45 protein-coding genes and 1 pseudogene (1 of these 46 running past the window's edge) are annotated in these 51,169 nt (G+C 74.6%); 16 read left to right on the top strand and 30 right to left on the bottom strand.

Annotated features, from left to right (window positions below; genetic code table 11):
• From ACGFZ2_RS26890 to lysS, 3 genes are all read right to left on the bottom strand, one after another.
• Positions 1 to 1,244, bottom strand: a 1,244-nt coding sequence (locus tag ACGFZ2_RS26890; protein ID WP_393457043.1) for a Clp protease N-terminal domain-containing protein, incomplete at its 3' end; no start/stop codon positions are given.
• Positions 1,245 to 1,695: 451 nt separating this feature from the next.
• Complete coding sequence (locus tag ACGFZ2_RS26885; protein ID WP_342672168.1) at positions 1,696 to 2,046, bottom strand: Lsr2 family protein; 351 nt, start codon at positions 2,044 to 2,046, stop codon at positions 1,696 to 1,698.
• 110 nt (positions 2,047 to 2,156) lie between these two features.
• The gene (lysS, locus tag ACGFZ2_RS26880) at positions 2,157 to 3,665 is read right to left on the bottom strand and encodes a lysine--tRNA ligase (protein WP_393458080.1); all 1,509 of its coding nucleotides are present in this window, start codon (positions 3,663 to 3,665) and stop codon (positions 2,157 to 2,159) included.
• A 91-nt stretch (positions 3,666 to 3,756) separates the two neighbouring features.
• Here lysS and ACGFZ2_RS26875 point away from each other — a divergent pair, with 91 nt between their 5' ends.
• Positions 3,757 to 4,497, top strand: a complete 741-nt coding sequence (locus ACGFZ2_RS26875) for a class I SAM-dependent methyltransferase (RefSeq protein ID WP_393458077.1) — start codon at positions 3,757 to 3,759, stop codon at positions 4,495 to 4,497.
• A gap of 53 nt (positions 4,498 to 4,550) precedes the next feature.
• On the opposite strand, the gene ACGFZ2_RS26870 is transcribed toward ACGFZ2_RS26875, so the two are convergent.
• The 7 genes from ACGFZ2_RS26870 to ACGFZ2_RS26840 form a co-directional block, all read right to left on the bottom strand.
• Positions 4,551 to 5,309 carry a type III pantothenate kinase gene (locus ACGFZ2_RS26870; protein ID WP_350709398.1) on the bottom strand — a complete coding sequence of 253 codons (759 nt, stop codon included), beginning with the start codon at positions 5,307 to 5,309 and terminating at the stop codon, positions 4,551 to 4,553.
• A gap of 32 nt (positions 5,310 to 5,341) precedes the next feature.
• A complete protein-coding gene (gene nadC, locus ACGFZ2_RS26865) occupies positions 5,342 to 6,238 on the bottom strand; it encodes a carboxylating nicotinate-nucleotide diphosphorylase (protein WP_393458074.1) in 897 nt (298 codons plus the stop codon).
• The gene (locus ACGFZ2_RS26860) at positions 6,235 to 7,929 is read right to left on the bottom strand and encodes an L-aspartate oxidase (RefSeq protein WP_393458071.1); all 1,695 of its coding nucleotides are present in this window, start codon (positions 7,927 to 7,929) and stop codon (positions 6,235 to 6,237) included. The genes nadC and ACGFZ2_RS26860 overlap by 4 nt, the downstream gene beginning before the upstream one ends.
• A 90-nt stretch (positions 7,930 to 8,019) precedes the next feature.
• The gene (locus ACGFZ2_RS26855) at positions 8,020 to 8,913 is read right to left on the bottom strand and encodes a septum formation family protein (RefSeq protein ID WP_393458068.1); all 894 of its coding nucleotides are present in this window, start codon (positions 8,911 to 8,913) and stop codon (positions 8,020 to 8,022) included.
• A gap of 209 nt (positions 8,914 to 9,122) precedes the next feature.
• Positions 9,123 to 9,545 carry an aspartate 1-decarboxylase gene (gene panD / locus ACGFZ2_RS26850; RefSeq protein WP_393268335.1) on the bottom strand — a complete coding sequence of 141 codons (423 nt, stop codon included), beginning with the start codon at positions 9,543 to 9,545 and terminating at the stop codon, positions 9,123 to 9,125.
• A gap of 37 nt (positions 9,546 to 9,582) precedes the next feature.
• Positions 9,583 to 10,431, bottom strand: coding sequence for a pantoate--beta-alanine ligase (gene panC / locus ACGFZ2_RS26845; protein WP_393268337.1), 849 nt, complete (start codon positions 10,429 to 10,431; stop codon positions 9,583 to 9,585).
• A 29-nt stretch (positions 10,432 to 10,460) separates the two neighbouring features.
• On the bottom strand, positions 10,461 to 11,438 hold the full coding sequence (locus ACGFZ2_RS26840; protein WP_393268340.1) for a Rossmann-like and DUF2520 domain-containing protein: 978 nt from the start codon (positions 11,436 to 11,438) through the stop codon (positions 10,461 to 10,463).
• A 214-nt stretch (positions 11,439 to 11,652) separates the two neighbouring features.
• Here ACGFZ2_RS26840 and ACGFZ2_RS26835 point away from each other — a divergent pair, with 214 nt between their 5' ends.
• Together ACGFZ2_RS26835 and ACGFZ2_RS26830 are read left to right on the top strand one after the other, a co-directional pair.
• Positions 11,653 to 12,900 (top strand): SAM-dependent methyltransferase, encoded by a 1,248-nt coding sequence (locus ACGFZ2_RS26835; RefSeq protein WP_393458065.1) that lies wholly within the window; start codon positions 11,653 to 11,655, stop codon positions 12,898 to 12,900.
• Positions 12,897 to 14,084 carry an NADH-quinone oxidoreductase subunit D gene (locus tag ACGFZ2_RS26830; protein ID WP_393268343.1) on the top strand — a complete coding sequence of 396 codons (1,188 nt, stop codon included), beginning with the start codon at positions 12,897 to 12,899 and terminating at the stop codon, positions 14,082 to 14,084. The genes ACGFZ2_RS26835 and ACGFZ2_RS26830 overlap by 4 nt, the downstream gene beginning before the upstream one ends.
• A gap of 22 nt (positions 14,085 to 14,106) precedes the next feature.
• Here ACGFZ2_RS26830 and ACGFZ2_RS26825 read toward each other — a convergent pair whose 3' ends face one another.
• The 4 genes from ACGFZ2_RS26825 to ACGFZ2_RS26810 all read right to left on the bottom strand — a co-directional run bounded on the left by ACGFZ2_RS26825 (position 14,107) and on the right by ACGFZ2_RS26810 (position 18,647).
• Positions 14,107 to 15,783: a hypothetical protein gene (locus ACGFZ2_RS26825; RefSeq protein ID WP_393458062.1), complete on the bottom strand. Its 1,677-nt coding sequence runs from the start codon at positions 15,781 to 15,783 to the stop codon at positions 14,107 to 14,109.
• A gap of 114 nt (positions 15,784 to 15,897) precedes the next feature.
• Positions 15,898 to 16,902 carry a glycine betaine ABC transporter substrate-binding protein gene (locus tag ACGFZ2_RS26820; protein WP_393458059.1) on the bottom strand — a complete coding sequence of 335 codons (1,005 nt, stop codon included), beginning with the start codon at positions 16,900 to 16,902 and terminating at the stop codon, positions 15,898 to 15,900.
• A 280-nt stretch (positions 16,903 to 17,182) separates the two neighbouring features.
• Complete coding sequence (locus ACGFZ2_RS26815) at positions 17,183 to 17,905, bottom strand: ABC transporter permease subunit (protein WP_357703475.1); 723 nt, start codon at positions 17,903 to 17,905, stop codon at positions 17,183 to 17,185.
• Between the two features lie 55 nt (positions 17,906 to 17,960).
• Positions 17,961 to 18,647 carry an ABC transporter permease gene (locus ACGFZ2_RS26810; protein WP_393458056.1) on the bottom strand — a complete coding sequence of 229 codons (687 nt, stop codon included), beginning with the start codon at positions 18,645 to 18,647 and terminating at the stop codon, positions 17,961 to 17,963.
• Between the two features lie 2 nt (positions 18,648 to 18,649).
• On the opposite strand from ACGFZ2_RS26810, the gene ACGFZ2_RS26805 reads away from it, so the two are divergent.
• Positions 18,650 to 19,651: an ABC transporter ATP-binding protein gene (locus tag ACGFZ2_RS26805; protein WP_393458053.1), complete on the top strand. Its 1,002-nt coding sequence runs from the start codon at positions 18,650 to 18,652 to the stop codon at positions 19,649 to 19,651.
• Positions 19,652 to 19,721: 70 nt separating this feature from the next.
• Here the strand turns inward: ACGFZ2_RS26805 and ACGFZ2_RS26800 are convergent, their stop codons facing one another.
• The 7 genes from ACGFZ2_RS26800 to folP all read right to left on the bottom strand — a co-directional run bounded on the left by ACGFZ2_RS26800 (position 19,722) and on the right by folP (position 24,391).
• A complete protein-coding gene (locus tag ACGFZ2_RS26800) occupies positions 19,722 to 20,219 on the bottom strand; it encodes a hypothetical protein (protein WP_393458050.1) in 498 nt (165 codons plus the stop codon).
• A 60-nt stretch (positions 20,220 to 20,279) separates the two neighbouring features.
• Positions 20,280 to 20,594: a hypothetical protein gene (locus tag ACGFZ2_RS26795; protein ID WP_357456544.1), complete on the bottom strand. Its 315-nt coding sequence runs from the start codon at positions 20,592 to 20,594 to the stop codon at positions 20,280 to 20,282.
• A gap of 97 nt (positions 20,595 to 20,691) precedes the next feature.
• On the bottom strand, positions 20,692 to 21,906 hold the full coding sequence (locus ACGFZ2_RS26790; RefSeq protein WP_393458047.1) for an ABC transporter permease: 1,215 nt from the start codon (positions 21,904 to 21,906) through the stop codon (positions 20,692 to 20,694).
• Positions 21,907 to 22,025: 119 nt separating this feature from the next.
• Positions 22,026 to 22,568, bottom strand: a complete 543-nt coding sequence (locus tag ACGFZ2_RS26785) for a DUF3180 domain-containing protein (protein WP_393268362.1) — start codon at positions 22,566 to 22,568, stop codon at positions 22,026 to 22,028.
• Between the two features lie 19 nt (positions 22,569 to 22,587).
• Positions 22,588 to 23,112 carry a 2-amino-4-hydroxy-6-hydroxymethyldihydropteridine diphosphokinase gene (gene folK / locus ACGFZ2_RS26780; RefSeq protein WP_393458044.1) on the bottom strand — a complete coding sequence of 175 codons (525 nt, stop codon included), beginning with the start codon at positions 23,110 to 23,112 and terminating at the stop codon, positions 22,588 to 22,590.
• Positions 23,109 to 23,474 (bottom strand): dihydroneopterin aldolase, encoded by a 366-nt coding sequence (folB, locus tag ACGFZ2_RS26775; protein ID WP_357703493.1) that lies wholly within the window; start codon positions 23,472 to 23,474, stop codon positions 23,109 to 23,111. Before folB ends, folK begins: the two co-directional genes overlap by 4 nt.
• Complete coding sequence (folP, locus tag ACGFZ2_RS26770; protein WP_393458041.1) at positions 23,471 to 24,391, bottom strand: dihydropteroate synthase; 921 nt, start codon at positions 24,389 to 24,391, stop codon at positions 23,471 to 23,473. The genes folB and folP overlap by 4 nt, the downstream gene beginning before the upstream one ends.
• A 343-nt stretch (positions 24,392 to 24,734) precedes the next feature.
• On the opposite strand from folP, the gene ACGFZ2_RS26765 reads away from it, so the two are divergent.
• The 7 genes and pseudogenes from ACGFZ2_RS26765 (at position 24,735) to ACGFZ2_RS26735 (ending at position 33,145) form a co-directional block, all read left to right on the top strand.
• The gene (locus ACGFZ2_RS26765) at positions 24,735 to 25,049 is read left to right on the top strand and encodes a hypothetical protein (RefSeq protein WP_311413190.1); all 315 of its coding nucleotides are present in this window, start codon (positions 24,735 to 24,737) and stop codon (positions 25,047 to 25,049) included.
• Between the two features lie 13 nt (positions 25,050 to 25,062).
• Positions 25,063 to 25,425 carry a hypothetical protein gene (locus ACGFZ2_RS26760; protein ID WP_088976442.1) on the top strand — a complete coding sequence of 121 codons (363 nt, stop codon included), beginning with the start codon at positions 25,063 to 25,065 and terminating at the stop codon, positions 25,423 to 25,425.
• A 49-nt stretch (positions 25,426 to 25,474) separates the two neighbouring features.
• Positions 25,475 to 28,870 (top strand): annotated as a pseudogene (locus ACGFZ2_RS26755) (ATP-binding protein).
• 1 nt (position 28,871) lies between these two features.
• Positions 28,872 to 30,809: an MFS transporter gene (locus ACGFZ2_RS26750; RefSeq protein WP_393458038.1), complete on the top strand. Its 1,938-nt coding sequence runs from the start codon at positions 28,872 to 28,874 to the stop codon at positions 30,807 to 30,809.
• Positions 30,806 to 31,363 carry a hypothetical protein gene (locus ACGFZ2_RS26745; RefSeq protein WP_393458035.1) on the top strand — a complete coding sequence of 186 codons (558 nt, stop codon included), beginning with the start codon at positions 30,806 to 30,808 and terminating at the stop codon, positions 31,361 to 31,363. Before ACGFZ2_RS26750 ends, ACGFZ2_RS26745 begins: the two co-directional genes overlap by 4 nt.
• Complete coding sequence (locus tag ACGFZ2_RS26740) at positions 31,360 to 32,529, top strand: M23 family metallopeptidase (RefSeq protein ID WP_393458032.1); 1,170 nt, start codon at positions 31,360 to 31,362, stop codon at positions 32,527 to 32,529. Before ACGFZ2_RS26745 ends, ACGFZ2_RS26740 begins: the two co-directional genes overlap by 4 nt.
• 13 nt (positions 32,530 to 32,542) lie before the next feature.
• Positions 32,543 to 33,145 (top strand): hypothetical protein, encoded by a 603-nt coding sequence (locus tag ACGFZ2_RS26735; protein WP_393458029.1) that lies wholly within the window; start codon positions 32,543 to 32,545, stop codon positions 33,143 to 33,145.
• A 4-nt stretch (positions 33,146 to 33,149) separates the two neighbouring features.
• Here ACGFZ2_RS26735 and ACGFZ2_RS26730 read toward each other — a convergent pair whose 3' ends face one another.
• The gene (locus ACGFZ2_RS26730) at positions 33,150 to 33,704 is read right to left on the bottom strand and encodes a hypothetical protein (RefSeq protein WP_393458099.1); all 555 of its coding nucleotides are present in this window, start codon (positions 33,702 to 33,704) and stop codon (positions 33,150 to 33,152) included.
• A 195-nt stretch (positions 33,705 to 33,899) separates the two neighbouring features.
• Between ACGFZ2_RS26730 and ACGFZ2_RS26725 the strand changes: the two genes are divergently transcribed.
• Both ACGFZ2_RS26725 and ACGFZ2_RS26720 read left to right on the top strand, forming a co-directional pair.
• Positions 33,900 to 36,458, top strand: coding sequence for an FtsK/SpoIIIE domain-containing protein (locus tag ACGFZ2_RS26725; RefSeq protein WP_393458026.1), 2,559 nt, complete (start codon positions 33,900 to 33,902; stop codon positions 36,456 to 36,458).
• Complete coding sequence (locus ACGFZ2_RS26720; RefSeq protein WP_393458023.1) at positions 36,455 to 37,219, top strand: hypothetical protein; 765 nt, start codon at positions 36,455 to 36,457, stop codon at positions 37,217 to 37,219. The genes ACGFZ2_RS26725 and ACGFZ2_RS26720 overlap by 4 nt, the downstream gene beginning before the upstream one ends.
• Before the next feature lie 178 nt (positions 37,220 to 37,397).
• On the opposite strand, the gene folE is transcribed toward ACGFZ2_RS26720, so the two are convergent.
• From folE to ACGFZ2_RS26700, 4 genes are all read right to left on the bottom strand, one after another.
• On the bottom strand, positions 37,398 to 38,063 hold the full coding sequence (gene folE / locus ACGFZ2_RS26715; protein WP_393268581.1) for a GTP cyclohydrolase I FolE: 666 nt from the start codon (positions 38,061 to 38,063) through the stop codon (positions 37,398 to 37,400).
• 38 nt (positions 38,064 to 38,101) lie between these two features.
• Complete coding sequence (gene ftsH, locus ACGFZ2_RS26710; protein ID WP_393458021.1) at positions 38,102 to 40,132, bottom strand: ATP-dependent zinc metalloprotease FtsH; 2,031 nt, start codon at positions 40,130 to 40,132, stop codon at positions 38,102 to 38,104.
• Positions 40,133 to 40,566: 434 nt separating this feature from the next.
• On the bottom strand, positions 40,567 to 41,142 hold the full coding sequence (gene hpt, locus ACGFZ2_RS26705; protein WP_357456518.1) for a hypoxanthine phosphoribosyltransferase: 576 nt from the start codon (positions 41,140 to 41,142) through the stop codon (positions 40,567 to 40,569).
• A gap of 100 nt (positions 41,143 to 41,242) precedes the next feature.
• Positions 41,243 to 41,488: a hypothetical protein gene (locus ACGFZ2_RS26700; protein WP_393458102.1), complete on the bottom strand. Its 246-nt coding sequence runs from the start codon at positions 41,486 to 41,488 to the stop codon at positions 41,243 to 41,245.
• Positions 41,489 to 41,530: 42 nt separating this feature from the next.
• Here ACGFZ2_RS26700 and ACGFZ2_RS26695 point away from each other — a divergent pair, with 42 nt between their 5' ends.
• Positions 41,531 to 42,490, top strand: a complete 960-nt coding sequence (locus ACGFZ2_RS26695) for a GlxA family transcriptional regulator (protein WP_393458018.1) — start codon at positions 41,531 to 41,533, stop codon at positions 42,488 to 42,490.
• A gap of 43 nt (positions 42,491 to 42,533) precedes the next feature.
• On the opposite strand, the gene tilS is transcribed toward ACGFZ2_RS26695, so the two are convergent.
• From tilS to dacB, 3 genes are all read right to left on the bottom strand, one after another.
• Positions 42,534 to 43,526 carry a tRNA lysidine(34) synthetase TilS gene (tilS, locus tag ACGFZ2_RS26690; RefSeq protein ID WP_393458015.1) on the bottom strand — a complete coding sequence of 331 codons (993 nt, stop codon included), beginning with the start codon at positions 43,524 to 43,526 and terminating at the stop codon, positions 42,534 to 42,536.
• Between the two features lie 9 nt (positions 43,527 to 43,535).
• Positions 43,536 to 44,606 (bottom strand): zinc-dependent metalloprotease, encoded by a 1,071-nt coding sequence (locus tag ACGFZ2_RS26685; RefSeq protein WP_393458012.1) that lies wholly within the window; start codon positions 44,604 to 44,606, stop codon positions 43,536 to 43,538.
• Between the two features lie 83 nt (positions 44,607 to 44,689).
• Complete coding sequence (gene dacB / locus ACGFZ2_RS26680) at positions 44,690 to 46,117, bottom strand: D-alanyl-D-alanine carboxypeptidase/D-alanyl-D-alanine-endopeptidase (protein ID WP_393458096.1); 1,428 nt, start codon at positions 46,115 to 46,117, stop codon at positions 44,690 to 44,692.
• A 481-nt stretch (positions 46,118 to 46,598) separates the two neighbouring features.
• On the opposite strand from dacB, the gene ACGFZ2_RS26675 reads away from it, so the two are divergent.
• Positions 46,599 to 47,105: an inorganic diphosphatase gene (locus tag ACGFZ2_RS26675; RefSeq protein WP_393268398.1), complete on the top strand. Its 507-nt coding sequence runs from the start codon at positions 46,599 to 46,601 to the stop codon at positions 47,103 to 47,105.
• Positions 47,106 to 47,139: 34 nt separating this feature from the next.
• Here ACGFZ2_RS26675 and eccD read toward each other — a convergent pair whose 3' ends face one another.
• The gene (eccD, locus tag ACGFZ2_RS26670; RefSeq protein WP_393458009.1) at positions 47,140 to 48,540 is read right to left on the bottom strand and encodes a type VII secretion integral membrane protein EccD; all 1,401 of its coding nucleotides are present in this window, start codon (positions 48,538 to 48,540) and stop codon (positions 47,140 to 47,142) included.
• A gap of 101 nt (positions 48,541 to 48,641) precedes the next feature.
• Between eccD and eccCa the strand changes: the two genes are divergently transcribed.
• A protein-coding gene (gene eccCa, locus ACGFZ2_RS26665) for a type VII secretion protein EccCa (protein ID WP_393458006.1) crosses the window boundary here: on the top strand, positions 48,642 to 51,169 show its 5' portion. Its footprint extends 1,417 nt past the window's final position; only the first 2,528 of its 3,945 coding nucleotides appear in the window; the start codon lies at positions 48,642 to 48,644; its stop codon lies off the right edge, out of view.

The following is a 51,169-nucleotide window of genomic DNA, read 5'->3' as shown; positions in this document are numbered from 1 at the left end:
GGCGCGGTCATCCGGCGGATGCGCATCCGGGCGCCGGCCTCGTCGATCAGGTCGATCGCCTTGTCCGGCAGGAAGCGGTCGGAGATGTACCGGTCAGCCAACGTCGCGGCAGCCACCAGAGCCGCATCGGTGATGCTCACCCGGTGGTGCGCCTCGTAACGGTCCCGCAGACCCTTGAGGATCTCGATGGTGTGGGCCAGCGAGGGCTCACCCACCTGGATCGGCTGGAAGCGGCGCTCGAGCGCGGCGTCCTTCTCCAGGTGCTTGCGGTACTCGTCCAGGGTCGTCGCACCGATGGTCTGCAGCTCGCCGCGGGCCAGCATCGGCTTGAGGATGCTCGCGGCGTCGATCGCGCCCTCGGCGGCACCCGCACCCACCAGGGTGTGGATCTCGTCGATGAACAGAATGATGTCACCGCGGGTGCGGATCTCCTTGAGGACCTTCTTGAGACGCTCCTCGAAATCACCCCGGTAACGGGAACCGGCGACCAGGGCACCGAGGTCGAGGGTGTAGAGCTGCTTGTCCTTCAGCGTCTCCGGCACCTCACCCTTGATGATCTTCTGGGACAGCCCCTCCACCACGGCGGTCTTACCGACACCAGGCTCACCGATCAGGACCGGGTTGTTCTTCGTCCGGCGGGACAGCACCTGCATGACCCGCTCGATTTCCTTCTCCCGCCCGATGACCGGGTCGAGCTTGCCCTCGCGGGCGGCCTGGGTCAGGTTCCGGCCGAACTGGTCCAGCACGAGGCTGGTCGACGGCGCGGCCTCACCCGGCGCGGTACCCGCCGCGGCCGGCTCCTTGCCCTGGTAACCGGAGAGCAGCTGGATCACCTGCTGACGGACCCGGTTCAGGTCGGCGCCGAGCTTCACCAGGACCTGGGCGGCGACGCCCTCACCCTCACGGATCAGACCCAGCAGGATGTGCTCCGTGCCGATGTAGTTGTGCCCAAGCTGCAACGCCTCACGCAGCGACAGCTCCAACACCTTCTTGGCCCGCGGCGTGAACGGAATATGCCCGCTCGGCGCCTGCTGACCCTGACCAATGATCTCCTCAACCTGCTGCCGCACGCCCTCCAGAGAGATACCGAGGCTCTCCAGGGCCTTTGCCGCGACACCCTCACCCTCATGGATCAGGCCCAGCAGGATGTGCTCCGTACCGATGTAGTTGTGGTTGAGCATCCGGGCCTCTTCCTGGGCCAGGACGACAACCCGTCGCGCTCGGTCGGTGAACCGCTCGAACATGCCCTCGTGCTCCTCACGTGCCGTGCGCCTTGATGGTCTAGATCTTGGCGGGGCCGGTGCGCGGACGTCCGGGACGGGCGTCCGTGCCTACTTACTCTATCGCCGCAGACCGACTCCGCTGAGGTCGTGTGTCCCCGCCGGGGGCCGCGTACGCGTCGTTTTACTCAACCGTCCGCGCTCAGGGGGTGTTCCGCGACCCCCGCCTGTACGCGCAGAGCGAAATTCAGGCACCGGCCGGACCGCGTCCGCAGGCCGGTGCCGGCACCGGCGCGGCCCCGAACCCGGGCCGCCCGGGAGTCGTCCACAGGCTGTGGACAAGTTCTCCACCGGCTGTGGACAACCTCCGTCAGGGCGAAATTCTTCCCGGTCCCGGCGCACCCGTGGGCGGATACGGCGACGCCGGCCCGGAGTCGTGCTCCGGCCCGGCGTCTGTCGCCCGTCGGCGGTCGGGTCAGTGACCGGCCTTGGAGTGGTACTCGTCGACGATCTCCTGCGGGATCCGGCCCCGGTCGGAGATGTCCTTGCCGGCCTTCTTGGCCCAGGCCCGGATCGCCTTGTTCTGCTCCCGGTCGGCGGTGGCGCCGCCCCGGCCGCGTGCGGCCCGGCCGCCCACGACGACACCGCCCCGGCCCACCTTGGTCCCGTGGGCGATGTAGGGAGCGAATACGTCACGCAATTTCTCGGCGTTCGAGCTCGACAGGTCGATCTCGTACTGAACGCCGTCGAGCGCGAACTTGACGGTCTCGTCAGCGTCCCCGCCGTCCAGGTCATCGACCAGCTTATGAATGATCTGCTTGGCCACGTCCCACATTCCTTTCGAGCAGGGTGCTCCTGCAAACTTGAGAGCACAATAACCCGTGCGACGCTTGTCGCGTCAATAGGATGCGGTAACGACCCGGTGCGAGTACGCGACTACTCCGGCCGCACCAGGGGGAAGAGGATGGTTTCCCGAATTCCCAGGCCCGTCAGCGCCATCAAGAGCCGGTCGATTCCCATTCCCATACCCCCGGCCGGCGGCATTCCGTACTCCATCGCCCGGAGAAAGTCCTCGTCCAGCCGCATCGCCTCGTCGTCGCCGCAGGCCGCGAGCTGCGCCTGGGCCAGCAGCCGCTCGCGCTGCACCACCGGATCCACCAGCTCCGAGTACGCCGTCCCCAGCTCGAAACCGAGCACGTAGAGGTCCCACTTCTCGGCCAGCCCCGGCTCGCTGCGGTGCGCCCGGGTGAGCGGGCTGGTCTCCTCCGGGTAGTCGCGGACGAAGGTGGGTGCCTGGAGGCCGGGGACGACCAGTTCCTCGAACAGCTCCTCGGCCAGCTTGCCCGGCCCCCACTTCGGGTCGACCGCCAATCCGACCTTGTCGGCGTACTCGACGAGGCGGGCGTGCTCGGTGCGTACCGTGACCTCCTCGCCGAGCGCCTCGGAAAGCACCCCGAAGAGGGTCACCGAGCGCCACTCGCCGCCCAGATCGAACTCCCGGCCGTCGGCGTGGGTCACCACGGTCGAGCCGGCGACCGCGATCGCCGCCTGCTGCACGAGATTGCGGGTCAGCTCCGCCATCGTGTCGTAGTCGCCGTACGCCTGGTATGCCTCGAGCATCGCGAACTCCGGGGAGTGCGAGGAGTCGATGCCCTCATTGCGGAAGTTGCGGTTGATCTCGAAGACCCGGTCGACGCCGCCGACGACGGCCCGCTTGAGAAACAGTTCCGGCGCGATTCGCAGATACAGGTCGGTGCTCAGCGCATTGCTGTGGGTCACGAATGGCCGGGCCGCCGCGCCGCCGTGCAGCAACTGCAGCATCGGGGTCTCCACCTCGATGAAGTCCCGGTCGTGCAGCGAGTCGCGCAGGCTGCGGACGGTCGCGGCCCGGGTGCGCACCATCTGGCGCGCCTGCGGCCGGACGACCAGGTCGACGTAGCGCTGCCGGACCCGCGCCTCCTCGCTCAGCGGCTTGTGCGCCACCGGCAGCGGGCGCAGCGCCTTCGCCGTGACCGCCCACTCGTCGGCCAACACGGACAGCTCACCCCGGCGGCTGGTGATCACCTCGCCGGTCACCCCGACGTGGTCGCCGAGGTCGACGAGGCGCTTCCAGTCGTCCAGCCGCTCGGCGCCGACCCGGTCCAGCGAGAGCATCGCCTGCAACTCTGTGCCGTCGCCGTCCCTGAGGGTGGCGAAGCAGAGCTTGCCGGTGTTGCGTACGAAGATCACCCGGCCGGTGACCGAGGCGCGGTCGCCGGTGGCGGTGTCGGTGGGCAGCTCGGCGTACTTCTCGCGGATCTCGGCCAGCGTGCTGGTCCGGGGAAATCCGACCGGGTACGGCTCGACGCCCTCGGCGAGCATCCGGTCCCGCTTCTCCCGGCGGACCTTCATCTGCTCGGGAAGGTCGTCGGCGGGGTCGACTGGCACGGGAGTCTGCTCGGTCACGGCACGCTTCCTCAGAAGGAGATTTCGGGCGGGGTCAGGCCCCGAGCGTACTCAAGGCGCCAGGGAGGCGTTACGGGATAACCTGCCCGCCATGACCGACCCCACTCACGCCCTGTCGTTCGGTGCGGCGGCGGGCGATTACGACCGGTTCCGGCCCCGCTATCCGGAGGAGGCGGTGCGCTGGGCGCTCGACGGGCTGGGCGCGCCCGCCCGCGTCGTCGACCTGGGCGCCGGGACCGGCATCCTCACCCGCGGGGTGCTCGCCCTCGGACACGAGGTGGTGCCCGTCGAGCCGGACCCCGGGATGCGGGCCCGCCTGGACGCCGTCACCCCGGGCACCACGGCCGTGGCGGGCAGCGCCGAGTCGGTGCCGCTGCCGGACGGCGCGGCCGACGCGGTGCTGGCGGGGCAGGCGTACCACTGGTTCGACCGGGAGCGGGCGCACGCCGAGATCGCCCGGCTGCTCCGGCCCGGTGGCGTCCTCGCGCCGATCTGGAACCTGCGGGACGAGCGGACCGGCTGGGTGGCGGAGCTGACGAAGATCGCCCGAATGGGCGGCAGCGCCGACGACCTGGCCAGCCGGGTCGGCGACTTCGGACCGGCGTTCGCGCCGGCCGAGCAGGCCGTTTTCGCGCACCGCACCACGCTCACCCCGGACGAGCTGGTCGGGATGGTCCGGACCCGCTCGTACTACCTGACGGCCGACCCGGAACGGCGGCGGGACCTCGACCGGGAACTGCGCGACCTGCTGGACACCCACCCCGACCTGGCCGGGCGGGAGCGCTTCGACCTGCCGTACCGCACCCTCGTCTGCCGCGCCCGGCGGCGCTGAGGCCGGCGGCGGCGCCCGGCCCCGGCGGCGGCCCGGGACCGGGGCCGGCGGGGTCAGACGTTGCGGTCGTAGACCATCCGCAGGCCGATCAGGGTGATCATCGGCTCGTGGTGGGTGATCGTGCGGCACTCGTTGATCACCAGGCCGGCGAGCCCGCCGGTGGCGATGACGGCCCGCACCTCGCCCAGCTCCTCGGTCATCCGCTCGACGATCCGGTCGACCTGGCCGGCGAAGCCGAAGTAGAGGCCGGACTGGAGGCACTCGACGGTGTTCTTGCCGATCACCGAGCGGGGCCGGGTGGCCTCCACCTTGCGCAGCTGGGCGGCTCGGGCGGCGAGCGCGTCGAAGGAGATCTCGATGCCCGGCGCGAAGGCGCCGCCGAGGAACTCGCCCCGGTCGCTGATCACGTCGAAGTTGGTGGTGGTGCCGAAGTCCACCACGATCGACGGCCCGCCGTAGAGGGTGTACGCGGCCAGGGTGTTCACCACCCGGTCGGCGCCCACCTCCTTCGGGTTGTCGATGGCGAGCTGCACACCGGTGCGCACCCCGGGCTCGACGATCACGCTCGGCAGGTCGGCGTAGTAGCGGGACAGCATGGTGCGCAGCGAGCGCAGCGCGGCCGGCACGGTGGAGCAGGCCGCCACCCCGGTGATCTCGACCGCGTCCCCGGCGAGCAGGCCCCGGAACTTCAGGCCCAGCTCGTCCGCCGTCGACCGCGCATCGGTCTTGATCCGCCAGGAGTGCACCAGCTTGTCGCCGTCGAAGGTCGCCAGCACGGTGTTGGTGTTTCCGATGTCGATGCAGAGCAGCACGCACGAAGCCTAGACAACGACCGGCCGCCGGTTCACTCGGTGCGCAGGTCCATGGCGATGTCGAGGATCGGCGAGGAGTGGGTCAGCGCGCCCACCGACAGGAAGTCGACGCCGGTCGCCGCGTACCGCGCCGCGACGTCGAGGGTCAGCCCGCCGGTCGCCTCCAGCTCCGCCCGGTCCCCCACGGCGGCAACCACCTCGGTGAGCATCTCCGGGGTCATGTTGTCCAGCAGCAGGAACTCCGCTCCGGCCTCGACGGCCTCCACCGCCTCGGCCACCGTGTCCACCTCGACCTGCACCGGCACGTCCGGGAACGTCTCCCGGACCCGACGGAAGGCCGCCGTGATCCCGCCCGCCGCCAGCTTGTGGTTGTCCTTGATCATGGCGACGTCGTGCAGGCCCATCCGCTTGTTCGTGCCGCCGCCGGCGCGGACCGCGTACTTCTCCAGGGCGCGCAGGCCCGGGGTGGTCTTGCGGGTGTCCAGCACCATCGCCTTGGTGCCGGCCAGCGCGTCCGCCCAGGCCCGGGTGTGGGTGGCCACCCCGGACATCCGGCAGAGCAGGTTGAGCGCCGTCCGCTCGGCGGTGAGCAGCAGCCGGGTCGGGCCGGTCACCGTGGCCAGCACGTCGCCGCGCGCCACCCGCGCGCCGTCGTGGGCCACCAGCGACACCTCGACCGTACGGCCGGCACCGGTCACCTCGCCGACCAACTCGAACACGGCCGCCGCCACGGCCAACCCGGCCACCACGCCGTCGGCGCGGGCCACCAGGTCGGCCGTGTCGGTCTGCCCTGCGGGGATGGTGGCGACGCTCGTGACGTCGAGGAAGTCGGGCCCCAGGTCCTCGGCGAGCGCGTTCCCGATCACCCGCCGCACCTGCGCCGGGTCCAGGCCGGCGTCCCGCAACGCCCGCTCCGTCGACTCCGTCATCGATTCCCCTCCCACTGAGACGTCATCCGGCCCTGCGCCCCGACCGCGCCGACGAGGTGGCCGAGCCACCGCTCGTCGGCCGTCGGGAAGTCCTCCCGCCAGTGGCAGCCCCGGGTCTCCCGGCGGGCGTACGCGGCGGCGACCAGCGCCGACGCCACGGTGATCAGGTTCGTCGCCTCCCAGTCGGCCGTCCGGGGCCGGCCCCGGCCCGCGCCGAGCCCGGTCAGCGCGTCGGCGGTCCCCGCGAGGGTCTGCGCCGAGCGGAGCACGCCCGCGCCCCGGGTCATCGCCCGTTGCATGGTCGGCGTCACCTCGGCCGGCACCACCCAGCCCTCGCCGCCGACCCAGGCGCCGGTCGACGCCGGCTGGGCCTGCTCCGGCAGCCCGACAGCGACGTCCTCGGCGATCCGCCGGGAGAACACCAGCCCCTCCAGCAGGGAGTTGCTGGCCAGCCGGTTCGCGCCGTGCACGCCCGTGCAGGCGACCTCGCCGCAGGCGTACAGGCCGGGGATGGAGGTGCGACCGCGCAGGTCGGTGCGGACGCCGCCGGAGGCGTAGTGGGCGGCCGGGGCCACCGGGATCAGGTCGGCCGCCGGGTCGACCCCGATGGCCAGGCAGGACGCGACGATGGTCGGGAAGCGCCGGGCCAGGAAGTCGCCGCCCAGGTGCCGGGCGTCGAGGAAGACGTGGTCCGCGCCGGTGGCCAGCAGCACCCGGTGGATGCCCTTGGCCACCACGTCCCGGGGCGCCAGCTCGGCCAGCTCGTGCTGCCCGACCATGAACCGCTTGCCGTCGCCGTCGACCAGGTGGGCGCCCTCGCCGCGCAGGGCCTCGGAGACGAGCGGCTGCTGGGCGTGCCCGGCGCCCGGCGCACCCGCACCGGCCGGGGTGATCAGCGCGGTCGGGTGGAACTGGACGAACTCCACGTCGGTGACCGCCGCGCCGGCGCGCATCGCCAGCGCCACCCCGTCCCCGGTCGAGACGGCCGGGTTGGTGGTGGCCGCGTAGATCTGGCCCATCCCGCCGGTGGCCAGGACGACCGCCCGGGCCAGGATGGCGCCCACCCCGTCCTCGCTGCCCTCGCCGAGCACGTGCAGGGTGATGCCGCAGGCCGCGCCGAGCCCGCCCGGGCCGTCCCCGGGCGCGCGCAGCAGGTCCAGCACCAGGGCGTGCTCGACCAGCCGGATCCACGGGTCGCGGCGGACGGCGGCGTGCAGGGCCCGCTGGACCTCGGCCCCGGTGGCGTCGCCGCCGGCGTGCACGATCCGGTCCGCCCGGTGCCCGCCCTCGCGGGTGAGCATCAGCGAGCCGTCCGGGTTGCGGTCGAACTCCGCTCCGATCCGCATCAGCTCGCGCAGCCGGGTCGGGCCCTCCTCGACCAGCACCCGCACCGCCGCCGGGTCGCAGAGCCCGACGCCGGCGATCTCCGTGTCGGAGGCGTGCGCGGCCGAGGTGTCGTGCGGATCGAGCACGGCGGCGATGCCGCCCTGCGCCCAGCGGGTCGAACCCTCGTCGATGTTGACCTTCGTGACCACGGTGACGTGCAGGCCCGCCTCCCGCAGGTGCAGCGCGGCGGTGAGCCCCGCCACCCCGGAGCCGACCACGATCACGTCGGTGGTCTCCACCCAGCCGGGCGCGGGGGCGGCCAGCAGTCGGGGCAGCGCCGGCAGGTCCACGGTCGGAAGGTCCATGCCCACAGTCAACCCGAAGGTCCCTCGCGGGGGGCGGCGGGGGCGGGACGAGTGGTTTGGGCCATCGCGTCCGGTGGCCGGGTGGGGGGCCTACCTCGTCCGGACCGGCAGGGCGGCCGGGCCCGCGCCCCTCAGGGAGCCGGTCACCGTACGGTCGTCGAGCCACAGGTAGCAGCGGACGCCGCGGTCGCCGACGCGCCAGCGCCCCGCCCCCGGCGGTCGCACCACCACCCCGCTGCGAAAGCGCAGGTCCGCGTCGTCGGGCACCCCCACGTAGCGGCCCAGCACCGAGCGGCAGCCGGCATAGAGCGGGGCCCAGTCGGCGGCCCGGGTCGGGTACGGGCGGTCCGGCGCCCGCCACACCCCGACGAACTCGGCGTCGTGCCGGGTGGCGCAGTCGACGGGGAGCAGCGTCCGCACCGCCCCGCCGCCGGCCCTGGTCTGCTGGCAGCCCAGCCGCAACGGCGACGGCCCGCGCAGCGCGTCCCGCAGGCTGCCGGAGCGGGTGACCACCGTGGCGGCGGCCTCGACGGTGCTCACCTCGGTCAGGTCGCACCGGTACCAGCGGGAGCCGGCCGCCCAGCCGGGCCCGGACGGCAGGGCCACCGCCAGCCGGAGCCGCCCGGCCCGCCAGTCGTCGCCGACGTGCCCAGTGGCGCGGGCGTCGCAGTCGGCGAACGCGCCCCGCAGCTCGGCCGAGCCGCCCGGCGGCGGGGTGGCCCGCTCGGCCGGGAAGGCGCCCACGTGCACGGTCTCGACCCGGTGGGGCGCGGCGCAGTCCACCGGCGCGTACGCCGCCAGGGTCACCACGTCGGTGAAGTCGGCGGCCTGGCAGACGCCGGCGGCCGGGGTGAACGAGCCGGGCGCGGGCAGGGCCGCCCAGTCGTCGGTCAGGTCACCGTCCGGCCCGGCGGAGCCGGCGCAGCCGACCAGGAGGACTGCCGCGCTCACGGCGGCGAGCAGGGTGGTCATCGAACGGCGCATCGCGGCCTCCCCCAGCCACCGCGTCTCTCCGACGGGCACCCAGACTACCCACCGCTGCCCTCCGGTGACAGACCGCGTTTGCGCTCCCACTCACCCCCACTATGCCGCGATCTTGCAGTTACCGCCCGGGCAAACAGGACTTGTGGTGACAAAAGGCGGGCCGCAGTGCAAGATCGCGGGGAACGGACGGGGCGGACGGGGCGGGCGGGTCAGACGGCGGCGTAGGGGTTGGGAACGGGGGCGCCGGCGGTGCCGGGGGCGGCGGTCGTGGGGTCGGCGTTCAGGTCGACGATGCGGTTGTCGGCGTCGACGTGCACGATCCTCGGCCGATAGGCCCGGGACTCGGCGTCGTCCATCTGCCCGTACGAGATGAGGATGACCAGGTCACCCGGGTGCACCAGGTGGGCGGCGGCACCGTTGATGCCGATCACGCCGCTGCCCCGCTCGCCCGGGATCACGTACGTCTCCAACCGGGCCCCGTTGGTGATGTCCACGATCGCCACCTGCTCGCCGGGGATCAGGTCGGCGGCGTCGAGCAGGTCCTCGTCGACGGTCACCGAGCCGACGTAGTGCAGGTCGGCCTGGGTCACCGTGGCCCGGTGGATCTTCGACTTGAGCATGGTGCGCAGCATCGGGATGCCTTTCGCGGAAACGTGGTGGGGGTCGGGTTCAGGAACGGGGGGCGAGCCGGATCGCCGCGTTGTCGATCAGCCGGGTGCCGCCGACCCAGGCGGCGACGAGCAGCCGCGCCGGACCGGACACCGGCCCCGGCTCCAGGTCCGGGTCGGTGAGCACCAGGTAGTCGAGCCGCGCGCCGGGCGTACCGGCGCCGAAGGCGGCGTGCGCGGCGGCGAGCACGGCCCCCGCGTCACCGCCCGCGTCGGCGGCCTCGGCACCGGCCCGCAGCGCCGCCGACAGGCTCAACGCAATCTCCCGCTCGGCCGGGGACAGGTAGCGGTTGCGGCTGGACAGGGCGAGCCCGTCGGGCTCCCGCACGGTGGGCACGCCGACCACCTCGACCGGCACGTCGAGATCCCGGGCCATCCGCCGCACCAGGGTGAGCTGCTGGTAGTCCTTCTCGCCGAAGAACGCCAGGTCGGGGCGGGTGAGCTGAAGCAGCTTCAGCACCACCGTCAGCACCCCGTGGAAGAACCCGGGGCGGCTCTGCCCCTCCAGGTCCTCGCCGAGCGGACCCGGGTTGACCCGGACGCGGGGCTGGCCGTCCGGGTACATGTCCGCCACCGACGGGGCGAACACCACGTCGGCACCCGCCCGCCGGCAGATCTCCAGGTCGGCGTCGAGGGTGCGCGGGTAACGGTCGAAGTCCTCGTTCGGCCCGAACTGGAGCGGGTTGACGAAGATCGTGACGAGCACGTGGTCAGCCCGCTCCCGGGCCGCCCGCAGCAGCGTCTCGTGCCCGGAGTGCAGGGCGCCCATGGTCATCACGACGCCGACGGTGCCCTTGAGCCCGTCCCGCGCCGCGGCCAGCTCGGCGCGGGTGTGCACCAACTCCGTCACGCGGCCCCCTCCGTCCACCGTCGGCCCGTTCACGCGGCCACCTCCCGCCGGGGCCCGGCCAGCACGCCGAGCAGCGACTCCGCGTCGACCGGGCGGAGCCGGCCGGCGGCGATGGCCCGGTCGGCCGTACGCCGGGCCAGGGCCAGGTAGGGCGGGACCGACTCGGGTGCGGTGGCGGCGAGCCGGGCCAGGTGCCGCTCGACCGTGCCGGCGTCGCCCCGGGACACCGGCCCGGTCAGCGCGTCGTCGCCGAGGCGCAGCGCGTTCTCCAGGGCGGCCCGCAGCAGCGGGGCGAGCACCTTCTCCGGCTGGGCCACCCCGGCGTCGCGCAGCCGGTCGGCCGCCTCGTTGACCAGGGTCACCAGGTGGTTGGCGCCGTGCGCCAGCGCCGCGTGGTAGAGCGGCCGGTCGGCCTCGCCAACCCACTCCGGCACGCCACCGAGGTCGGCGACCAGCCGGGCGGCCAGGGGGCGCAGCTCCACCGGGGCCGTCACGCCGTACGAGATGCCGGCCAGCCGGGCGAGGTCGTCCGGCGTACCGGTGAAGGTCATGGCGGGGTGCAGGGCGAGCGGCCGGGCGCCCGCCGCGGCGGCGGGGGCGAGCACGGCCAATCCGTGCGCGCCCGAGACGTGCGCCACGACCTGGCCGGGACGCAGCGCGCCGCTGTCGGCCAGGTCGGTGACGACCCCGGCGAGCGCGTCGTCCGGCACGGCGAGCAGCAGCAGGTCGGTGGCCGCGCGGGCCACGGCGGCGGCGGAGCGGCGGGGCACCCGGGGCAGCAGCAGCGCCAGCCGGGCCCGGGAGGCACCGGAGCCGCCGGAGGCGGCGGCCACCCGGTGGCCGGCGGCGACGAGCGCGGCGCCCAGCGCCGCGCCGACCCGGCCGGCGCCGACGACGCCGACGGTGAGCGTGCGCGGGAAGGAGAGCGGGGCGCCGGATGTGGCGCCGCCCGACGGTACGGCGGCCGTAGGCGGGGTGGCCGCCTGCGGGCGCAGCGGTGCGCTCATGGCAACGATCCAGTCCTCGGAGGGGGTACCGGTCGATCGCAAGTATGCGCCGCCGTGACGGAGCCGAAACAGGGTCTGTGAAAACCTTCACCGGGCGGTGCGCGGGGGCGTTCCCGGCGGCGCGGGCGGCCGGCTGCGGCTACAGTGCCGCCTGTGACGAAGCGGGTCGTGGCGGACGAGATCTGGTCGTCCACGCGGGACGAGGGATGAACTGATGCCGGTCTGCTGGCGGGACGCCATGGACCGGGCGCTCTACGGGCCGGGCGGGTTCTTCGTCGCCGGCTCCGGCCCGGCCGACCACTTCCGCACCAGCGTGCACGCGTCCCCCGCCTTCGCCGCCGCGCTGCTGCGGCTCGTCGAGCAGGTCGACGCCGCCCTCGGCCACCCGGCTGTCCTCTCCGTCGTCGACGTGGGAGCGGGCCGGGGTGAGCTGCTGCGCCAGCTCTCCTCCGCACTGGGGGTTGCCGGGGAGCCCGCCCGCTCCGGGCGGTCAGGCTTGATCCCTCCGCGGGCGGGCTCCCCGGCAACCCCGACTCCCCCGGCCGCCGCCCGGCCCTCGCTCTCGCCCGGCCCAACGTCCGCCGGTCCCGCGCCCTCCACGCCTGTTCCGCTCGCCTCCCGGGTACGCCTCACCGCCGTCGAGAAGGCGCCCCGACCGGCCGACCTGCCGGGCGGGATCGACTGGCTGGACGAGATCCCCGACGGGATCACCGGGCTGCTGGTTGCTACCGAGTGGCTGGACAACGTGCCGCTCGACGTGGCGGTGCACACCACCGACGGCTGGCGCTACCTGCTGGTCGACCCCACCACCGGTGCGGAGACCGTGGGTGACCCGGTCGACCCCGCCGATGCGGACTGGCTGGCCCGGTGGTGGCCGGCGCCGGAGGCCGGAGCGGACGGGATCGGCCCGACCGGGTCGGGGTTCCGGGCGGCCCGACCCGCGGAGGGATCAAGCCTGACCGCCCGGAGCGGGTCGGGCCGCCCGGAACCCCCCACCGGGGTGCGCGCCGAGATCGGCCGGACCCGCGACGAGGCATGGGCGGACGCCGTGAGTCACATCGACCGGGGGCTGGCGTTGGCCGTGGACTACGGACACCTGCGAGGCGGCCGGCCCTTGGACGGGACGTTGACCGGGTACCGGGGCGGGCGGCAGGTGCCGCCGGTGCCCGACGGGACCCGCGACGTCACCGCACACGTCGCCGTCGACTCCGTCGCCTCCGCCGGTGGGCGGGTCGCCCGGTGCGCGTACGACCTGGTGTCGCAGCGGGAGGCGCTGCGGGCGCTCGGGGCCGACGGCGGGCGACCGGTGCTGAGCCTGGCCGCCAGTGACCCGGTCGGGTACGTGCGGGCGCTCGCCGCCGCCTCGGCCGTGGCGGAGCTGACCGACCCGGCCGGGCTGGGCGGGCACTGGTGGCTGCGGCAACCGGTCGGCGTCGACCCCGCGCGGTTCATGGCACGATGACGGACATGACCACGGACGCCGGCGACCTCCGCGAGCTGACCGTCGGCACCGGAGCGGGCCTGGTGGCGGGCACCGGCGGGGAGCAGCTCGGCACCGACATGGTGCTCAACATCGGGCCGCAGCACCCCTCCACCCACGGTGTGCTCCGGCTGAGGCTGGTGCTCGACGGCGAACGCGTGGTGGCCTGCGAGCCGATCGTCGGCTACATGCACCGGGGCGCGGAGAAGCTCTTCGAGGTCCGCGACTACCGGCAGATCATCGTGCTGGCCAACCGGCACGACTGGCTCTCGGCCTTCTCCAACGAGCTGGGCGTGGTGCTCGCCGTGGAGCGGCTGATGGGCATGGAGGTGCCGGAACGGGCCACCTGGCTGCGGATGGCCCTCGCGGAGCTGAACCGGGTGCTCAACCACCTGATGTTCCTCGGCTCCTACCCGCTGGAGATCGGCGCGATCACGCCGATGTTCTACGCGTTCCGCGAGCGGGAGACGATCCAGGCCGTGATGGAGGAGGTCTCCGGCGGCCGGATCCACTACATGTTCAACCGGGTGGGCGGCCTCAAGGAGGAGGTGCCGTCCGGCTGGACCGGCCGGGCGCGGGCCGCCATCGCGGAGGTCCGCGGACGCATGCCGGACCTGGACAACCTGATCCGGCGCAACGAGATCTTCCTGGCCCGCACGGTCGGCGTCGGCGTGCTCACCGCGGCGGACGCCGCCGCGTTCGGCGCGTCCGGGCCGGTCGCCCGGGCCTCCGGCCTCGACCTCGACCTGCGCCGCGACGAGCCCTACCTGGCCTACGACCAGCTGGACGTGCCGGTGGTGACGAAGACCGCCGGGGACTGCCACGCCCGCTTCGAGGTGCTGCTCGACCAGGTGTACGCCTCGCTCGACCTCGCCGAGCAGTGCCTGGACCGGGTGGACCGGCTCACCGGGCCGGTCAACACCCGGCTGCCGAAGGTGCTCAAGGCGCCGGAGGGCCACACCTACGCCTGGACCGAGAACCCGCTCGGCATCAACGGCTACTACCTGGTCTCGCGCGGCGAGAAGACGCCGTGGCGGCTCAAGCTGCGCACCGCGTCGTACGCGAACGTGCAGGCGCTGGCCACCCTGCTCCCCGGCTGCCTGGTGTCGGACCTGATCGCCATCCTCGGCTCGATGTTCTTCGTGGTCGGCGACATCGACAAGTGACCCGCGCGGCCCCGGTCGCCGGTCAGCGCCAGCGGTCGGCCGAACGCGAGCCGCCCGCGCGGGGGGCGTCGTCCTGCGGCGGGTAGCCGTGGCGCTCCTCCTGCCGCCGGCCGTACCGCTCCGGCTCGGGCTCCGGCTGGCGGGCGCGGTGCGCCTCGGGCTGGTGCCCGCGCTGGCGGGGTGGGCGCCACTCCTCGGGCACCGGCACCCCGCCGGCCGGCAGCGCCGGCGCGTCTCCCGGCTCCGCCCAGCCGCCCCGCCATCCGTCGTCCGCCCGTTCCCGACGCGGCTCGTCCCGGCGGACCGTCGCCCAGCGGTCCGCGACCCGGTACTCGGTGCCGGTGACGTCCGCGTGCACCTCGGCACGCCGCTCCCCGACCCGCAGTTCCCGGCCCCGGTCGTCGTCCCGCACGGCCGCCCACCGGTCACCGGCGCGCAGCTGCGACCAGTACTCACCGCGCTCCGGCCCCGCCTCGTCGGGCTGGTGCGGCCGGCCCCGCCCCGGCTGCTCGGCCGGGGCGGCCCAGGCCGCCGGCCCGCCCGTGCCGTCCCAGCCCCGGTCGTCCCACTGCTGCCCGCGCTCCTGCCGCTGCCCGCGTTCGTCCCGTCGGCCCGGCCGCTCGTGGTCGGTCCCCTGCCCGGACCACTCGCCCCCGTCGCGCGACCGCGACCGGTCGTCGTCCCGGGGCGCGCCGGCCGTCGCCCACGACCGGTCGTCGTTCCGCCGGGAACGGTCGTCGTCGCGCCGGGGCCGGTCCGCCGGGTCGCCGTGACCGGTCCGGGACCGGTCGTCCGACTCGCCGGACCACGGCCGCTCCTCCGGCGGCGGTGACCACCGTCCCGCGTACCCGTCGCCGTACCGGGTGCCGGGGTCGCCGGGCACGGACGCGCCACCGTCCACGATGGTGTGCCGGGTGGTGACGTGCACGGTCTCGGTGTGCCGCACCACCCCGAGCGGGCGCGCGGCGGGCTGGCTCTCGGGCTCCGCCGGCCGGGCCGCCCCGTACACCCCGGCCGCTCCGCCGGCGGGTCGGTCCCCGCCGTACACCCCGGCGGACCCGGTGGTGGCGGGCCGGTCCCCGCCGTACCCGCCGGCCGAGCCGCCGGTGGGCCGGTCCGCGCCGTACGCCCCGGCCTGGGCCGCCGGCCGCTCGGCGCGCGGGCCCGGCTGGGGCCGGCGGGCGGGCTCCTCGTCGTCCCGGTCGGCGCGTCCCCAGCGGGGCGCCGGATCGTCCTGGCCCGGCGCCCGCCCCCGGCCGGAGAACCCGTCGTCGGCGGATCCCGGGGCCCGGCCGGCATCGGCCTGGTCGTCGATTCCGGCCAGCGCGGCGCTGCTGGCGTCCAGCCGCCGGCGTAGCGCGGCGACCGCCTCCTGGGCCCGCTGGGCCTGGTCGAGCGCCTGGTTGCCGCGCTGGGCGGCCGCCACGATCTCCCCGCGCAGCTCGTGGCGGAGCTGCGCCATCTCGTCCAGCAGTTCCTCGGTGCGGGCCGGGCCGGCGCCGTCGGCGCGCAACGCGATCGACAGGCCGATCAGGACCACGGCCAGGATGGCGAGCACGGCGGCGAACCGCAGCGGACCGTTGCCGTCGGCGACGAGCAGGATCAGCGCTGCCACCGGCGCCAGCGCGACGCCGATCCAGAAGAGCACGGTGAGCAGCGGTGGATTGCGCTTGTCGGCGGGGGCGACCGGGGCTGGCATGGGTCCGCAGCCTACCGAGAGTTCCCCCGCCTGGGAACGGCTGGAGAGGCCCGGCGGGACGGGACGGCGCAGCCGGGCGCCGGCGGCGCGGGGCCGCCGGCGCCCGGCCGGGGATCAGCTGGCGGCCAGCGCGCCGTCCGAGGAGAAGACCAGGCCCACGCTGGCGGCGCCGGTCTTCAGGGCGTTCTTGGTCTGCGGGCCGCCCTGGTCCAGCGAGCTGAACGAGCCGGCCTTGAAGTCGTAGACCTGGACCAGCCCGGCCCCGCACTTCGGCCGCTGCGGGCACTCCGGCGGCCCGGCCAGCACGGTGGCCTGGCCCGAGCACTTGGCCGCCAGGTCCGAGAGCGTGCGGACGCCGTACTTGTCGGCGAAGGTCTTCGTCACGGCGAAGGCGTTCTGGTCCTGGGCGGCGGCGGGCGTGCCGAAGACGAGGCCCGCCTTGTCGCCGGCGGTCTTCAGCGCGGCGACGGTCTTCTCCAGCTCGGGCGAGGACACCGGCTGGGCGTCCTTGCCGTTGGCCTTGGTGTTGAGGAACTCGGCCATGGTCGCCGCGTACTCGGGGACCACCTGGATCTCGCCCCGCTCCAGGGCCGGCTCGTAGAGCTCGCGGTTGCCGATCTGCTGCACCTTGGCCTCGTAGCCGGCGGCAGTCAGCGCGATCTTGTAGAGCTCGGCCAGGATCTCGTTCTCCGTGAAGTTGGCCGCGCCGATCACGATCTGACCGCCGGGCCCCTTGGCGATGCCCGTGGTGACGCCGTTGGCCGCGGCGAACTCCTCGGCCGCCTTCTGCGCCGTCTTGCGGTCCACGTCGACGGCCTTGTTGAGCTGGATCAGCTTCGGCGTGTCGAGCGCCACCGAGACCTTGTCCAGCGCCGCGAGCAGCTGCGGGTTGGCCGCCTTGGCGTTGACCGCCGGGATGACGTTGTCGGTGTTCTGGAGCTTCTTGTCGTCGTCGAGGACGACGAGCTGGTCACCGGCGACCGGGGCGCAGCCGGCCCCGGAGGCCGCCTGCTCCGGGGCGTCCGTGCCGGAGGAGCCGGCGTCGCCGCATCCGGTCAACAGCCCCGCCGCGGCGAGGGCTCCCACCGCACCGACCGCCAGTCGTGTACGTGCGCGCATCAGTGCCCGCCTTCCGTGTCCCGGCGCGACCCGTCCGGGCCGGCCGCGTGTCCGACGGGCGATCCCTCTCCGGCCGCCCGCTGTGTCCGTCGGGCGGCCCCCTTTCCGGCCGCCCGCGATTTTCCACCCAACATCTTCCACACGGGTCCGACAACCCGAGGAAAGGTTTGTCACCGGATCGTCACCCGTCGACAGCCGTCGAACAGCGGACGTCGGTGAGCGGCAGCGCGCGTCGGCGGGCACTCCCGGGTGTGGCGTCCCGCGCGGGGCGGACCGGAGCTCAGCCGCCGGCCAGCGCGTCCGCCGCGCGGCGGCGGGCCCGGCGGCGGGTGGCCCGCAGCGGGCGCGGGGTGACCAGCCGCTCGACCAGGGCCAGCACCAGCTCGACCAGGACGGCGAGCCCGGCCACCAGCACGCCGCCGGCGAGGATCTGGCCGCCGCCGGCGGCGATGTCCAGCCCGAACCCGGCGCGGATGATCTGCCCGAGGCCGCCGCCGTTGACGAAGGAGGCCAGCGCGGCGGTCGCCACCACCTGCACCGCCGCCGTGCGGAACCCGGCCGCCAGGTAGGGCACCGCCAGCGGCAGCTCGACCCGGCGCAGCAACTGCCACCCGGAGAAGCCCATGCCGCGCGCCGCGTCCCGGGCCTCCGGATCGACCTGCCGCACCCCCGTGTACGCGTTGGCCAGCAGCGGCGGCACCGCGAAGACGGCCAGCGCGACCACCACCGACGGCTGGCCGAAGCCGAGGAAGGTCAGCGGCAGGATGGTGAGCAGGGCCAGCGTCGGCACGGCGAGCGTGACGTTCGACACCAGCACCACCAGGCCCCCACCCCGACCCGTGTGCCCGAGCCAGAGCCCGATCGGCCAGGCGATGAGGCAGCCCAGCGCCACCGCCGCCGCCGACATCGACAGGTGCTCGCCGAGCCGCTCCAGGATCCCGCCCGGATTGGTCCAGTTCAGCGGGTCGTTGAGCCAGACCAGCGCCGCCTCGACGGGGTTCATCGGGCCCGCCCTCCGTTCGCGACCGCGGGACTGCGCCGCGCGGCGTTCCGAGCGCTCACGCCGCCCTGCTCCGCAGCCAGGGGGTCAGCAGCCGGCCCACGCCGGCCAGGATCAGGTCGAGCACCAGGGCGAGCAGGACGCAGAGCAGCGTCCCCGTCATGATCTGCGCCTTGTAGAAGTTGTTCTGGAAGCCGGCGAAGATCAACTGCCCGAGACCGCCCCGCCCGATCACCACGCCCACGGTCACCAGGGCAACCGTGGAGACCGTGGCCAGCCGCAGGCCGGTGAGGATGCCCGGCAGGGCCAGCGGCAGCTCGACCCGGAACAGCCGGCCCCAGCGGCCGTACCCCATCCCCTCGGCCGCCTCACGCACCTCGGGAGGCACCTGGTTGAGCCCGGCGAGGGCGTTGCGGACGATCACCAGCAACGCGTAGAGGACCACCACGCTCAGCGCCGTCACCGCGCCGATGCCCAGGTAGGGAGCGATGAACGCGAACAGAGCCAGCGACGGCACCGTGTAGAGCACCCCGGTGACGGCCACCACCGGCCCGGCCAGCGAGCGGAACCAGTACGCGGCCACGGCCAGCGGCACGGCGACCAGGGCGGCGATCAACACCGCGCGCACCGTCAGCGAGGCGTGCTCCCGCACGGCGGCGAGGATCGTGTCAGAGTTGTCCCGCACGTACTGCCAGGAGAACCACGGGTTACCCGGGTCGGCCCGGTAGCTCAGGCGGAAGGACATGTGTGGACGTTACCCCGGCAACCACGGATCACGGCGGGCCGCGTGCGGCGTCCATCGCGCTGGAGGGCATCCACAAGCGCTACCCGGACGGCACCGAGGCCGTACGCGAGCTGAGCCTCGACATCGCCGCCGGCGAGCTGGTGGTGCTCATCGGACCGTCGGGCTGCGGCAAGTCGACGGTGCTGCGGATGGTCAACCGGCTGATCGAGCCGACCGGTGGCCGCATCCTGCTCGACGGCGAGGACGTCACCCGGGTGGACCCGGTCCGGCTGCGCCGCCGGATCGGCTACGTGATCCAGAACGTCGGGCTCTTCCCGCACCAGACGGTCAGCGCCAACGTCGCCACCGTGCCCCGGCTGCTCGGCTGGCCCCGCGAGCGCAGCCGCCGCCGGGTCGACGAGCTGCTGGAGCTGGTGGGGCTCGACCCGGCGACGTTCGGCCGCCGCTACCCGCACGAGCTCTCGGGCGGTCAGCGGCAGCGGGTCGGGGTGGCGAGGGCCCTCGCCGCCGACCCGGTGGTGCTGCTGATGGACGAGCCGTTCTCGGCCGTCGACCCGATCGCCCGGACCCGGTTGCAGGAGGAGTTCCTGCGGTTGCAGGCCGAGGTGCGCAAGACGATCGTGCTGGTCACCCACGACCTCGACGAGGCGGTCCGGCTGGGCGACCGGATCGCGGTGCTCTCCCAGGGCGGTCGCCTGGAGCAGTACGACACCCCGGCCGCCGTGCTCGGGGCGCCCGCCACGCCCTTCGTCCGCGAGTTCGTCGGCACCGACCGGGGCATCCGCCGGCTGGCGGTCACCCCGCTGACCGGCGCGGCCGTCGAGCCGCTGCCGACGACCGGGGTGGCCGAGCTGCCGACGGTGTCGCGGGGCGCCTCGGCGTACGACGCGCTGGGGGCACTGCTGACCTCGGCCGCCGATCGGGTGGTGGTGACCGACGAGGGGCGGCCGGTGGGCGTGCTCAGCCGGACGCGACTGCTCGAACTGGGCCGGCCCGACCGGTGACCGGCCCGGCCGGGAAGGGCCGCGGGCAGCGGGCCCGGGTCGGACGACGGGGGATCGTGGGCCGGCGGGGTCAGGCCCGGCCGCCGAGGCTGGCCGTGCCGACGATCCAGCCGGAGAGGAAGCCGTACGTCGCGCCGGTGCCGGCCGACTGGATGGCGGTGAGCAGCGACGGGTCGGGGCCGAGGAAGGCGGCGAGCAGCGAGGCGAAGCCGCCGGCCAGGACGTAGGCGGCCCAGCCGGAGAAGAACTGGCTCGCCGACCCCTGCACCCGGGCCACCTGCGTGGCGGGCAGCAGGTAGAGGAAGACCACCGCGAGGACCACCAGCAGGACGGCCCGCAGGTTCGCGACGAGCAGGCCGCCGGAGGCATCGCCGCCGTCGAACCGCCAGGCCGGCCAGGCGAGCAGTTGCAGGAACCAGCCGCCGGCGGAGGTGGGGTCGGTGCCGGCGGCCCAGCCGACGTACGCCGGGCTGCCGCAGACCGCGACCAGCAGGAGCGCGGCGAGCGCGCCGGTGCCCGCCGCCGTCCCGTAGCGGCCGCCGGCCCGCGGCGGGTTGGTGAGCGCCATGATCGGATCAGTTCCCGGCGGACCTCGGGGAGCAAACCTGCCGGGGCCCGTCGGCCGCCGTCACTTCCGCGGGTGCGTCATCAGGTAGTCGATGAAGGCGGCCCGCAGCAGCGGCGCGGACTCCTCGTAGCCGTGCCCGGTCAGCTCCCGCCACAGCGCAGCGGCCTCGTCGATCGTCGGCCCCACCGAGTTGGGCGCGCCGTCCAGCGCGGCGGCCTCGTCCGCGTTCGGCAGGTGCCGCAGCACCGACCAGAAGAAGCCCACGTCGCGGCGCTCCCGGGCGACCGCGAAGGCCCGCTCCCGCAGCTCCTCAGTGGACAGCGCGTCGAGCTCCTCGAACGACGGGCCGGCGGAGGTCGATGGTGTGTCGGTCATGCCGCCGAGCCTAACCGCCGAGATCACCGCCGGCAGGGTGGACGCGACACCGGCCGACACCGCCGGCCCGCCCCGCGGCCGGTCAGGGGGTGGCCGCTCAGCGGTCGTCGCTCTCCCACCGGCGGCGCCCGCTCTCCCACCGCGGCACGCTCCAGGGGTCCGCCGGGCTCTCGGTGGACTGCGCCGGCAGGGCGGGCGGCCAGTCGCCGACCGGGTCGGGCCGGGGCGCCGCCCAACCCGTGCCGATCCGGCCGTCCCCGACCGGGACCGGTTCCGCCGCCGCGCCGACCGCCGGCCGCCCGTACGCCTCGACCAGGCGGGTTACCAGCAGCCCCACGCCGAGCGCCGCCGCGCCGACCGCCCACCGGCTCACCGTCCAGCCCCTGGCCTGCGCGTACGCGACGAAGACCGCGACCAGGCACACCGCCAGCAGGGTGCCTAACACGCCGCCCCGCCGGCCGTAGGCGCTGGTGCCGGCGAGCAGCGCCACGCCGACCGCCAGCACCGTCCAATCCAGCCCGGCGTCGGGCGCGACCGGCCCGGCGGCGCGGGTGGCGGTGAGCATGCCGGCGAGGGCGGCCAGCACGGTCGAGCAGACGAGCGCGCCGGAGACGACCACCGCCGCCACCACGCCGCGACGGCGGGCCGGGTCGACGACCGGGCGGAAGCGGCCGACCAGCCGGCGGACCGCCCGCACCGCCCCCAACAAGCCGCCGAGCACGACGACGGCCGCGAGCCCGGCGAAGAGGTGCAGCGCGCCGCGCCCCGGGTCGTAGTCACCCTGCGGGAGGACCGGCGCGGAGCGCTGCTCGATGTACACGACGACCCCCGCCGCACCGGCGAGGCTGGCGGCCCAGCCGGGGACGTGCAGCACCACCACGGCCAGCGCCAGGGCGAGCCCGCCCAGCGCGGCGACCGCCAGGGCCGGCCCGGCAGCCGCCGTGACGCCCCGGTCGCCCTGCTCGGCCATGTGCAGCGCGGCGGCGACCGCCACCGGGCCCACCGCCAGGTTCACCGCGGCGGTACGCAGGCTCAGCCCGGCGGCCAGCGCCAGCAGCCCGAGCACGACCGCGTCCAGCAGCAGCGAGCGCAGCCCGGCGCCGCGCAGCGCGTCCGGGTTCTCCCGCCAGAGCAGGAACGTCCCGACGCCCAGCGTGACGAGGAGCAGCAACTCCCAGACGACGTGGACCGCGAACCGGTCCCGGCCGGGTTCCCCGTGCGCGGGGTCGTCGAAGACGTTCTCCAGGACGGCGGCCGGGATGCCGGACGACGGCTCGGTGGACGCGTCGCGCCCCGGTTCGTCGTACCCCATAGCCGCCGCCTCCCACGTGGCCGCTCGTCCAGGTCCGACGCGCGGGCGGGCCGGGGCGGCCGTTGCTCTCCGGTCGCAGGCACGCTACCCGTGCGGGAGGCCGGGCGTAACCCCCCGGATCAGCGCGGGCCGGGGCGGTTCTCCCGGTCGCCGGGCTCGCGGTCCTCGTCGTCCTCCTGCTCGGGGACGCGGCAGGCGCGCTCCAGCCAGAGCGCCGCCGCCACCAGGGCCAACCCGGCGAGCAGGCCGGCGCCGGCGACCGGCCGGTCGTCCATCGCGGCGTCCGTGCGCTCCACGAAGAGCCAGCCGGTCAGCCCGGCGTAGAAGCCGGCGAAGATCGCGCCGGCCAGCGAGGACGCCTTGGCCAGCACCACGAACCGGGCGACCAGCAGCGGGTTGACCGGGTCGCGGCCCGGCCGGCGCTCGATCCGCCCCCGGGTGTTGACCGCGGCGTACCCCTCGAGCACGGCGAGCGCGGCCAGGGTGACCACCGGCAGCCACGGCAGGTCGGGGAGGTAGTCGTAGTAGAGGGTGCTGATCAGCAGCCAGGCCACCGCGGCGGCGCCGAGGCCGGCCACCACCAGGGTGGAGATCCGGGTGGGGCCCATCCGGAACCGGTCCGGACCCGTCCCGCCCGGGCGTGGGGATCGCGCCTGCGTCATGCCGGCCGGCTCCACTGGGTCATGCCGTCGACTCTATCGCCAGATCCGGCCGGGGGCGCAGATCCAGGGCGTCGGCGGCGGCCGGGCCGGTGTTGAGCAGGTCCGTCAGCCAACCGTGCCCGGGCAGCCGCCCGTACGGCTGGATGTCGATCCACGGCCGCAGCACGAACGCCCGCAGGTGCGCCCGGGGGTGCGGCAGGGTCAGCTCCGGGTCGTCGCTGACCACCGGCTCGTCGTCGGCCCAGACGGCGATGACGTCGACGTCCAGGGTGCGCGGCCCGAAGCGCCGCCGCGGGTCGCGGGTCCGGCCCGCGGCGCGCTCCGCCGCCCGGGCCCGCTCCAGCCAGTCGCGCGGCGTCGCGGCCGGGTCCTCGGCGAGCAGCACCGCGTTGAGGTACGCGGGCTGGTCCTGGTCCCCCCACGGTGGAGTCTCGTAGACGCCGGAGACCAAGAGGACGTCGTCGCCGAAGGCCGACACGGCGGAGCGCAGGTGCGCCAGCCGGTCGCCGAGGTTGCTGCCGAGGGAGAGGACGGCCCGGGTCACCGGCCGCGCCGCCGGGTCATGGTGACGGCCACGTCGGTGAAGGCGTGCGGGACGGGCGCCTCCGGCTTGTGCACGGTGACCGTGGCGACCTCGACCCTGGGGTCGGCCAGGCAGACGGTCAGCAGCCGGTCGGCGAGCGTCTCGATCAGGTTGACCGGCTCGCCGGTGACGACGGCGACCAGCCGCTCGGCCAGTTCGCCGTAGTGGACGGTGTCGCCCACCTCGTCGGAGCGCGCCGCCGGGGCCAGGTCCATCTCCAGCACAGCGTCGACGACGAAGTCCTGCCCCTGGGCGCGTTCGAAGTCGTACACCCCGTGCCGGCCGTGCGCCCGCAGGCCGGTCAGTTGGATGCGGTCGGTCATCGGTCTCCTCCGTGGTCGGCGGTGCCGCCCGCCCGGCCGGCGCCCGCGCGGGCCGGGCGGGCCGCGCCGGTGGTCGGGGGCGTCAGGCGGGGCGCGCCGGTGGCCCGCCAGACGGCGAGCGCGTCCGCGGTGGCGCGGACGTCGTGCACACGGACGCCCCAGGCGCCGGCCGCCACCGCGAGCAGGCTGGTGGCGACGGTGGCCGCGTCCCGGCCGTCCGTGGGGCGGGGGGCGTCGTCGGGGCCGGCCAGCAGCCGACCCAGGTACGCCTTGCGGCTGGACGCGAAGAGCAGCGGGAAGCCCAGCTCCAGCAGCTCGGGCAGGCGGGCGCTCAGCTCCCAGTTGTGCGCGGCCGTCTTGGCGAAGCCGAGCCCCGGGTCGATCACGATGCGGTCGGCGGCGACACCGGCCCGCAGCGCCTCGTCGACACGCCGGCCCAGCTCGGCGCGGACGTCGGCGACCACGTCGGTGTAACGGGCCAGCTCGCCCATCTCGCGGGCGTGGCCGCGCCAGTGCATCAGCACCCAGGGGCAGCCGGCGTCCCGGACCACCCGGGCCATGTCGGGGTCGGCGAGGCCGCCGGAGACGTCGTTGACCACCGCCGCGCCGGCGGCGAGGGCCGCCTCGGCGACCCGCGCGCGGGTGGTGTCGATGCTGATCGGCACGCCGGCGGCGGCCAGCTCCCGGACGACCGGCAGCACCCGGGCCGTCTCGGTCTCGGCGTCGACCCGGTCGGAGCCGGGCCGGGTGGACTCCCCGCCCACGTCCACCAGGTGGGCGCCGTCGGCCCGCAGCCGCACGCCGTGTCCGACGGCGGCGTCGAGGTCGGCGTACCGTCCGCCGTCGGAGAACGAGTCGGGCGTGACGTTGAGAACGCCCATCACCACCGGGGCCGAGGCCCGTACCAGATCGGTCACGACTAGACGGTACCGGTCGGCCGGAGCACCCCGGGCGGGCCGGGTCGAGGGCGGTGACATGCGCATTCGAACGGGTGTACGATCGGTCGTCCGGGTCGGATCGGGCAGACTCTTCGCGGCTTGTCGCATTGAGGGCCTGCCCGTACGCTTTGGAATTGCCCGGCATCGAGATGGCGAAGCCTGGAGGGAGGGCCGAAGCGGGAAAATCCGCCCAAAGCTCACCACCCTCCGTGGTGGGTAACGAACGCAGGGTCGTCGACGCTGCGGCTAGTGAGCACCGTTCCCGCCAGGCATGCCTACTGCACCACCGCGGCGCCGCCGGCCGCGACTTGGGGAGGTTCCAGTGATCGCCATCGAGCTGATGGAGACGGTGACGTCCGCCGCCGCCCACACGCTCTCCGCCCTGGCGTCGACTCCACTCGCCGAGCCCGCGCCCAAGGGCATCGACACCGAGGGTGTCGTCACGTTCTTCGCCAGCAAGATCGCTCCGATCCTGCTGGCCGTGCTGGGCGTCATCTTCATCGGGCGGGCCAGCCGGGGCGAGATCTCCAAGGTGCTGACCAGCTCGGCCATCGCGATCGTCGGGCTCGCCTTCATCGCCGGAGCCGCCACACTCTTCTTCATCGGCGACTACCTGATCGACCTGATCTTCGAATAGGCGCGGGCACGACATGCGGCTGCGCACCGACGACGACATCTACCGGGCTCGCCTGGTCTACCTCGGGCCGCCCGGCTACACCCTTCCGGTCCACCTGCCCTACGCCCAGTACGGGCTGTTCATGCTGCTCGTCCCCCTCTACATGTTCATCCACTGGTTGTTCACGCTGCAGGTCGAGCTCTTCCCGGCCTGGGAGATCGCGCTGGCCATCGTGACCACCTCGTTCATCTTCCGGTACGTCGACCCGGACCGGCCGGCGCGCATGGTGATCCGCACCGCGCTGACCGACTGGCGGCGGACCCGGGAGCCGGCCGCCGAGCAGCGGGACCCCCGCCTGGTCGGCAGCCGGATCAGGATCCGGGAGGAACTGGCATGACCGGGCGTACGCCGATCAGGCAGTCGCACGACGCGGGTGAGGCGGTCGCATGAGTCGCTCTTCCACGCCGGGTTCCCCGGCCGGGCGTCCGGCCGCCCCGCACGGTAACCGTGCGCGGTCGTTCGACTACCCGGACGAGCCCGAGCGGGACGAGGTCGCCCTCGACCCGGCCCTCGTGACCACCCCCGGGCACGGCGGCGTCGGCGTCTTCCAGGCGCCCCGCCCGGTGCAGCGCCGGACGCCGCCGGTCGACCCGGGGCCACCGGCCGACAGCGCCGACATCGACTCGCCCTTCCTCGACCTGTTCGGAGGGGCGCGCCCCGGCACGCGGCCCGCCACGCCGCCTCGGGTCGGCGGGCGGGAGCACGCGGCCATCCCGCAGCAGCCGGCCGCCGTCGAGCCGGCCCCGGCCGCCGCCCCGGCCCCGCCGCGCGCCGCCCGGCCGCCCGCCCGTTCCACCGGCACAGCCGACCGGGCACCCGCGGTGGAACCGCCGCCGGCGGACGCCGACGACGAACCCCCGGCCGTCGCGTACGAGCAGCCGGTCGTCGCGTACGAGCCATCCGCCGTCGCGTACGAGCCCCCCGCGGTCGCGTACGAGCCTCCGGCGGTCGCCCACGAGCCGCCGGCCCGGGCGGTCCGGGTGCCGCACCAGCCCGGGGACCGGCTGCCGACGCTCCGCCCACCGGCGGACGAGGCGGCGGCCGGCGTGACCCCGCCGCCCCCACCGGCGCCACTCGACCCGGCGCCCCCGGAGCGGCCGTCGCGGCGGGCCGGGGAGCGGCTGCCGGAGCGCACGGGGCGGGACGTGACGCCGCCGCGCCAGCGCTCCGCCGGCCGGCGCGACCAGCCCACCAAGCCGGTCCGCGTCAAGCCGCCGAAGATCAAGTTCGGCGACCGGGACCCGGCGGTCGAGCTGGCCATCACCGAGATCGCCGGCCACCTCACCTTCACCCCGAACACCGTCACCGCCTGGTATTGGCTGCCGGAGGTGCGCTGGGCGTTCCGGCCGGACGCGGAGCGGGAGGCGCTGCTCTCGGCGATCTCCGAGCAGTACGCCGGCCTGGCCGGCTTCCGGCTGCACCTGCGGCGCACCACCCGGCCCTTCCCGGCCGACGAGTGGGCCCGCACCATCGACACGCACACCCGGTCCCCGCTGCCCGACGTCCCGGGCACCGCCGGCTGGGCCGACCACCTGGTGGCCGCGCAGCGGCACCTGCTCTCGGTCAACCACGCCGAGGGGCAGACCTACCTCGGCGTCACCTTCGCCCGCCGCTCCCTCGGCGACTCGCTCACCGAACGCCTGCTGCGCACCTTCGGTCGCGGCGTGGCCGAGGGCGAGCGCCGCAAGCTCGGGCGCACCGTCGAGCAGTTCGACGAGGTGCTGGGCGCGTTCGGCATGCGCGGACGACGAGTCACCGCGCAGGAGTTGGAATGGCTGCTCTACCGCTCCGTGGCGCTCTGCATGGCGCCCCCCGGCCGGCTCTCCCCGATCACCGACGGCCGGTGGGAACGCGGCGACCTGCTCGCCCTCACAGAGCAGGTGGAGCGCTACCGCACCCCGTACGGTTCCACCGTCAAGCTGGTCAACCGCATGACCGGCGAGGAGCGGCACGTCGCCGTGCTGGCGGTGGGCCGGATGGAACCGCTGGAGATCCCCGAGCGGCACGAGCCGTGGCTGCACTTCCACGAGCGGCTGCCCTGGCCGATGGAGCTCTCCACCCGGGTCGACATCCTCGGCTCCGGCGACTCCTTCCGTAACCTCGAGCACCGGCTCCGGATGATCCGCTCCCAGCAGCTCGACTACGCCGAACACGGCATCGACGCCCCGCCCGAGCTGGAGCGGCTGGCCAAGCGGGCCCTGGTGATCGGCGACGAGATGACGACCGGCCTGCCGGTCGACTCCGCCCGGGCGCACGGCTGGCACCGGATCGCCGTCGGCGGGCGGACCCGCGAGGAGTGCCTGGAGCGAGCCCGGCGGCTGATCCAGCTCTACTCCCGGGAGCTGCGCATCTCGCTGCAACACCCGAAGAACCAGGACTGGCTGGCCCGCGAGTTCATCCCCGGCGAGCCGATCGCCAACACCGGCTACGTCCGGCGGATGCCGGTCAACCTGCTCGCCGCCGCCCTCCCGCAGGCCGCCTCCACGGTCGGCGACCGGCGCGGCGACCTGATCGGGCGGACGGCGGGCACCTGCCGCCGGCCCGTCTTCCTCGACCTGCACTTCCCGATGGAGGTGCGCGAACGCTCCGGCCTCGCCGTCTTCGTCGCCGAACCGGGCGGCGGCAAGTCCACCCTGCTCGGCGCCCTCGGCTACCTCGCGGCCCGGCGCGGCGTCCAGGTGACGCTGCTCGACCCGTCCGGCCCGCTGGCCCGGCTGTGCGCCATGCCCGAGCTGCGGCCGTACTCGCGGGTGCTGAACCTGACCGGCTCCGAGCACGGCACCCTGGCGCCGTACTCGCTGATCCCGACCCCGCTGCGCACCGAGTTCGGCAGCGGGGCGGCGGGCGACCGGGAGTTCGAGATCGCCGTCTCCAACGCCCGCGCCGAGCGGCGGATGCTCGTCCAGGACATCTGCATGATGCTGGTGCCGCCGCAGGTGGCCCGCGAGGCGTCCACCGCCACCCTGTTCCGGCACGCCGTTCGCCAGGTGCCGGCGGAGGAGACCTCCACCCTGGACGACGTGGTCGCCTGCCTCAGCCAACTCGACGACGACGCCGGCAGGGAACTGGCCAACCTGCTGCTGGACACCGCCGAGATGCCGCTGGCCATGCTCTTCTTCGGCCGGCCGCCGGAGGGGCTGCTCGGCGCGGACGCGGCGCTCACCGTGATCACCATGGCCGGGCTGCGGCTGCCCGACCTGAAGATCGAGCGGGAGTACTGGTCGGCCGAGGAGGCGCTCGCCCTGCCGATGCTGCACACCGCGCACCGGCTGGCCGTACGCCGCTGCTACGGCGGGTCGATGTCGTCCCGCAAGCTCGTCGGCCTAGACGAGGCGCACTTCATGGAGGGGTGGCGCTCCGGCCGCTCCTTCCTGGTCCGGCTCGCCCGCGACTCCCGCAAGTGGAACCTCGCCGCGCTGGTGGCCTCGCAGAACCCACGCGACATCCTCGGCCTCGACGTGCAGAACCTGGTCTCGACCGTCTTCGTCGGCCGGATCGCCGAGGACGCGGAGATCGCCTCGGAAGCGCTGCGCCTGCTGCGGGTGCCGGTCGACGACGGCTACGAGGCCACCCTCGCCTCGCTCTCCACCGCCGACGCGACCTCCGCCACCCGGCTCGGCTTCCGCGAGTTCGTCATGCGGGACGTCGACGGTCGGGTGCAGAAGGTCCGGGTCGACGTCTCGTACGTCGACGGGCTGCTGGACCACCTCGACACCACTCCCGCCGCGATCGCCGCGGCCGCCGGGGTACTGCCGGCCGTCCTGCCGGATCTGGAGGCGTGACATGGCCGGGGCCCGGGCACGGCTGGCGGCGTTCCTTCTCGCACTCGGCGTACTAGCCGGGGCAACGATCGGCTGGCCGGCCCTCGGCGCCGCCGCGGCCGCCCCGGCACCGCTGACCGCCCAGGCTTCGGCAGACCTCTGCACCACTCCGGAGTGGCAGGCCGACTTCCGCGCCTGCGTCGCCAAGCTCAAGGATGTGTCAGCAGCACGGGCGGAGTGCCTTGAACCACCGACGCCAGGGGCGCCTGACGCGGGTCTGGCTGGCTGGTTCGCCAGTTCACCACCGGAGTCCGCATCGGGCGGCGTCACCGGCCGATACAGCCTCTACGGATATGCCGGATACAGCTACACCACATACGACATCGGCTGCGCGTCAACGGTGCTCCACCCGGACTACAAGTTCACCACGACTGTCGCCAACGGCGAGTTCATGGTCGCTACTGCGGTGGTCGGTGCCTCGAACGCGCTGCGCGAGCGTGCTTGGGACCCGCGCTCGATGTGGGGCTGGGCGGACCCGCTGGTGGACCAGGCGACCAAGGCCGTCTACCAGAAGGTGTTCAGCGTCTTCGGCATCGTCACGCTCTGCGTGGTCGGTCTCTACCTGCTCTGGCGCTCCCGCCAGTCCGACATGAGCAACGCGATGACCACGGCGGGCTGGGCGCTGCTGGTGATGGTGGCGGTGACCGCCCTGGCCGCCTGGCCCGTCAAGTCGGCGAACATCGCCGACGGCACCCTCGTCACCACGCTGGGTGTGGTGCACGATGCTGTCGGGCCACAGGCGAAGGAACCTGCGCCGGGCCGGTGCATAGATCCCGATCCGAAACGCTGCGAGGACAAGCGCCCGCCCGCCGTCCGGGCCAGCGACACCGCCACCGAATCCATGCTGTACCGGAACTGGCTGCGGGGCGTTCTGGGATCAGCCGACAGCGAGACCGCCAAGAAATACGGTCCGGCGCTGTACGACGCACGGTCGTTGACGTGGGGCGAGATCCAGTCGATCCGCGCAAACCCGGCGACTCGCCAAGCGACGATCGAGGCGAAGCAGCAGCAGTGGATGAAGGTGGCGGAGCAGATCAAGGAGGAGGACCCGGAGGCGTACGAGTACCTCCAAGGGGTCCGGGACATGGACCGCGTCGGGGCCGGGTTCATCGCGGTGCTCGCCGCCGTGCTCTTCGCGATGTTCGACCTGACCGCCTCGTTGCTGGTGTTGCTGGGCTTCCTGATCTTCCGCTGGGCGGTGATCGCCGCGCCGATCCTCGGCACGGTGGGCCTGCTGCGACCGGCCAGCGCCGGGCTGCGCCGGCTGGGAAACGCGGTGGTCGCCGCCGTCTTCAACATCGCCATCTTCGGCACCGGCGCCGCCATCTACCTCTTCGCGGTGGACCTGATCATGAGCACGCCGACGCTGCCGGGCTGGCTCCAGGTGGTGCTGGTCTGGCTCTGTGGTGTGGTTGGCTGGCTACTCCTGCGTCCCTACCGCCGGATCACGCAGCTCGGCGGCAAGGACAGCAGCGAGGCGGTCAGTTCGGCCGGCTCCTGGCACCGGCGCTTCTTCCGGGACATGCGCACGGCCGCCCGGCTCGACGTGGCGGAGCCCGGTGGTACGGCCGAGCCGGCGATGGGCCGGCGTCGCGCCGTCGTGGCGGAGAAGAGCACCCTGCGGCCGGAGGCCCGCCGGGAGGACCCGTCGCACGCCCGCACGAGTGGCGACCAGGAGCGGCAGCGGCCGGACGGCCGCGAGTCGGCCGCCGAGGCACCAGAGACCGCGGAACGGGAGGCTCCCCGCCCGGTCGCGCCCCGGCCTCGTCGGCGCCAGCCAGCCGCCTGGACCGAGCCCGACGTGCCCGACGAGAACCCGTCATTCGTCATCTACCGTCCGGGCTCGGCCGAGCGTGAGCCGGCACGGCCCGCGCCGCGGATCCGCTCCGAGGCACGGTGAGTGCGGTGCGTCGGGCCGTCGAATTCCTCGTCACCCGGGTGTTGCGGTCCCGGTTCGGCATCGCGCTCGCTCTCGCCGTGGTCGTGTTCGGGGTCATCGGGGCGGCCCGGCTGGTCTCCGGTCCCGGCGACCCGACGGGCGGGCTCAGCAACCGTCCGAGCCGACCCATCACCACGGTCGCCCCGACCGCCGGTGACGACGGGGCGTTCTCGACGGGCGCTCCCCCCTCTCCGGTCACGCGCGCGGGTGAGCCGACGCCGGAGGAGATCGCCGAGCGCTTCGTCGCGGCGTGGCTGGGCAAGCCGGGCGTCACGGCGGACCAGTGGCAGGAGGGGCTGCGCCCCCTGTCGACTCCGGCGCTGACCGAGAAACTGGCGGGCGCCGACCCGTCCAGGGTGCCGGCCGGCCATGTCAACGGTGACGTCACGCTCCGGTCCCGGACCGAGAACTTCGTCGAGGTGGTGGTTCCGCTCGACACGGGCCGGCTCCGCCTCGAACTGGTGGCGCCCGACGGGCGGTGGCTGGTGGACGCGGTGGACTGGGAGCAGGCATGAGCGACGAGACCCGACCGCGCCCTCGACAGCTCCGGCTCGGCGCCCTGGCCGCCGCGCTGACCGCGACGTTCGCCCTCCTCTGCTGCACCGGCGGCGCCGGCGCCTTCTTCCTCACAGAGCTAGGTGGAGACGCCGATAGCGGTATGACGCTGGCGAACCAGGACTGCACCGAGAATTTCCAGGTCAAGGTAACTGGCGACCTGCCTCGGATGTCGCAGTACGGCGAGCGTCAGCTGCGCAACGCTGCCCGGATCATCAAGGTGGGGCAGGAGATGAAGGTGCCGCCACGCGGCTGGGTGATCGCCGTGGCGACTGCGATGCAGGAGTCACGACTTCTGAATCTTGCAAACCGAACCGTCGCCGAGTCCGGAAACCTACCCCACGAAGGCATCGGAGCAGACCACGACTCTGTCGGCCTCTTCCAGCAGCGGGCCAGCTGGGGCAGCGTCGCCCAGCGGATGACGCCCGAGTACGCCGCCCGGAAGTTCTACGAGAAGCTAGTCAAGGTACCCAGCTGGGAGCGGATGCCGCTGACGCGGGCCGCCCAGGCGGTGCAGATCAGCGCCTTCCCGGACGCCTACGCCAAGCACGAGGAAGTCGCCTCGCAGATCGTCAACGCCCTGGCCGGTGGGGCGGCCCGGACCGTGCTCGTCGGCGGGAAGCAGGCGTGTGACCGCGCCGCCGGTGGGGAGATCGCCGCCTCGGGTTGGACGGCGCCCATCCCGGGCGGCGTCGGGTCGGGCTTCCGCACGGCGAGGCGGCCCGGGCACAACGGGGTCGACATCGCCGCCCCGAAGGGCACCCTGATCCGGGTCGCCGCCACCGGCCGCGTCCTGGTCTCCCGTTGCGACCCGGACAATCGCGGACGGCTCAGCTGCGACGCCGACGGTTGGCCGGACAAGGGCGGCTGCGGCTGGTTCGTCGACGTCCTGCACGCTGGCGGGTTCATCACCCGCTACTGCCACATGCTGAGCAAGCCCCGGGTCTCCGTCGGCCAGACCGTCAAAGCCGGCGAGGTCATCGGCGAGGTGGGCAGCAGCGGCAACTCCTCCGGCCCGCACCTGCACTTCGAGGTGCACAAGGATGAGGATCGCAGCAGCCGTGGCGCGATCGACCCGGCGCCGTTCATGCGGTCGCGGGGTGCGCCGCTCAAGGGCGCGGCGTGAGGCGCCAGCCGTCATGAACGAGCCGCTCCCCGACCCGTTCGCCGGACAGCCCGACTGGGCCCCCCGACCGCCCCGGCCGATCGAGATCGTGCCGGCCACCGGGCGGGTCGAGCTGCGCGGGCGGCGGGTCCTGGTCGGCCTGCCCGGGCTCGGCTGGCGCGGTGACCTGCGGGCCGACGAGCGGGTGGTGCAGGGCAGCCGTACCTACGTCCCCGTGATCCCCGAGCACGAGTGGTACCGGGCGGAGTCCGACCAGGTGGAGGTGTTCGCGCCGCTGGTTCCGGTGGAGCGGGTCTGGGTGGAGACGGTGGGGAGCCGGCGGCCGGACACGTCGGTGGACCGCGAGGCGGGCGTCCGTCTCGTCTCCCTGGACGCCCCGGCTCACCGTGGGCCGACCCCGGTCTTCGAGGCGGACGCCGTCACCGGCCGCCGGGTCGTACACGTCGTGGAGTCTGTCGAGCACCGGGACCTGCGGGCGGTCACCGAAACCTACTCGGGCGCCGACGGGGACATCTGCGTGCGGGTCACGCCTGAAGTGGAGTGGTACCGCTGGGCCTGGCGGGGCCAGTCACCGACCACACTGGAGGTCCCGGTCCACCTGCTGTGGATCGAGTAATGACTCAGCTCGTCAGCGCTCCGGAACAGACTCGCCAGCCCTCCCTATCCTGGACTTCGAAGCGCCAACGATCGGTGAGGCTCTGCTGTACCCCATCCACCGAGGCGGTACGGCGGATGACCGCCGTGACGGTGGCTGCCGACGAGCCGTTCATCGAGACAACGACGTTCTCAATGTTAATGGAGAAGCTGGAGCCCAACTCCTGTTCGCGTCGTTCGACTTGAGCGCGTAGGTCCTCAATTGCCCTGAGATGACCATCGCAGGTGAAGAGCAGCGCGCGATTCTGGTCCCGCGAAACGAGCGCAGCCTGCAGGTAGGCGACCACCGCGACGTCTGGAGATCCACGGTCGGGGGCGGCCGCGCGGTTGTAGAGGACGTATCCGGCGGCCACGCCGCCGAGGCAGAGCGCCGCGAGGATGCTCGCGACGACCGTGAGCACAGTGCGCGCCCGTCGCCTCGGCCGCTGCGGCGCCGGGGCCGGCGACGGCGGCGCCAGGTAGTCGGAGGGGGGCCGTTGCGCCGGTACGCGGGAGACCTGGGAACCGGCGGGGGGCTGCACTGATTCCACCCTCTGAGGCTAGCGGCTGGGCGCCGGAGACCCAATGCCCCAGATGCAGCGGATCGTGACGGACCACTCCCCATTGGTGAGATCCACGACAACACCGGCGCAGCGCCGCCGCGCATCCCGGACGAGCCGCTCCGGCTGGGTTACCGTCTCTGCGCGGGGAGGGGTTGCCAACCTCGGACAGAGGGGGTGGACGCGGTGACCGGTCCGAAGGCACGGACGAACCGCGCCGCCGCACTGCACCGGCAGGCCGCGGCCACCGCGACCGCCGCCGCCGGCATCCTCGACGACACCCGTCCCGTTCCCGCCGACCAGCACCGCCAGTACGAGCTGGCCGACCGCCTCCGGTCCGCGGCGGCGGTGCTGGCCCCCGGCTGGGCGGGCGCTCCCCTGGAGGCGGTCGTCCCGACCGCACCCGCTGGCGAGGGGCCGCCCGCCTTCGTCCGGGTCGGCACGGCGGCGCCGCTGGACGACGCGCGCTTCCCAGCACTGGTGCCGCTGCTCGGCACGGGGCATCTCGCCGTGGACGCCGACGCCCGGGATCCCCGGGTGGCGGGGCTGCTCCGGGCCGTACTGCTGCGGCTGCTGGCGGCGACCCCGGCCGGGGCGCTGCTGGTCCGCGCGGTGGACGCGACGGGTGCGACGCTGGAGCCGTTCGCGGCGCTCGCCGACGCGGGCCTGCTGCCGCCCCCGGCGGTGGACGTCGCGGGCCTGCGGGCCGTGCTCACCGAGGCCGAACAGTGGGTGGCCCCGGGGGCGAGCGGGCGTCGCCGGCACGACCGGACACTGCTGCTGGTGATCGCGGCACTGCCCTACCTGACGGGCCCCACCGACCTGGCCCGGGTGGAAGCGCTGGCCGAGCAGGGCCGGTCCGCCGGGCTGCACCTCGTGGTGGCCGGCTGGCCCCCGGCGGGCCCGTACGCCGATCGTGCCCCGCTGCCGCAGGCGACCACGCTGGCGATCCGCAACGCGTACGCGCTGCTGGGTGATCCGCCCGGCGGGTCGTTCGCGGGCCCCGGCGCGGAGCCTCCGGGCGGGTTGAACTCGCCGGTCTTCGTCGAGGCGGATCCGCCCGGCGACCTCGTCGACGCGGTGTGTCGCCGGTTGGCCGCGCAGGTGGAGGCGGGTTCCCGGCTGGCCCTGACGGACCTGCTGCCGCCGCCCGACGGGGAGTTGTGGACGGCGACCGCGGCCGACGGGCTCGCGACGACCGTCGGCGACGCGGGCGGGCGGGCGGTGTCGCTCGGGTTCACCGAGCTGACCCCGCACTGGCTGGTCAGCGGCCGCTCCGGCGCGGGCCGGTCCACCTTCCTCACCACGGCGCTGCTCGGTCTGGCCGCCCGGTACGGTCCCGAGGAGCTGGCCCTCTACCTGGTGGACCTCGCCGACGCCGAGTCCTTCGTGGAGTTCCTCCAGACCGAGCGGGACCGGTCGTGGATCCCGCAGGTCCGGGCCGCGGCGATGGCGGCCGACCGGGAGTACGTGCTGAGCCTGCTCGACGAGCTGACGGCGGAGGTGCGCCGCCGCGAGGAGGCCGGCGGCCGGGCGGGCGGACAGCGCTTCGCCGAGCTGCGGCAGCACCGCGCGATGCCCCGGATCGTCTGCGTGCTGGACAATCTTCCGCTGCTCTTCGCCGAGCGGGATCGGCTGGCCGTGGACGCCGCCGCCCGGCTGGACGCGCTGGCCCGCACGGGGCGCGCGTACGGGGTGCACCTGGTGCTGGCCGGCGAGGGCGACCTGGGGTTGGGCTCGCGTACGGACCGCGACTCGGTGTTGGGGCAGTTCCCGGTGCGGGTGGCGCTGCCCGGCGGGGGCGCGGTGCTGGAGCCGACCAACGACTCGGCGGCAGGGCTGCCGGTGGGCAGCGCGGTGGTGAACACCGCGGGCGGGCTCGGCGGGCCCCGGGGCGCCATCCGGGGGCACGAGCGGATGGTCCGCTTCCCGGACCCGCAGGACCATCCCGACACGGTCGGGGAGCTGCGGCAGCGGCTCTGGTCGGCGCGACCGGAGGGGTCCGCCCCGCCGGTGGTCTTCGCCGGTTACGCCCGCCCGCTGCTGCGTAACGATCCGCGGCACCGGGCCGCGCTGGCCGGGCGGGCGTCCGGCCCCGCCGCCCTGCTGGGCCGGGCCGTGGACGTGCCCCGGAGCACGGTCGCGGTGCCGCTGGGGCCAGCCCCGGGGCGCAACCTGGCTGTCCTCGGCCCCGGCCCGGAGGCGGCCCGGCTGCTGGCCACGGCGGCGCGCAGCACCGCCGCCCACCACGCGCCGGGGACGGCCCGCTTCGTGCTCGCCGCGCCGGGCGACGACTGCCGCCCGCTGGCCGATGCGCTGGCGGCCGAGCTGGCCGGGCGGCACCCGGTCGAGACGGTGGACGCCGCCGGCCTGCTCGCCGCCGTGGACGCCGCCGAGCCGGCATACCTGGTGGTCTTCGGCCTGGATGTGTTGTCGCCGGAGCAGTTGCCCCCGGAGCGGCTGCGCGCGCTGTTGCGGGAGGGCCCGCCCGCCGGGCGGCACCTGCTCGGCCACTGGCGCACGGCGCCGTCCTTCGCGGCGCTGCTTGAGCCCGACGGCGAGGTCGACAAGCTCGCGGCGGTGGCGGTGGTGGACCTGCCCGGCGCCCAGCTCGCGTCGGTCTTCGGCCGGCCGGTGGAGTGGCGGCCCCGCCCCGGCCGGGCGGTGCTCTGGGACGGGCCGGGCGAGCAGGGCACGGTGCTGGTTCCCTTCGCGGAGCAGGGAGAGCCGACATGACCCGCAGCGGGGCGCGGAGCAGGCCGGCGCACGCCGGGCCGGGACGCCAGCGGTCCGCCGCCGGGCCGCCGCCGGGTGGGCCCGAGGCGGCGGCGCCGTCGGGGGCCGTCGCGGGCGGCGACCCGGTGTCCGCCGCGTGGACCGACTACCTCGCCGCCGCCCGGCAGCTCGACGGGGTACGCCGGGACGCGGCCACCGCTGCCGGTGAGCAGGCCCGGTCGGTGCAGGCTGCCCGCGAGGAGCTGACCGCCGTCCGCACCCGACTCGCGGCGCAGGAGACCCGGCTGCGCGAGCGGGGCGTACCACCGATCTCGCTGCTCCCGACGCCGCCTGAGCTGACCGAGGCGGCCCGGTCGATGGCGGGCGGGCCGGCCGCGGTGCTGTCCGCGCTCCGCGCCGCCCGGGGCCGCGCGGACGCCGCGGACGCCACGCTGGCCGCGCGCGGCCTGCCCCGCCTGGCCGCCTGGCCGGCGCGCCCGCGCAACCTGCTGCTGTACGCGCCGCTGGCGCTGCTGGTGCCGCTGATCCAGGTGGCGCTGTTCGTGGCGACCGGTCCCGGGGCGGCGAGCGTGGCGGCGCTGCTCTGCGGGCTGCCGATGCCGGCGGTGGCGTTCGCGGCGGGCTGGCTCGGCGTCGGGCGGCTCTTCCCGGCCGGGGAGGGTGACCGGGTGGACCGGACGGCCCGGCTCGGCGCGCTGGTGTGCCTGGTCCCGGCGGTGCTGGTCAGCGCGGGCCTGCTGCTCGCGATGCTGGCCGGCTGAGCGGGGCCGCCGCGCGGGCCCGGAAAGGCAAGTTGTTGGCCGGCCGAGCAGAGCCGCCGCGCGGGCCCGGAAAGGCAAGTTGTTGGCCGGCCGAGCGGAGCCGTCGCGCGGCGTCCGGACACGCGAGCGGCCGGCCGACCCGGAGTGCGGGCCGACCGGCCGGTCGGGTCGGTCGCGGTCAGCGGGGGATGATCAGCGCCATCGCCTCGGCCCGCGACTTGGCGTCGTGCTGGAGCGTGCCCCGCACGGCCGAGGTGATGGTCTGGGCACCCGACTTCTGGATGCCACGCATCGCCATGCACATGTGCTCGCACTCGAGCACCACCACCACGCCGCGCGGCGCGAGCCGCTCCATCAGCAGGTCGGCGATCTGCGAGGTGAGCCGCTCCTGGACCTGCGGCCGCCGGGCGAAGACCTCGACCAGCCGGGCCAGCTTGGACAGGCCGGTGATCCGGCCGTCCGGCCCCGGGATGTAGCCGATGTGGGCGCTGCCCCGGAACGGCAGCAGGTGGTGCTCGCACAGGCTCATCACGTCGATGTCCCGGACCAGCACCAACTCCTGGTGGTTGGCCTCGAAGGTGGTGCTGAGCACCTGGGCCGGGTCGACCCGCAGGCCGGCGAAGAGCTCGGCGTACGCGCGGGCCACCCGGGCCGGGGTCTGCTGGAGCCCGTCGCGGTCCGGGTCCTCCCCGACGGCGATGAGGATCTCGCGGACCGCCTTCTCGATCCGCCCGAGGTCCACGGTGTCCTCGACGGGTCGGCCGGTGAGCTTGCCGCTGATCAGGCGTGCGGCCACGTAGTCGAGGCCGTCGTCGCCATCGGGCTCGGTCGCGGAGACGGCCAGTCCCCGGTCGTCCCGGGAACTGGCCGTCGGGTCGGTGCTCAGTGCGTACCGTCCGAGTTGTTCGAGCTGGGCGAGGTGGTGCCGCCGACCGTCGCCTGTGCGCCGTCGGCCTGGGCCTGCACCTTGAGCGCCTCCTTCTCGGCCGGCGTGAGCACCGGCGGCTCGGTGGAGGGCTGGCGCTTGCCGAAGCCGTTGTACGGCGCCATCGGCGGCCGCTTGGCCACCCGGGCGCAGATCCGGGCCATGTCGGCGGTGGAGAGGGTCTCCTTCTCCATCAGCTCCAGCACGATGTTGTCCAGGACGTCCCGGTATTCCACCAGGATCTCCCAGGCCTCGTCGTGGGCCAGCTCGATCAGCGCACGCATCTCGCCGTCGATCTCGGCGGCGACGGCGTCGGAATAGTCCCGCTCGTGGCCCATGTTGCGGCCGAGGAACGGCTCGTCGCCGCTGGTGCCGTACTTGATCGCGCCGAGCTTGGAGCTCATGCCGTACTGCGTGATCATCGCGCGGGCCAGCTGGGTGGCCTTCTCGATGTCGTTGCCGGCGCCGGTGGTCGGCTCGTGGAAGACCAGTTCCTCGGCGGCCCGGCCACCCAGCGCGTACGCCAGGGTGTCGACCATCTCGGCGCGGGTCTGGGTGTACTTGTCCTCGGTGGGGAGCACCAGGGTGTGGCCCAGCGACCGGCCGCGGGACAGGATCGTCACCTTGTGCACCGGCGCGGCGTGCGGCAGCGCCCAGGCGACCAGCGCGTGCCCACCCTCGTGGTACGCGGTGATCTTCTTCTCCTGGTCGCTCATCACCCGGGTCCGGCGCTGCGGACCGGCGATCACCCGGTCGATCGACTCCTCCAGGGAGTCGTTGCTGATCGCCCGCTGGTCCTTGCGGGCCGTGAGCAGCGCGGCCTCGTTGATGACGTTGGCCAGGTCGGCGCCGCTGAAGCCCGGGGTGCGCCGGGCCACCGAGTCGAGGTCGACGTCGGGGGTGAACGGCTTGCCCTTGGCGTGCACCCGCAGGATCGCCTTGCGGCCCTCCATGTCAGGGGCGTCCACCGGGATCTGCCGGTCGAAGCGGCCCGGGCGCAGCAGCGCCGGGTCGAGGATGTCCGGCCGGTTGGTGGCGGCGATCAGGATGACCCCGCCCTTGGTGTCGAAGCCGTCCATCTCGACCAGCAGCTGGTTGAGGGTCTGCTCGCGCTCGTCGTGGCCGCCGCCCATGCCGGCGCCGCGGTGCCGGCCGACGGCGTCGATCTCGTCGACGAAGACGATCGCCGGGGCGTTCGCCTTGGCCTGCTCGAAGAGGTCGCGGACCCGGCTCGCGCCGACACCGACGAACATCTCGACGAAGTCGGAGCCGGAGATCGAGTAGAACGGCACCCCGGCCTCGCCGGCGACGGCGCGGGCCAGCAGCGTCTTACCCGTGCCGGGCGGGCCGAAGAGCAGCACGCCCTTCGGGATCTTGGCGCCCAGGGCCTGGTACTTCGCCGGATTCTGCAGGAAGTCCTTGATCTCGTGCAGCTCCTCGACGGCCTCCTCGGCGCCGGCCACGTCCGCGAACGTGGTCTTCGGCGTGTCCTTGGTGATCATCTTCGCCTTGGACTTGCCGAAGTTGAGCACCCGGGAACCGCCGCCCTGCATCTGCGACATGAAGAAGAGCAGCAGGAGCACCAGCAGGGCGATCGGGAGCAGGTTGACCAGCAGGCTCACCCAGATGCTGTCGGACGACACCTTGGCGTCGGCCGGCCCGGTGACCCGGTTGTTGGCCTTGGCCTCGAGGACCTCGTTCCAGACCTCGTCGCCGACCTCGTAGGGGAACTGCGCCTCGATCCGGTCAGTGGTGGTGTCACCGAACTTGGTCTTCTCGGCCAGGTCGAGCTGGATCGTCTGTTCCTTGTCCTGGAAGACGACCTTCTTGATCGCGGGCTTGCCGGTGTTGAGTTGGTCGAGCGCAACGGAAGTGTCCACCCGGTGGTAGCTGGGACCAGCGGTGAACAGTTGACTGAGCACAACGGCGCCGAGGATGACCAGGATGATCCAGACCACCGGTCGGCGGAAGAAACGCGTACGTTCCATGCTGTTGTCGAGCGCCGAGGCGCCCGCATCCTCCTGATCGACGTCCTGTCCGTCTGATGGTGTCGCCGCCTGCGGCGGCCCGAGCCGCCGTGCGGGCCGACTCGACCCCGAGGCGCGAAGTTTGCCGCGCCGCGGTCATTCGACGGTACACCGTGTGCGCGAGGAGTGAGCTTGCGAGCCCCGCAGTCGCGCACGAACGGAACATCGTGCGCGCGCGGAGCGAGCTCGCGAGCCCAGCAGCTGCGCGTCGGGCGGACCGGGTCCAGCCGACGTGACGGGAGCCCCGCGCCCGGCCGCCCGACCGCCCGGTCGCCCGGTCCTGCGGTTCGAGGGTCGGGCGTGGAGGATGCCTCCACGCCACCGACCTATACCGTAGTCCGACTGGCTGAGAGCCCGCTGAACGTCCGCTCGATGGACGCCGATGCGAGAGGGGCTCAGGCCCGGGCGTAGACCTCGGGCTTGAGTACGCCGACGTACGGCAGCTCGCGGTAGCGCTCGTCGAAGTCGAGGCCGTAGCCGACGACGAACTCGGTGGGGATGTCGAAGCCGACGTACTTCACCGGCACCGGCACCTTGACCGCGTCCGGCTTGCGGAACAGCGCGACGACCTCGACGCTGGCCGCCGAGCGGGACTCCAGGTAGCGCAGCAGCCAGGAGAGGGTCAGGCCGGAGTCGACGATGTCCTCGACGACGACCACGTGCCGGCCGGCGATGTCCCGGTCCAGGTCCTTGAGGATGCGGACCACGCCGGAGGAGGTGGTGCCCTGGCCGTACGAGGAGATGGCCATGAAGTCCAGCTCGGCGGGCGGCCCGTTGCGGCCCAGCGCCCGGGCGAAGTCGGCCATGAACATCACCGCGCCCTTGAGCACGCAGACCAGCAGGAGCCCGTCATCGACGTCGGCGTAGTCCGCCGAGACCTGCTTGGCGAGTTCCGCGGTCTTCTCGCGGATCTGCGCCTCGGAGATGATCACGTGGTCGATGTCGGCGTCGTACCAGGAGCCGTCAGCCATGGCTCCTAGCCTGCCGTACGCCGGATGGCCTCCGTCGGCGGGGCCGCCCCTTTTGGAGCGGTCCCGCACGGGATGAAGTACGCGAAGGCCACCAATCACCTCAGCAGATACGCGACCGCCAGCGGCGGCCGTCGTCGGTCGGCTTCCAGTCGGCCGAGTCCCGGCTGTCGGCGGTGAGGCCGGCAGCCGAGGCCACGGCGAGGAGAAGGAAGAAGAAGAGGAAGAACAGGAACTCCATGGCGGCGCTCGCTTTCGCACGGTTGCTGTCGGTTTCGCCGCCGGTGCGCACCGGACTGCACCCAGTCTGCGCCGAGCACCACAGGCCGGACAGCGGCAGGAATGCCACTCCCCCTCGATTTCCTGCCACCCGTGCGGTTACCCTCGTCACATGCTCCGCTCGGTCGCCGTCCTCGCCCTGGACCGGGTCGCCCCGTTCGAGCTCGGCGTCCTCGCCGAGGTCTTCGGCACCGACCGCACCGCCGACGGGTTCCCCGACTACCGGTTCCACGTGTGCAGCCCCGACGGCGGGCCGGTCCGCACCACGTCGGGCTTCCAGCTGACCCCACACGCGGACCTCGGGCCGGCGGAGGACGCGGACCTGGTCGCCGTGCCGGCCCACGAGCACGGCTCCACGGTGCCGGCCCCGGTGCTCGACGCGCTGCGCCGGGCGGCCGACCGCGGGGCGTACGTGTTCAGCGTCTGCTCCGGAGCGTTCGTGCTGGGCGAGGCCGGCCTGCTCGACGGCCGGGAGTGCACCACCCACTGGCGGTACGTCGACGAACTGCAACGCCGCCACCCGACGGCGAAGGTCCGGTGCAACTCGCTCTACGTGCAGGACGACCGCCTCATCACCAGCGCCGGCACGGCGGCCGGCATCGACGCATGCCTGCACCTGGTCCGCCAGGAGCACGGCTCGGCGACGGCCACCCGGCTGGCCCGCCGGATGGTGGTCCCCCCGCACCGCGACGGCGGGCAGTCCCAGTACGTCGAGGCCCCCATTCCGAGGACCCCCGAGGCGCCCACCCTGGAGCCGGTGCTGGAGTGGCTGATGGGACACCTGGACCGGCCGGTGACCGTGGACGAGTTGGCCGCCCGGGCCGGGATGGCCCCGCGCACGTTCGCCCGGCGGTTCCGGGCCGAGACGGGCACCACGCCACACGACTGGCTGACCAACCAGCGGGTGCTGCTGGCCCGCCGGCTGCTGGAGGAGACCCGGCTCAGCGTGGAGGCGGTCGCCGACCGGGCCGGCTTCGGCGACGCGGCGGCGCTGCGGCACCACTTCACCCGCCGCGTCGGCGCCACGCCGCAGACCTACCGGGCCACCTTCCGCGACCGCGTCGGGGTCTGAGCCGCCCCTCCCCCGGTCCAGCCGCGCTGCGGTGACACACCCGTCAGCGGGGGACGACGGGGGTGAGCCGGCCGTCGCGGCGGACCACCCGCAGCCCGCCCGGCAGGTACGCCGCCCCCTGCCCCCGCCAGCCGGTGACCAGCGTTTCCAGCGCGGCCACGTGCCGGTGCGACAGGGCGGTGGGCGGGGCGCCCAGCTCCCGGGCCCAGGCGTGCAGCACCCGGCCGCGCACCGCCGGCGACAGGGTGGCCAGGGCACCCACCGAGAGCCCCCCGTCGGGGTGGCGGACGTCGGCCAGCGCGGCGACGGCCAACTCGTCGAGGACGGCGTTGTCCGCCGCCACCAGCCGGGCCGTCCGGGCCAGGTTGTCCAGCACCCCCGGCCCGAGCGCGCGGACCAGGGCGGGCAGCACGTCGGCCCGCACCCGGGCGCGGGCGTACGAGGGGTCGGCGTTGTGCGGGTCCTCCCACGGGCTCAGCCCGAGCACCGCACACGCCTTGCGGGTCTGTTCCCGGCCGACCTCCAGCAGCGGGCGCAGCAGGGGCACCCCGTCGAGGTCCCGCCGGGCTGGCATCCCGGCCAGGCCGCGCGGGCCGGCCCCGCGGGCGAGCGCGAGCAGCACCGTCTCCGCCTGGTCGTCGCGGGTGTGCCCGGTGAGCACCGCCGCCGCCCCGTACCGGCCGGCCGACTCGGCGAGCGCCCGGTAGCGGGCCTCGCGGGCGGCCGCCTCGGGCCCGCCCGGTCGCCCGGCGACGTCGACCCGCACCGACTCGACCGGCGCCAGGCCGATCTCGCGGGCCCACGCCGCCACCGCCGCGGCCCGCTGCGCCGAGCCCTCCTGGAGGCCGTGGTCGACCGTCACCAGGCCGGCGGCGCGACCCAGCCGGGGCGCCACGAACGCGGTCGCGGCGGCCAGCGCGAGCGAGTCCGCCCCACCCGAGCAGGCGACCAGCACCGGGCCCCCGGGCGGCAGGTCGGCCAGTGCGCGGCGGACCGCCACCCGGATCGCGGCCACCGGCGGGGCGAGCGCGGCCACGGCGTACGGTCAGCCCGTGGCCTGGACCGGGCCGACCGGCCCGTGCACCCGGGCCACCCAGGCGTCCGGGTCACCCAGCTCCTCCAGCCGGGGCAGGGTGAGCGGCGAACCGAAGATCTTGTTGAAGCCGTCCATGCCGACCCGGTCGACCACCCCGTGCACGAACTTGCGGCCCTCGGCGTACTGGCGCATCTTGACCTCCACGCCGAGCAGCCGGCGGATGGCCTTCTCCAGCGGGTTGCCGGCCTCCCGGCGCCGGTTGAAGCCCGCCCGGATCCGCTCGACGCTCGGGATCACCTCCGGGCCGACGCCGTCCATGACGAACTCGGCGTGCCCCTCCAGCAGGGTCATCAGCGCGGTGAGCCGGTCCAGCACGGCCCGCTGCGCCGGGGTCTGCACGATGTCCAGCACGCTGGTGCGGCTCTCCGGGTCCCGCACCGCCTCGGAGAGGGTGGCCACGCCCCGGCGCAGCCGCTCCAGCAGGTGCTCGCCGCCGCTCGACGACGCGTCCACGAAGGCCTGCACCTCGCTGAGGAAGTACGCCCGCATCCAGGGCACGGCGGTGAACTGGGTCCGGTGGGTCACCTCGTGCAGGCAGACCCAGAGCCGGAAGTCGCGGGGATCGGCCTCCAGCTTCCGCTCCACCTCGACGATGTTCGGGGCGACCAGCAGCAACTGCCCCGGGTCGGCGAAGAACACCTCGTACTGACCGAGGACCCGGCCGGAGAGGTACGCCAGCACGGTGCCGGCCTGCACGCCGGTCAGCCGGGAGCCGATCGCCTCGGTCAGCGGGCCGGGCTGCTTGTCCTTCGTGAGCCGGCCGACCAGCGGCGTGATCACCTCGCGCAGCCCGGCGATGTTGGCGGCCGCCCAGTCCCGGCGGTCCACCACCCGCACCGGCGGGTGCGACACCTGCGAGCGCAGCCCCGTGTAGTCGGCGACGTGCCCCGCCGCCTCGTCGGTCAGCCGCCGCAGGTCGCCGACGACGTCGGTGGCCTCGGCGTACGACACCCGGGGGCCCGACTTGCCCAGTGCCCCCGCGGTCGCGGCGGCCAGATCCCAGTCCACGAACTGCGCCATGCACCCACCGTACCCGCGCCGGGACACCCCGGCCCGGGCTCGCGTCGGCGTGATCGACGCCGGTCGCGCCCTGCCCTGTCCGGTCAGCGGCAGCCGCAGCCGGCCAGGGCGGCGCCGATCCGGTCCAGCGCCACCCGGGCGGCCTCCAGGCCGTCCGGCGGCACCGCGTCGGTGAGCACCGCGAAGGTGAGCAGCCGCCCGTCGGCGGTGCTGACCACGCCGGCGATCGCGTGCACCTTGGTCAGGGTGCCGGTCTTGGCCCGGACCACCCCGGCGCCGGCCTTCGTCGCCGCCGTGCCGTACCGGTCGGCGAGGGTGCCCGACCAGTCGGCCACGGGCAGGCCGCCGAAGATCGCGGCCAGTTCGGGGCGGCTGCCGTCGCCGGCGAGCGTGATCAGGTCGGTGAGCAGCGAGGGGCTGATCCGGTTGCTGCGCGACAGCCCGCTGCCGTCGGCGAGGGACAGCTCGTCGGCCGGCAGGCCCAGCTCCCCCGCCACCGCGTCCATCGCCGCACCGGCGCCCTCGAAGGAGGCGGGCTCGTTGCGAGCCAGCGCGACCTGACGGGCCAGCGCCTCGGCGATGATGTTGTCGCTGTCGCTGATCATGATGTCGACCAGCCGGACCATCGGCAGCGACTCCACCTTGCCCAACTCGGCGCCGGGCCCGGGCGTGCCGGTGGCGGCGCCGCCGTCCGCGGCGGGAGCGGTGCCGCGCTTCACCGTGTCGGCCGGCACGCCGAGCAGCCGGGCGAAGGCCCGGCCGGCCGCGAGGTCGGGCTGCGCCACCCGCTCGGCCCAGTGGTTTCCGGCCGCGTCGTCCTTCTTGGCGCGCGGCACGTCGCTGCGGGCGCCGTCGGTCATCAGCGCGGTGATCGCGCCGCCGTAACCGCCGGTGGGGATGTCCTCGTCCCACCCCGGCTCGTGGACGGGGCCGGAGTAGAGCGACGAGTCGACCGTCACCTTCGTCGGCTCCGTGCCGCCGAGCGCCGTGCGCACCTGGGCGGCGAGGTCGTCCAGGCGCGCCGCCCCGGCGTAGAAGCCCTTCTTGTCGACCGCCAGCGTCGGGTCGCCGCCGCCGACGAGCACCACCTCGCCGGGGTTCGGGCCGGCCACCGCCCTGGTCGGGATGCGGTACGCGGGGCCGCGCGCGGCGAGCACCGTCACGCCGGTCACCAGCTTGGTCACCGAGGCGGGCACGGTGCCGTCGTCCTCGCCCTGGCCGAAGAGCGGCTGGCCGGTGACCACGTCGGCCACCGAGACGTTGACCCGGTCGCCGAGCGCGGGCACGTCCACCAGCGGGGCGAGCGCGGCGCGTACCTTCTCGGGGGTGGGCAGCGGGGCGTTCGCGTCCGCGCCGGACAGCACCGCCACGGGCGCCGGCTCCGCCGCCTGCGCCCCCCTCCGGTCGGCCGGCTCGTCGCCCAGCCACTCGGCGACGGGGCCCGGCCGGACCACGGCGATCCCGACGGCGGCGAGCACGAGCACGAGCACCGCGGCCAGCGCGACGGGCAGGACCCGGCGGCGCGCCGGGCCGGACGCCGGGGGCTCGGCCGGGGGCGGGGCGCCCGGGCCGGGCGGTCCGCCGACGGGGCGGGTCGCGGCGGCGGCCCAGAGGTCGGTCGGCCCGGGCGGCGGGCCGTACGCAGCCGGGCCGGCGTCACCGGGAGCCCGGGGCGGCGGGCCGAACGCGGCCGGGCCGGCGTCGCCGGGGGACCCGGGCGTGCGGGGAAGGTGGGCGTCGGGCACCGGGAACCGCCCGGTGGCCCCGCCGGAAGCAGATCGCCCGGTCCCCCGTCCAGCACCGGCCTCCGGGCGGTAGTGTGAATCTTCCCTCCCCACGACCCCCTCCTCCCCCCGCGAAATCTGCTTGGGTGACACTACTTCGGTCCGAACACTATGCGGCGGCCGGAGCCGGCGGGTGGGCATTGACCCGACGGGAGCGGCGTGCCGCTGGTTTCCGTTAGCCAGCGTGGGCAAACGAGGGAGCGTGCAGATGGATTTCGACGTGACGGTTGAGATCCCGAAGGGTCACCGCAACAAGTACGAGGTCGACCACGCGACCGGCCGGATCCGGCTGGACCGCACGCTCTTCACCTCCACGCAGTACCCGGCGGACTACGGCTTCATCGAGGGCACCCTGGGCGAGGACGGCGACCCGCTGGACGCGCTCGTGCTGGTGCCCGAGCCCACCTTCCCGGGCTGCCTGATCCGGTGCCGCACCATCGGCATGTTCCGGATGACGGACGAGAAGGGCGGCGACGACAAGGTCCTCTGCGTTCCCTACGAGGACCCGCGCCAGGAGCACCTGCGCGACATCCACCACCTCGGCGAGTTCGACCGGCTGGAGATCCAGCACTTCTTCGAGGTCTACAAGGACCTCGAGCCGGGCAAGTCGGTCGAGGGCGCCACCTGGGTCGGCCGGCAGGAGGCCGAGGCGGAGATCGCGGCGTCGTACCGGCGCGCCAGGGAGGCCGAGGAGCGCGGCGAGTCCACGCACTGACCCGGAACCGGACGTCGACGGGCCCGGGGGCCGCTCAGCCGAGCAGCCCCCGGGCCCGTTCGTACAGGTCGAGCACCGCGCAGGCGACCGGCACCACGGAGACCACCAGGGCGGTGTCGGTCAGGTCGGCGACCCGACCGACGTACGGGGAGACCGGACGGCGGGCGTACGTGGTGCCGGCGGCCACCGCCAGCAGGGCCAGCGCCAGCCCGGCGACGACCAGCGCGAGCCGACCGGCCGGACCGGAGCGCTCGGCGAGGACGGCGCCCAGCACGGCGTACCCGGCGAGGCCGGCGACCACGGTCGGCACCCGGTGGCGCAGCGCCACGAACAGCCGGGAGCGGAGCAGCAGCACGGTCGCGGCGACCGCCACCAGCAGCCGGCCGGCCAGCCCGCCGGAGAGGCCGAGGACCAGCGCGGCGGACACCGCCAGCACGGCGTGCCCGAGCAGCATCCCGGTGAGCATCTCCTCGGTGCGGGCGACCGCCGCGTAGACGCGGTCCCGGTCGGGCAGGTCCCGGGCCCGGTCGGCGTCGCCCGGCTCGCCGGTCGGCAGGGTGATCGGGGGCAGCGGCACCTTGCCGAGCCGGATGGCCAGCAGCGGGACCGCGCCCACGGCGAAGACCAGCACGCAGAGCAGGACCGCCGCCGTCCCGGCCGGGCTGAGCAGCAGGCCGCCGAGCGCCGCCAGCGCGCCGGCGGACCCCGCGGTGGCGCCGGCCACGAAGACCCGGAGCCGGGTGGCGATGCCGACCAGCCCGAGCACCGACACCAGCAGCAGCGCCACCGAGCCGGCCAGCAGCTCGGGTGCCCCGAGCCAGCGCAGGCCGGCGACCGGCCCGACCGGGTCGCCGGAGCTGACCGCCAGGGTGCCCGCAAGGGCCGCGTACGGCAGGGCGTAGCCGCCGAGGGTCGCGCCGGTCGAGGCGTCCCCGTGGGCGCGGGACGCCACCACCCCGGCGAGGGTGAGCAGCAGCGCCACCACGGCGGCGGCCGGCCAGCCGGCCCGGTGCCCGGGCCCGCCGGCCGCCAGGGCGAGCAGCCCGACAGCCAGCGGCACGGCCGCCCCGGCCAGGGCGGCGGCCCGGGTGGCGGCGGGCGACCACGCGCCGCCGCGCCGCCGGGCCCCGTCGGCGATCGCCTCGACCACGTCGTCGTACTCCAGCTCGGGCCACTGCGCGCGGGCCGGCACGAGGTGCAGCACCTCCCCGTCGCGAACGCCCTGCGGCAGCAGCGCCTGCGCGGTGGCGAGCACCACGCCGTCGGTGCGCCGCAGCACCCAGCCGCCGTGCCGCTCGCCGTCGTCGGCGAGGCCCTCGCCGGCGTGCCGCAGCACCTCGGGCAGCAGCTCGGCCAGGGGCACCTGCTCGGGCAGGGCGACGTCGACCCGCCGCTGGGGGGCGCTGATGGTGACCCGGGCCAACCCGATTGTCATCGACCGGTCTCCATATCGAACGGGATTGGTGGCTGCGCGGACGACAGGACTTTACCTACCATGTGTCGGGCTCGGGTCACCGAGCGCTGTCAGGAGGTCGAGTGTCCACTGTCGTCATCAAGCGGCCACCCCGACGTCCGGCACCGGAGATCCCGGTCGGCGAGCTGCCGGTGGACGCGCCGCCGGAGATCCCCGCCGTCACCGGCGGGCGCTGGCAGCAGCTGCTGATGGTGCTGCCGATGCTCGGCGGCACGGTGGCGATGGCGATGATGTTCGGTCGCGGCGGCGGGGCGTACTCGTACGTGGTCGGGGGCATGTTCGGGCTCTCCTCGCTGGCCATGCTGGTGACCTCGTGGGGCAGCGCCTCCGGCATGCCGAAGAAGTCCGAGATGATGGCCGCCCGGCGGGAGTACCTGCGGCACCTGACGGCGCTGCGGCGTCGGGTCCGGCACACCGCCGGGCAGCAGCGTGCCGGGCTCTACTACCGGCACCCGGATCCCGGCCGGCTCTGGTCGACCGTCGACAGCCACCGGGTCTGGGAACGGCGCCCCGCCGACCCGGACTTCGCGGTGGTCCGGGTCGCCGTCGGCCCGCAGACCCTCGCGACCCCGCTGGTCCCGCCGGTCACCCGCCCGCTCGAGGAACTGGAGCCGATGACGGCGGGCGCGCTGCGCCGGTTCCTGGACGCGTACTCCGTGGTGCCCGACCTGCCGGTGGCACTCTCGCTGCGCAGCTTCGCCCGGGTCTTCGTCCGGGACGCCACCGGCGGTCCGGGCGACGGGTCGGCCGGCCAGGCGTTGGCCCGGGCGATGCTCGCCCAGCTCGCGGTCTTCCACGCCCCGGACGAGCTGCTCGTCGCGGTCTGCGCCGGGCCGGAGCGGCGGGCCGCCTGGGAGTGGGTCAAGTGGCTGCCGCACGCCCACCACCCCACCCGCACCGACGCCCTCGGCCCGGTGCGGCTGGTCACCAGCGCCGCAGCCGAGTTGGAACGGCTGCTCGACGAGGTGCTGGCCAGCCGGTCCCGGTTCAGCCCGGCCGGGCCCGCCACCGACGGCCCGCACGTGGTGGTGGTGCTCGACGGGGGCGACCTGACCGGCGCCACCGACCTGACCGGGGACGGCGGCATCGACGCGGTTACGGTGATCGACCTGGACACCCCGCCGCCGCGCCTGCTCGACCGGTTCGCGCTGCTGCTGGAGCTGCGCCACGGCCGGCTGCACTCCCACTCGGCCGAGGGGCACGCCGAGGTGGGCACGGCCGACCGGCTCGACCCGGTCGACGCCGAGGCGATCGCCCGGCGGCTGGCCCCGCTGCGGCTGGCCACCGCCGTACGCGGCCCGGACGCCCCGCCGGGCGCCGAGCCGGGCCTGCCCGAGCTGCTCGGTCTGGGCGACCCGGAGGGCTTCACCGCCGAGCAGGGCTGGGCGCCCCGCTCCGCCCGGGAGCGGCTGCGGGTGCCGATCGGGGTGGGCGCCGACGGCGGCGCCATCGAGCTGGACCTCAAGGAGTCGGCGCAGGACGGGATGGGGCCGCACGGCCTGCTGATCGGGGCGACCGGCTCCGGCAAGTCGGAGCTGCTGCGCACGCTGGTGCTCGGGCTGGCCGCCACGCACAGCTCGGAGCAGCTCAACTTCGTGCTGATCGACTTCAAGGGCGGCGCCACGTTCGCCTCCTTCGACCGGCTCCCGCACACCGCCGCGGTGATCACCAACCTGGCCGACGCGCTCCCGCTGGTCGACCGGATGGTCGACGCGATCAACGGCGAGCTGGTGCGGCGCCAGGAGCTGCTGCGCCGGGCCGGCAACTTCGCCAGCCTGCGCGACTACGAACGCGCCCGCGCCGCCGGCACCCCGCTCGCCCCGCTGCCGTCGCTGCTGCTGATCTGCGACGAGTTCTCCGAGCTGCTCTCGGCCAAGCCCGACTTCATCGACCTCTTCGTGCAGATCGGCCGGCTGGGCCGGTCACTCGGCGTGCACCTGCTGCTGGCCTCGCAGCGGCTGGAGGAGGGGCGGCTGCGCGGGCTGGACACCCACCTGTCGTACCGGATCGGGTTGCGGACCTTCTCCGCGCTGGAGTCCCGGACGGTGCTCGGCGTGCCGGACGCGCACGAGCTGCCCCGCTCCCCCGGGCACGGCTACCTGCGCTTCGGCACCGAGCCGCTGGTGCGGTTCAAGGCCGCGTACGTCTCCGGGGCGCTCCGCCGGCGCGGCGCGGCACCGGGCGCGGGCGGCGCGGGAGCCCCGCGCCTGCTCGCCTTCTCCACACACCTCGTGCCGAAGCCGGAGCCGGTCGGGCCGCCCGCCCTGCCCGCCTCGGCCGACGAGGGCGAGACCGGGAGCCTGCTGGAGCTGATGGTCGACCGGTTGGCCGGCCAGGGCCCGCCCGCGCACCAGGTCTGGCTGCCCCCGCTCGGGCGGGCGCCGGCGCTGGACGAGCTGCTCGGGCCGGTCGCCGCCGACCCGGCGCGCGGGCTCGCCTTCGGCAACCCGGAGCTGCACGGCGCGTTGCAGGTGCCGGTGGCGGTGGTCGACAAGCCCTTCGAGCAGCGCCGCGACCTGCTCTGGTTGTCGCTGGAGGGCGCCGCCGGGCACGTCGCGGTCGTCGGCGGGCCGCAGAGCGGCAAGTCGAC

The organism is Micromonospora sp. NPDC048063 (assembly GCF_043202855.1).
Lineage (GTDB): Bacteria > Actinomycetota > Actinomycetes > Mycobacteriales > Micromonosporaceae > Micromonospora.
This window is presented reverse-complemented; position numbering and strand designations above follow the sequence as displayed.

Excerpts from the sequence above, each read along its gene's own strand:
- eccD (WP_393458009.1), bottom strand. The coding sequence starts at position 48,540 with ATGACAATCGGGTTGGCCCGGGTCACCATCAGCGCCCCCCAGCGGCGG.
- ACGFZ2_RS26790 (WP_393458047.1), bottom strand. The coding sequence starts at position 21,906 with ATGGGGTACGACGAACCGGGGCGCGACGCGTCCACCGAGCCGTCGTCC.
- ACGFZ2_RS26735 (WP_393458029.1), top strand. The coding sequence starts at position 32,543 with ATGAACGAGCCGCTCCCCGACCCGTTCGCCGGACAGCCCGACTGGGCC.
- ACGFZ2_RS26835 (WP_393458065.1), top strand. The coding sequence starts at position 11,653 with ATGCCGGTCTGCTGGCGGGACGCCATGGACCGGGCGCTCTACGGGCCG.
- hpt (WP_357456518.1), bottom strand. The coding sequence starts at position 41,142 with ATGGCTGACGGCTCCTGGTACGACGCCGACATCGACCACGTGATCATC.
- folB (WP_357703493.1), bottom strand. The coding sequence starts at position 23,474 with ATGACCGACCGCATCCAACTGACCGGCCTGCGGGCGCACGGCCGGCAC.
- ACGFZ2_RS26800 (WP_393458050.1), bottom strand. The coding sequence starts at position 20,219 with ATGGCGCTCACCAACCCGCCGCGGGCCGGCGGCCGCTACGGGACGGCG.
- ACGFZ2_RS26695 (WP_393458018.1), top strand. The coding sequence starts at position 41,531 with ATGCTCCGCTCGGTCGCCGTCCTCGCCCTGGACCGGGTCGCCCCGTTC.
- ACGFZ2_RS26675 (WP_393268398.1), top strand. The coding sequence starts at position 46,599 with ATGGATTTCGACGTGACGGTTGAGATCCCGAAGGGTCACCGCAACAAG.
- panD (WP_393268335.1), bottom strand. The coding sequence starts at position 9,545 with ATGCTGCGCACCATGCTCAAGTCGAAGATCCACCGGGCCACGGTGACC.
- nadC (WP_393458074.1), bottom strand. The coding sequence starts at position 6,238 with ATGACGGAGTCGACGGAGCGGGCGTTGCGGGACGCCGGCCTGGACCCG.
- ACGFZ2_RS26825 (WP_393458062.1), bottom strand. The coding sequence starts at position 15,783 with ATGCCAGCCCCGGTCGCCCCCGCCGACAAGCGCAATCCACCGCTGCTC.
- ACGFZ2_RS26810 (WP_393458056.1), bottom strand. The coding sequence starts at position 18,647 with ATGTCCTTCCGCCTGAGCTACCGGGCCGACCCGGGTAACCCGTGGTTC.
- ACGFZ2_RS26855 (WP_393458068.1), bottom strand. The coding sequence starts at position 8,913 with ATGCGCCGTTCGATGACCACCCTGCTCGCCGCCGTGAGCGCGGCAGTC.
- ACGFZ2_RS26820 (WP_393458059.1), bottom strand. The coding sequence starts at position 16,902 with ATGCGCGCACGTACACGACTGGCGGTCGGTGCGGTGGGAGCCCTCGCC.
- ACGFZ2_RS26740 (WP_393458032.1), top strand. The coding sequence starts at position 31,360 with ATGAGCGACGAGACCCGACCGCGCCCTCGACAGCTCCGGCTCGGCGCC.
- ftsH (WP_393458021.1), bottom strand. The coding sequence starts at position 40,132 with ATGGAACGTACGCGTTTCTTCCGCCGACCGGTGGTCTGGATCATCCTG.
- ACGFZ2_RS26760 (WP_088976442.1), top strand. The coding sequence starts at position 25,063 with ATGCGGCTGCGCACCGACGACGACATCTACCGGGCTCGCCTGGTCTAC.
- ACGFZ2_RS26720 (WP_393458023.1), top strand. The coding sequence starts at position 36,455 with ATGACCCGCAGCGGGGCGCGGAGCAGGCCGGCGCACGCCGGGCCGGGA.
- ACGFZ2_RS26875 (WP_393458077.1), top strand. The coding sequence starts at position 3,757 with ATGACCGACCCCACTCACGCCCTGTCGTTCGGTGCGGCGGCGGGCGAT.
- ACGFZ2_RS26860 (WP_393458071.1), bottom strand. The coding sequence starts at position 7,929 with ATGGACCTTCCGACCGTGGACCTGCCGGCGCTGCCCCGACTGCTGGCC.
- ACGFZ2_RS26785 (WP_393268362.1), bottom strand. The coding sequence starts at position 22,568 with ATGACGCAGGCGCGATCCCCACGCCCGGGCGGGACGGGTCCGGACCGG.
- ACGFZ2_RS26830 (WP_393268343.1), top strand. The coding sequence starts at position 12,897 with ATGACGGACATGACCACGGACGCCGGCGACCTCCGCGAGCTGACCGTC.
- ACGFZ2_RS26685 (WP_393458012.1), bottom strand. The coding sequence starts at position 44,606 with ATGGCGCAGTTCGTGGACTGGGATCTGGCCGCCGCGACCGCGGGGGCA.
- ACGFZ2_RS26840 (WP_393268340.1), bottom strand. The coding sequence starts at position 11,438 with ATGAGCGCACCGCTGCGCCCGCAGGCGGCCACCCCGCCTACGGCCGCC.
- ACGFZ2_RS26815 (WP_357703475.1), bottom strand. The coding sequence starts at position 17,905 with ATGAACCCCGTCGAGGCGGCGCTGGTCTGGCTCAACGACCCGCTGAAC.
- ACGFZ2_RS26750 (WP_393458038.1), top strand. The coding sequence starts at position 28,872 with ATGGCCGGGGCCCGGGCACGGCTGGCGGCGTTCCTTCTCGCACTCGGC.
- ACGFZ2_RS26795 (WP_357456544.1), bottom strand. The coding sequence starts at position 20,594 with ATGACCGACACACCATCGACCTCCGCCGGCCCGTCGTTCGAGGAGCTC.